Here is a 57,671-nt window from a genome sequence, read left to right as displayed (position 1 = left end):
TATATTTTTTAATTGAAAAAATATATTTTTAGATTATATTAAATGTATGCACACTTTTTAAGCGATACATACAGGGAGTAAAGCCATGCGATTTCTAAGTTATATGCAGGCAGGAAAAAAAGGATTAGCTATTCGCGTAGGTGATCAGCTCAAAGGCCTCACAGAAGTAGAGGAAAACTATCCAGGTCATCTTGAACAATTATTGCAGCAAGGTGGTGATGCCTTGATAAACGCTGCGCAAGTATTAAAACAAGGGAATGCAATCAATCTGGATCAGGTCGAACAATTACCTCCTTTAAGCCAGCCACCCAAGATTATTTGTGTGGGTTTAAATTATGCCGACCATACCAAAGAATCACCTTATGAACAGCCTGATTATCCGACTTTGTTTTCTCGCTTTAATTCAAGCCTGATTGCAAATGGGCAACCGATTAAACGTCCTTTATGTTCAGAGCAACTGGATTATGAAGGTGAGTTGGTTGCGATTATCGGTAAACGTGGTCGTCATATCGCAAAAGAAGATGCACTCGATTATGTCGCTGGATATTCTATTTTTAATGATGCTTCGATTCGTGATTATCAATTCAAAGCACCGCAATGGACAGTCGGTAAAAATTTTGATGATACAGGTGCATTTGGGCCAGAATTTATGACCGCAGATGAGTTACCCGCGGGTGCTAAAGGTTTGTTATTGACGACGCGGTTAAATGGCAAAGTGGTGCAACAAGCCAATACCAGTGACATGCTTTTTGATATTGAAACTTTAATTAGTACGATTAGTGAAGCTATTACGCTTGAGCCAGGCGATTTGATTGTTTCTGGTACACCAGCAGGTGTAGGTCTTGGTCACAAGCCACCTTTATGGATGAAACAGGGTGATGTGTGTGAAGTCGAGATCGAGAAAATTGGAATACTACGCTCACCGATTGCCAATGAAAGCAAATAATTAAAAATTGAGCTGAATCAAATCATTTTATTCAGCTTCTTTATTATCCAGTTTCAATCCAGAGAGAAAGTAAGGACTACTTTTGATGACCTAAAGAGGATTGCAATGAAAACTACATCAGATAGACAACGACCTTTTGGAATACATTCTGTTGATCATTTTTATATTGATGTTCCAGATTTGGCAGTTGCACAAAAGTTTTATCAGGATTTTGGTTTACGGGTCGAACAACAGGCAGATCGTCTAGTTTTAAGAACCTTTCAGGATGATCATATCTGGGCGTATATCGGTCAAGCGAATAAAAAAGTATTACGTCAAGTTTGCTTCGGTGCTTATCAACAAGATATTGATGCATTAAAACAAAGAGTCTTGGCAGAAAATCTAACGATCACTGAACATGATCAAGGATTTACTTTTCAAGATTTAGACGGCATTGCAATTGATATTCGTGTTGCGACTAAAGTGACACCAGACAGTAAAAAACCCGTGATTTGTGCTGAAGCCCATGCGGGTGAGCGCGGAGCAAGTTATCGACGTTTAACGACTCAGGTAAGACCGCAGCGTTTATCACATATTTTATTATTTACTTCGGACTTAGCTCGAACAATTGATTTTTATCATCGTACGCTAGGTTTAAATCTGTCTGATTATTCAGAAGGTATTGTCGCGTTTATGCATGCGCCACATGGCGCTGATCATCATACGGTTGCTTTCGCACAGTCTACAGCAGCAGGCTTTCATCATTGTAGCTGGGACGTTGCTTCACTTGAAGAAGTCGGACTTGGGGCAATGCAAATGCTTGCTGAGGGTTGGGATCGTGGCTGGGGAGTAGGTCGACACGTATTGGGTTCAAACTATTTTTACTATGTCCGTGATCCGTGGGGAAGTTATTGCGAGTATTCCTATGATATTGACTATATCCCGGCAGGTTTTGAGTGGCCTGCCGCCAATCATGACCCCGAAGATTCTTTGTATTTATGGGGGCCAAATGTCCCAGAAGATTTTGTGGTGAATTACGAAGTCGTTTAAATCATCACAAGCCAAATTATTGCTCAATATGTGAAATGGAGTTTCATCATGAGTCATTCAACTGCACAAAAATATGATATTGAAGTACCTGTGTTAATTGTAGGTGGTGGTCCAGCAGGATTGGTTTCATCACTTTTGCTTTCCCGATATGGCATTAAAAGTTTATTAATTAATAAACATAGCTGGACTGCCAATGGCCCTCGCGCTCACATTACCAATCAGCGTACGGTAGAAGTCTTTCGTGATGCTCAGGTCGAAGAACAAGTCAAAGCCTTGTCGCTACCACATGATTTAATGGCCAATAATATTTGGGCAACCAGTTTTTCAGGCCAAGAAATTGCTAGGCTTCTGACTTGGGGTAATGCTATTGAGCGTAAGTCAGATTATGAAAAAGCCAGTCCATCGGAGATGTGTAATATTCCCCAACATATTTTAGAACCGATATTAGCGAATGAAGCATTACGAGCAGGATCTCTCACGCGTTTTAATACTGAATTGATTGATTTTGTACAGGATGATCAGGGGGTGACTGCTACCATTTTAGATCGAACGACCCAGCAGAAACTTAGCGTTCGCTCACAATATATGATTGGTGCTGATGGCGCACGTAGTCTGGTGGTTGATAAATTAGGACTCAATTTACAAGGTGAAATGGGTTTGGGTTGCGCGGTTAATGTCTGGTTAAAAGCTGATCTCACCAAATATTGCGAACATCGACCGGGTGTTTTGTATTGGATTGTTCAGCCAGGCAGCGATTATTGGGTAGGTAGTGGCACCTTTATTTGTGTCAAACCGTGGAATGAATGGATCATGTTATATATGTATGATCCTGCCGAGGGTGAACCTGATTTGAGTCATGGGGCGATTATTGCGCGTGCCAAAAAAGTCATTGGTGATGATGAAATTGATATCGAAGTTTTAAGCACCAGTAAATGGCAAATCAATCATATTGTAGCTGAGCAATATTCTAAAGGTCGTGTGTTCTGTATGGGAGATGCCGTACATCGTCATCCACCTGCAAATGGTTTAGGTACTAATACTTCAATACAGGACGCATTTAATCTGTCGTGGAAATTGGCAATGGTTTTAAAAGGTCAGGCAGGTCATGGTTTACTTGAATCCTATACACAGGAACGTCAACCTGTGGGTAAAGCTGTCGTTAATCGTGCCATGCAATCTGTTCAAAATATGTTGCCGATTTCTCAAGCATTGGGTTTCAAACCGGGGCAGTCTGAGCAGGAAGGTTGGGATAGCTTAAATGAATTATATAAGGATACTGAGTTAGGGCAACAGCGCCGTGATCAATTGCATCAGGCCGTACAATTACAGCATTACCAGTTTAACTGTCATGGGGTAGAACTTGGTCAATACTATGCCAGTCAGTCAATTGTCAGTGAAAAAAACACACCGAAAAAAACGCAGGATGCAGAGTTATATTATCAGCCCACGACAAGCCCAGGAGCAAAATTACCTCATGCGTGGCTACATGATGCCAAAGGCAAGCAACTTTCAACATTAGATATTTGTGGACATGGGCAGATGACCTTATTAACAGGGCATGGTGGGACATGTTGGCTACAAGCGGTGCAATACGTTGAGCAGCAAACAGGTTTTAAAATACATGTTAAACAAATTGGACTGGGGCTTGAATATTTTGATTCTTATGGCGACTGGGCGACTTTACGTGAAATAAATGAAAATGGTTGTGTATTGGTACGACCAGATCATCATGTTGCATGGCGTAGTCATGAAGCTAGTCATGATGCAAATTCGTTATTGTTACAAGTAATCGATCAAATTTTGGATCGTGCAAATATTGATTTAGTAGATCTGGAAAAATCAAAAAGTAACCCTTCAGAATTGGCAGTAATTTATTAATTTAATCGCTATATCCAAATAAAAAACCCCGCTAGAGCAATCTAGCGGGGTGTTGATTTTAAAGCTTCAAATTAAGCTTTTTTCTCTGCTTCAATAGAGGCAATTGCAGCATCGATGCCATCGATAGATTCAGCTGCTTTTTTGATACGCGCTAAAGCATCGACTAAAACTTCGTCTGCTGTTGCATACGAGATACGCATAAAGCCACCCAGACCAAAAGCATCACCCGGTACAACGGCAACACCAGTCTCTTCAAGTAACCATTCAGAAAACTCGGTGCAAGATTTTAAACCTTTGGCACGAATGAGTGGACGAATATTGGCATAAGCATAGAAAGCGCCATCGGCTGGCAAGCAGCTAATACCATGAATTTCATTTAAGCCATTTACAACTAAATCATGGCGGCGTTTAAATGCCTCAATCATTGGCTCAAGTACATCTTGTGGGCCATTCAATGCAGCTTCAGCAGCAACTTGTGAAATTGAAGTCGGGTTTGAAGTGGATTGAGACTGAATTTTTTTCATCGCGCCGATGAGCTTTGCTGGACCTGCGGCATAACCAATACGCCAGCCTGTCATGGCATAGGCTTTAGATACACCATTTAAAACAATAGTGCGGTCATACAAATCTGGAGCAACAGTTGCGATATTGTAGAACTCATCTTCCCAACGAATTGGTTCATACATATCGTCAGAAGCGATATAAACCTGCGGGTGTTTGCGCAAAACTTCAGCCAATGCTTCAAGTTCAGCTTTGGTATAAATCATACCTGTTGGGTTAGAAGGGCTATTTAGTACCAATAAACGAGTATTTGGTGTAATCGCTGCTTCTAATTGTGCTGGCGTAATTTTAAAACGTTGGTCTTCACCACATTTTACAATCACAGGTGTCCCTTCAGCGATAATCACCATATCTGGATAACTTACCCAGTAAGGTGCAGGGATAATGACTTCGTCACCTTTATTTAACAATGCCAATGCAAGGTTAAAAAATGATTGTTTACCGCCACACGATACCAAAATCTGGTTCGCTTGATAATCAAGATGATTGTCGCGTTTAAATTTTGCAATGATTGCTTTTTTTAGGCCTGGCGTACCATCAACCGCTGTATATTTAGTAAAACCATTATTAATGGCTTCAATAGCAGCATCTTTGATGTGTTGCGGGGTATCAAAATCTGGTTCACCTGCGCCCAAACCAATCACATTTTTACCTGCTGCTTTAAGTTCAGCAGCTTTGTTGGTAACAGCAAGAGTAGGGGACGGTTTGATGGCATTTACACGATCAGACAGACGTACGTCCACGGCAGCATTCCTTCTTATGGGATTAAAAAAATAAAAGCATACTATCTTAGCCCAAAATTGTTGAGACGTGTTTTATTATCAAAACAAATTTATAAAAAACATGACGCGAGTGTAATTCAAATAAACGAATAGACATTTACTTTGTTATTTTTAGCGGCATCTTAGGTGAAAATCATTTAAAATAAATAAAGGTCACCCAAAATTTAAGTGAACATCATGAGTGAACAAAAGCCCAAAGCGAAAAAGGCTTTAGTGAAATTACCTTTTCCAATGCCTCAAGCGGCAGATTGCGATGACGAAGATGCTGTGCATAATCAGGTTCGTCCAAAACCTGAACAATATGCTGATCGTACTTGGATGCCGCCACGTGGTACGCGTAGATCAATGGGAAAACGCTAATTTTAAGCTATTTTCTTTACGCTGAATCAAAAGCCTTTCATGTAACCATGAAAGGCTTTTTTTCGACTATGAACATTGTGACTTGACGCAGGATGATATTTTAGATTAATGTTATATTATAACATATCTATTAATGGGTCTTATATTATGCAAGTTCTATCTTCTCTTAAAAGTGCAAAAAAGCGTTCGCCAGATTGTCAAATTGTTCGTCGTCGTGGCAAGCTGTATGTGATTTGCAAATCCAATCCACGTTTTAAGGCACGTCAAGGATAAAAACAGGATTTTCCTGTTTTTTAACTCGCCTCTTTATCCTGATAAAAATGCTTTTTGCGCTGATACATTTGTTGATCGGCGCGTTTAAGCATGGCTTCAATACTTTCATTTTCAAGTGTGGTCGCAGACCCAAATGACATACTAATCGGCTGGCTTGAATAGTATTGATTGTCAATATTAAACAGTTCCTGAATGGTCTGTAGCATCACCAAAACTGCGGTTTCATCTGTTCCTGGCATCAGGATGACAAATTCATCTCCCCCAATACGTGACGCTGTATAGGTTGTATTTTGAATTGCTTGAGTTAATACACTGCCAACACGACGTAATAAACCATCGCCCACGTCATGCCCCAGTTGATCATTGACTTCTTTTAAGCCATTCATATCCAGGAAAATACAGGAAACAGGTCGCAAGATACTACGTTCCAGACGATTAAGTTCTTCCGTAAAGAACGAGCGATTATATAGTTTGGTCAGCACATCATGTTTGCCTAAATATTCCAGATAATTTTCTGCTTTTTTCCGTGCAGTGATGTCGGTTAAAGCAACTTGAACCAGCCCCCAATCCTTTTCATAGCCCGGAAAAACGGTAAACTGCAACAACACATTACGAATACTGCCATCTAGTGCATAATTGACCGCTTCGCGTTGATGATGAATATTACCTTTCCATAACTCAATCAGTTGCTCGCGGAAGGTGCCTAGCATCTCATTTGAAAAAACTTTATGGATATTTTTGAGCAGGATTTGTTTGTCAGGGGCTTGAAATAAATCGAGTGTCGCCTGATTGACATCGAGGATTAAAATATCCTCAATACATTGATTGACAAACTCAGGATGTACATCTAAAAAAGTTCGAAAATCGTCAATTCCAATCTGTTTTAATTGATCAATTCGAACTTTAACCCGACTAAAATCTTCAACCCAAAGAGAAGCTGGTGAATATACAAATCTTGCTTCAGCCAATCTGCGATTTTTTTCTTCTAATCTACGTGCGTTTTGATAAGAGGTTACATCTTCAGTGGTAATGAGTAACCTTTCAAAAGATTGTTCGTATCCAGGAAGGATTGACCCACGTAGTTGGATGTCCAGACGTTTGCCAGACAGAGTGTAATTGACTGCTACACTCGAAAAATGAGTTTTACCATTCCATAAATCAATTAATTCATAAATATGGGATTTGAACATATCTTCCTGAAAGATACGATCTAGATTGCTACATAAATGTTCCTGTGAATTTGCTTCAAATAAATCCAGTGTTTGTTGATTGACTGAGATGATTTTTATTTTATGAGCGCATTGGCGTACCCGATCAAGATCTTCGCTTAAAAATGCATGTAAATCTTCGACCCCCTGAGCGCGCCATGCATCAAACTGGATTTTTATATCGCTATAATCCTCCAGCCACATTGGAATCGGTGCAAGGTCAAAAATAGATGAATCTAAAGTCTGCATTCAGGAAATTCCAATGAATTATTTATTTTTCATGGAGTATAAAACCAACAGTTACACTTGGAAATAGTAAGGTGTAAAAAATAGACAATTTATGTGAAGTAGGTGAGCAAAAGCATCCATAGTTTTGCTGTGAAAGAGTCAGCATAAGATTTCTTTGATCACGTATTCAATTTTATTTATTCTTCTTCGCAAAGCCGAGATAAAAAAAGACGGAATAAGAGAAATCTATAAAGCTCTTTTATAAAGGAATAAAAGAGCAGGGAATACAATATCTTACGATTTTATTCGATTAATGGGATGTTGAATGGTGATGTCACCACGCCAGAGTTTAATGAAGTCTTGTTCATCGATATCATAAAGTTCCATCAATGCCACAATCACCCCGACAAAAATCATCGCGCCTTCGCGATTATCATGAAAATTAAAAATCTTGCCATTGAGTTTGCTTAAAATATCTTCAAGCTCACTTTCGCGGCCACGGCCATAACGGTCGCGCGGGTACATATCTTCATTTAAAACAATGAGTGCAATCGATTTTTCAGCATCACTTAAATCAGTTTTATCTAAGGCTTCTTCAAAAGAGTCACTACCATGATCAAAATAAAAAATCACATCGTCGTTAATAAAGGACTGTACAGTATGCGAAGTCAAATCTGGAAATTGTGAAATGGCATTTTCATCAATATAGGGTTTAAACGACTCAGGCAAGATCACATTGTTGTGAATCCCTTTAAATAAAGGAGCAATTTCAGAGACTTTATAACCTGCAATACCACAACCCAAAGCAGTGATGAAATATTTCATTTTGGGGTGATGTTGGGCATAGACTTTAAAATCATCTATATAGTGTTCAATTTGCGATAATGGCATCCGCTGCAAATGTTCATTTAAAGTGGGAATGGCAAAGCTTTGACCTGCCCAACCACGACCAACATGATTCACCGCACCAAAATGCTGTGCAGCGACACGTGCTGCACCATGTGTGTGTTGTCCAGCCATATTACTGCCAAAGACAAAAACCGTATCTTCAGGAAGTTCCGTGATGATGCTTTCGTCGTGATAATGGTATGCCATGTTGTTTCAATTCTGATGCTGATGTGTTCCATGTTGCAGACGAAACGCAGATGGGTCAAGTACAAAATGTAGAAATTAAATTTACAGGAAAAGCCTTTAAATTGAGGGTGAATTACCCCATAAAGGGCTTAGTGAAATGAAATTTTGAAAAGAAGAGAGCAGCCGAGTGAGCGATAAGCAACCCTTTGAATTAGTCACCAGTTACCAACCCGCAGGTGACCAGCCTCAAGCGATTGAAAAACTGGTACATGGTGTTGAAAGTGGCTATCGCAATCAGTTGCTATTGGGGGTTACGGGGTCGGGTAAAACCTATACCATGGCTAATGTCATTGCTCAGACTCAACGCCCCACGATTGTCATGGCGCATAATAAAACCTTAGCGGCGCAGCTTTATGGTGAGTTTAAGGCTTTTTTCCCTAATAACGCGGTGGAATATTTCGTCAGTTATTATGATTATTACCAACCAGAAGCATATGTGCCTTCGTCAGATACTTTTATTGAAAAAGATGCCGCGATTAATGATCATATCGATCAGATGCGTCTTTCGGCGACACGAGCTTTATTAGAACGTCGTGATGCAATTATTGTGGCCTCGGTTTCTGCTATTTATGGTTTGGGTGATCCTGAAGCCTATATGAAAATGTTGCTGCATGTGGTCGAAGGTGATCGTGTCAATCGTGATGATTTGATTCGCCGTCTGGTTGAAATGCAATATACCCGTAATGAACTGGAGTTTTTACGGGGTACTTATCGTATTCGGGGTGAAATTTTAGATGTATTTCCTGCTGAATCCGATCAAAATGCGATTCGCATCGAGTTGTTTGATGACGAAGTTGAATCAATTCGCTGGTTTGATCCTTTAACAGGTAAAATGTTGCGTCAGGTGCCGCGTGTAACCATTTATCCAAAAAGCCATTATGTGACGCCAAAAGACAATTTATCCCGCGCGATCGATACTATTAAAGTTGAATTACAGGATCAGCTTAAATTTTTCCGTGAACATGACAAATTGATCGAAGCACAACGCATCGAGCAACGGACGCGTTACGATCTGGAAATGATGCAGCAATTAGGCTACACCAATGGCATCGAAAACTATTCACGTCATTTATCAGGTCGTCCATCGGGCGAAGCACCACCGACTCTATTTGATTATATCCCTGATGATGCGCTACTAATCATTGATGAATCGCACGTGACTGTTCCACAAATTGGTGCAATGTATAAGGGTGACCGTTCACGCAAAGAAAATCTGGTGAATTATGGTTTTCGTTTGCCAAGTGCACTGGATAATCGCCCGATGAAATTTGAAGAATGGGAGCGTATTGTTCCGACTACAATTTATGTCAGTGCAACACCTGCCAAGTACGAATTGGAACGATCAGATCAGATTGTAGAGCAAGTGGTGCGTCCGACAGGTCTAGTCGATCCTGAAATTGAAATTCGTCCAGTGTTGACACAAGTCGATGATGTATTATCTGAAATTAATCTGCGCAAAGATCTGGATGAACGGGTTTTGGTGACGACATTAACCAAACGAATGGCAGAAGATTTGACCTCTTATTTAAAAGAATATGGGGTGAAAGTCGCTTATTTGCATTCTGATATCGATACGGTTGAACGGGTCAAGATTATTCATGAACTCCGCACAGGCGTTTATGATGTGCTAGTGGGTATTAACTTGCTCCGTGAGGGATTGGATATGCCAGAAGTATCTTTGGTGGCGATTTTGGATGCAGACAAAGAAGGCTTTTTACGTTCCGAACGTTCACTGATTCAAACCATTGGTCGTGCTGCACGTAACCTGAAAGGTAAAGCGATTTTATATGCAGATCGTGTAACCGATTCGATGCAAAAAGCCATCGATGAAACAGATCGTCGTCGTAATAAGCAAATTGAATTTAATCAGGAACATGGGATTACGCCGCGTAGTGCAGTACGTCAGAAAATTAAAGAAATTGATACTGGCGAAGTCTTTAATGATGATGAAATTGATGCCAAAATTTCTGATCAGGCGAAGGCGCTTTCAGCAGACGAACGACATATTCTGGCTGATCCAAAACTCTTTACCAAGCATATTGGTAAATTAGAGAAGGAAATGATCAAGGCATCGAAAGAGTTGCAATTTGAGCAAGCAGCGCGGTTACGCGATGAAATCGTGCGTTTAAAAGCGCAGATGTTGCAATAAATCTGGACACCATTCTCTGTGTAAATTGCTACATATCTATACATTATTTGCATATAAAACAAGCTAATGTGAGTAATCTTGAATAAATCGATGCCGATTAAATCAGGCAATGAGCAGGGGAATACAAATGTCATTAAAACAGAATCTCCCAAAAGCCAGTTGGACACTGACTAAAATTGCAGTGGGCGGGATTGTATTAACAGGTTTAGCGGTTGCAACGGTTGCTTATGCGCAAAGTAAGCCATTGCCAACGGTAGAGCGGGTTGAGTTAGACAAATACTTGGGTGTCTGGTACGAAATTGCACGTAAACCAATGTATTTTGAGAAACAATGTGCCAAGGACATTACCGCAACTTACACCTTGAATGAAAATGGCAACGTGACTGTTGATAATCGTTGTTACAGCAAAGATGGTGTGCTTAAACAATCGGTTGGTGAGGCTTTTGTCGAAAATCCTCCTTTTAATACCAAATTAAAAGTCAGCTTTTTGCCTGAAGCAATACGTTGGGTTCCTGTGGCGCGGGGAGATTATTGGATTCTTAAACTTGATGAAAATTATCAAACTGTATTGGTCGGAGAACCTTCCCGTAAATACTTATGGGTACTATCCAGAACGCCTGAACTGTCTGAAGATGTATTGAATGAGTATTTGAGTTATGCAAAATCTTTAGGTTATGACCTGAATGATATTATTCGCCCTCAACATACTCTAAAATAATGGTTATGATGATAAGATCAAGCCATGCGAATGCATGGTTTTTTTGTTTTTTAATCGTTTGATATTTTAGATATTTTTCGCGCGTTAATATAAGAGGTCAGGATGTTTAAGGGCATAATATTGTCGGTTATCGCATCGGTGACCTTTGGTGTATTGTATTTTTATACCCAGTTATTAAAAGGTCTGGACAGCGAACAAACCTTTGGTTGGCGCATGTTGGCAACCTTGCCTTTTTTAACGCTGCTGATGTGGTTGTTGGGGGATTTGCCGCATATTAAAAGCATTTATCAACGAGTGCTTGCAAATCCAGCTTTCCTTTTATTGGTGATCCTATCTTCGTTGCTGACTTCAGTTCAGCTTTGGTTATTTTTATGGGGACCTATGAATGGACGAGGTTTACAGGTTTCACTGGGATATTTTTTATTGCCGTTGGTTCTGGTATTGAGCGGTAGCTTATTTTATGGCGAAAAACTGTCTAAATTTCAAATCGCTGCTGTAATTCTTGCGGTTATAGGCGTTAGTCACGAAATTTTTCGTTTAGGGTCTATTGCTTGGGAAACGGCACTGGTTGCTTTTGGTTACTCGGCTTATTTTTTATTGCGTAAAAAAATGGGTACGGATAATCTTGGTGGTTTTTGGTGGGATATTGTCATTATCTTGCCTATTGCTGTGTACTTTATTCAAAGTGGAACGGGAAGTCTGGCGATACAACAGCAACCGTTCATGTGGTTGGTTGTGCTTGGACTAGGCTTATTAAGCGCAGTGGGTTTGGGGAGTTATATTTTAGCAAGCCGTTTTTTACCGATGATTTTATTTGGTCTGCTTAGCTATTTAGAGCCTATTTTATTGGCATTGGCTTCTTTGGCATTGGGTGAAAAAATTAGTCCTCAAGAATGGTACACTTACATTCCCATTTGGTGTGCGGTGTCATTGTTAGTGATAGAGGGAAGTTGGCACCTTTATCAACAACATAAAAATAAACGAGCACTTGAGCGAAATGTTGCGCATTATCAAAAACGCTTAAACGAGGAGATTTGAGATAATTTTAATCAAATTTCAACACTTTAGACTTGAGTAACATTTGATATGATCAAAAAAAATACGACGAAATTTAAATTTTGACTCACTTTTAGAAAAATAATGTAAAAATTAAAATAAAAAATTATAAGTATTTTATAAATTTATAGTGAATATCACTGAAAATATCATCGACATTCACAGCTTTTGATTCAATCTTGATGATAATTCCTTTACAATTATGGGGTTTTGAAATTCACGCCTAAAATTATTCATTAGAGGACGTATTTGTGAGCAAAGACACTATCATCGCCCTACACGCGGAACACCAAGGTCGCTGGGAAAACCGCGAAGAAATTGCGGAACATATGATCGCGTTAATCGGTCAGTTATACCGTGAAAAAAATATTGTCGTTTCTGTTTACGGTCGTTCTTTAATTAACCGCTCTGTGATTCAGATTTTAAAAACGCATCGTCGTACTCGCGTGGTTGATGTTGAGCTTTCTGTTGTTAATACTTTCCCAATTTTAGAAGCATTGGCTAAAATTGAGAATATCGGTTCTGCTGAAGTGGATATTGGTAAACTTGCTGTTGAATATAAAGAAAAAGGCGGCGATATCGATGCTTTTGTTGCTCAAGCTGTTGAGTCAATTAAAGGTAATGCAACTTCTGAACAACCTAAAGATGTCGTGTTGTACGGTTTTGGTCGTATCGGTCGTATCTTGGCGCGTTTAATCATCAGTCAATCTGGCTTGGGTCGCGGTTTAAGCCTTAAAGCAATCGTAGTACGCAAATCTTCTGATGGTGATTTGGCAAAACGTGCGTCTTTGTTACGTCGTGACTCAATTCACGGTACTTTCGCAGGAACCATTGCTGTTGATGAAGAAAACGAAGCGATCATCGCAAACGGTAACTACATCAAAGTCATCTATGCATCTAGTCCAAGTGAAGTGGATTATACCCAGTATGGTATTAACAATGCGCTTCTGATTGATAATACGGGTAAATGGCGCGATGCTGAAGGTCTAAGCCAACACTTGAAATGTGCGGGTATTGCACGTGTCGTGTTGACTGCACCAAGTAAAGGCGAAATGAAGAACGTCGTATACGGTGTAAATAACGCAGATATCTTGGATGAAGACAAGATTATTTCTGCTGCAAGCTGTACTACCAATGCAATTACACCAATCCTAAAAGTATTGGATGAGAAATATCACGTGTTAAATGGTCACGTTGAAACTGTTCATTCATTTACCAATGACCAAAACTTGATTGATAACTATCATAAAGCGGATCGTCGTGGTCGTGCGGCAACCTTGAATATGGTGATTACTGAAACTGGTGCAGCGAAAGCGGTTGCGAAAGCATTGCCACAGCTTAAAGGTAAATTAACAGGTAACTCGGTTCGTGTACCAACACCAAACGTTTCACTTGCGATCTTGAATTTGACTTTAGATAAAGAAGTAGATCGTGACGAAGTGAATGAATATATTCGTCAGATTTCAATTAACTCGAATCTACAAGGTCAAATTGGTTATACCAACTCAACTGAAGTGGTTTCAAGCGACTTTATTGGTTCACGTACTGCGGGCGTATTTGATGCTCAGGCAACGATTACTTCGGGTAACCGTTTAACTGCTTATGTTTGGTATGACAATGAAGTCGGTTATAGCTGTCAGGTATTACGTATCGCTGAGCAAATGTGTGGCGTAAGCTATCCAAAAGTTCCTGCTGGAACCGATGCTTAAGCATTTTTCTGATCAAGATTTCCAAAAGCTCAGTTTCGACTGAGCTTTTTTACATAAGATACAAAACCAAAGCTGAATATTTTACAAATTATGTGAACACTATTCACGAAGGAAAAACAGATTAAGGATAGATCGTTGCAATTCAGACAAGCGTTGGGTGCATTGGCATTTATTGTATTGGCAGCTCTGATTGGTGTTGCTATTGCTATATGGGTATTTAAAAACTTTAATATTTATATCCCATTGAAAAATCAAGCTGTTGATATTGATTTACAAGAACCTTTACAGGCCAAAGTTAAAATTCAGGATGCTTTGGATGTGGATGTGACGGGGAGAGTCAATGCCTCTATTCCCATTCGTAAAGATCTGAATATCCCTTTAACTCAGACATTGACTCCACGTGTTTATTTCGATAACCAAGTTCCAATTAAAACTTCGATTCCAGTCAAAGAAACCTTAAAAGTGAATCAGGATTTACCCATCGACACTAAAGTTCAGGTCAAAGTTTTGGGTAAAGATATTACTTTACCTTTGAAAGGAACGATTCCAATCAAACTGGATGTACCGATTGATATACAAGTTCCGCTTGAGCAAAATGTGCATCTTAAATTTGATGCCCCTGTACGTACAGTTTTAAAAGAAAATTTAAATATTCCACTGGATACGACGCTTAAAACCAATATTCCAATTAATGGGCATTTGAATGTTCCCATTGAAACAGCTTTAGCTGCTTCGGTAGATGTGCAAAATACTTTGCCGATTAAAATCAGACAGGGCGAGTTAAAAATTCCATTATCGAGTGTCCGGATTCAAAAGGCTGGCGATTTACAGCCTGCGCCACAGAACAAGGATTCTGTTGCTGTGCAGCATAAGGAACGGTAATCAATGTGGATTTTTGCTTCTGTTAAACGGACTTTATTGATTTTTATTAGTATCGTGATGTTGGTCGCGGTTTTATTCTGGTTGTATTTGAATATTCAGGCCTCTGTTTCAGTCTCTTCTCATCATGCCCAGATTCATTTACCAGAATCACTTCCGACCAAAATCTATGTCGGAAATTATCTGCAAACTCGATCGGTAGGTAAACTAGATACGACGATTGATATCAATCGTCAGTTAGATTTACCGTTACGTGGTAAATATTTGGCGGATTTAAGTTTTGAAGTAGAAACGCCAATCACTGTCAATATCGATTATTCTACGATGTTGAAAGTTGATGAAACGATGCCGCTTGAAACCACAACAGATCTGATTTATCAAAATAAATTATTACCCAAGTTTCCTTTAAAGTTAGATATTCCGATTCAACTGGATATCCCTTTTCAGCTAAAACGCAATTATACCTTGCCTGTTAAAATTTCATTTAGTGGGCCTGTCTATTTTGAGTTTAATGAACCAGTACATTTAAATGTACAACACCAGTTCAAACCGACTTTGAATATTAATGATCCAATGACCCTGCGTAAGATTGCGACTTTTAATGCCATTATGTATAACTCCGTACAAACGACTCAGGCAAATCTGGATATGCAGATGCAGTTACCATTAAAGAATATTCATCCCTAAAAATCAGTCTCAATTTTCATTTTTTAGGTCTTGGTTTTTATTCAAGCTTAGTGTTTTTTTAGCAAACTCAGAGTTTGTCTGCATTTTCTATTCGAGAATTTTAGTAAAATATGGCAGAATAGGCGGTTTTTAGAGATTTCAGAGGATTGGCACATGCGCTTTGTTGATGAAGCAGTCATTACCGTAGATGCTGGCGACGGTGGCAATGGCGTAGCCAGTTTTCGCCGTGAAAAATTTGTACCGTTTGGTGGGCCAGATGGCGGCGACGGTGGTCGTGGTGGTAGCGTGTATATCCAAGCGGATGATGATACCAGTACACTGGTGGACTATCGTTATACGCGTAAATTCCGTGCAGAACGTGGAAAAAATGGTTCAGGTGCGAACTGCTCAGGTCGTGGCGGTGAAGATGTTATTTTAAAAGTTCCTGTGGGAACAACCATTGTTGATACTGACTCAGGCGATATTATTGGCGATTTGGTCAAAGACGGTCAGCGTGTTTTAGTTGCTCATGGTGGCGATGGTGGTTTGGGAAATACTCATTTTAAATCATCAACCAACCGTGCACCGCGTAAATTTACTACAGGTGTCAAAGGCGAATTTCGTGAAATTCGTTTAGAGCTCAAAGTATTGGCAGATGTTGGTTTGCTCGGTATGCCAAATGCGGGTAAATCTACTTTTATCCGTGCAGTCAGTGCGGCGAAACCGAAAGTTGCGGATTATCCGTTTACCACGATGGTGCCAAATCTGGGTGTGGTTGATGCCGATCGTCATCGCTCATTTGTGATGGCAGATATTCCAGGTTTGATTGAAGGTGCAGCAGAAGGTGCAGGGCTCGGAATTCGCTTCCTGAAACATTTGGCGCGTACTCGTATTTTATTACATATCGTAGATGTGCAACCGATTGATGGTTCAGATCCTGCGCATAATGCTAGAGCGATTGTGGCGGAACTGGAAAAATTCTCTCCGACCTTGGCGAAACTGCCGATTGTATTGGTTTTAAACAAACTGGATCAATTGGATGAAGACAGCCGTGATGAATGGTGTCAACACATCATTGATGAATTGCAATGGACAGGACCAGTGTTTAAGACTTCTGGTTTGTTAGAGGAAGGCACTAAACCTGTGGTGTATTACCTCATGGATCAGATTGAACAACAACGCGAACGTGAAGTTGAAGATCCAGAATACGCAGCAGAAGTGAAAGCATTCCGTGAGCAGCTTGAAGCTGAAACGCGAGAACAAACCATCGCAGCCAAAGAAGCATATCGTGCTATGCGCCGTGCACAACGTCTGGAAGGCTTACTGGCTGGTGAAGATGATGATGACTTCGATGACGAAGATGATGATAACGATGTCGAAAGTATTTATGTACGTGACTAGAGTTCGCAATTTGGCTTTTTAAAAAACCTTTAATTCTCCCTGAGAAGCACTCGTCTCTGCTTCGCAAGGGGGAAATAATTTGAGGAAAACATGATAGAAGTGGTGGATGGGCAACGTCAGCTCAATGCGTGTAAACGAATCGTTGTTAAAATCGGATCATCGCTACTCACAGCAAACGGGCAAGGTTTAGATTTAGATGCAATCTCGCATTGGGCAATGCAAATTGCTGATCTACACACTGCTGGACACGAAATTATTTTGGTTTCGTCTGGTGCTGTAGCTGAAGGGATGGTACGCATGAAACTGACCAGCCGACCCACCGATCTACCCAGCCTGCAAGCCTGTGCGGCTATTGGTCAAATGGGCTTGATCCACACTTGGTCAAGTGTACTTGAAAAGCATCATATTCAGACTGCACAAGTGCTTTTGACACATGATGATCTTGCCGATCGCCGTCGTTACTTGAACTCTTGTGATGCTCTGCAAAATCTGATTGACTGGCGTGTGATTCCTGTCATTAATGAAAATGATACGGTATCCACCGATGAAATTCGTTTTGGTGATAACGATACCTTGGCAGCCATGGTGGCAGGGCAAGTGCATGCAGATTTATTAATTATTCTGACCGATCAACAAGGCATGTTTGATTCCGATCCACGCAGTAATCCAGATGCCAAGCTCCTAACTGAAGTCCGTGCTTTAGATGACAGTTTGTTTGAAATGGCAGGCGGTGGTGGAGTGCTTGGTCGTGGCGGAATGGTCACTAAAGTCCGTGCAGCACGTCTTGCTGCTAAATCAGGCTGTCCAACGCTGATCGCCAGTGGTGAAAGCGATCGTGTTTTATCACGTTTGATGGCAGGTGAAATGCTCGGAACTTTATTTAGTACCGATAAAGACCGTATGACCGCGCATCAGCAATGGTTGGCAGCACATTTACAAACCGCAGGTCGTTTAATTATTGATGATGGTGCTGTGGAGGCGATTAAGGAGCGTCATCGCAGTTTATTACCTGTGGGTGTGAAAGCGGTCGAAGGACATTTTGATCGTGGTGATGTGGTGGAATGTGTAGACAAATCGGGTAAACGTATTGCCGTCGGGCGAGTCAATTTTAGCTCACAATCTGCTGATATTATTAAAGGATTGGCTTCGGACAAAGTCTATCAAGTGCTAGGTGAAGCGCGTTCACTGGAAATGATCCATCGTAACCACATGGCGATTTACTAAATTTTAAAAATAAAACAACTCGCTTAGGCGAGTTTTTTTACATCTGCTAATCGAGGTAACTGTTGATCTTCTCCGACCATATAGCAGCTATCTGCCAGACTAAACATCTGTAAATCTTCATAGCTATTGCCATACGCATAAACATGCGCGTAATCATTGAGATGATAAGCCTCATGAACCCGAATCTTTTTCTGCTCAGAACTACAGTCGGGTGTAGAATATTGACCTGTAATGAATCCATTATGGATTTCAACTTGTGTACAGATCAGATCGATATTGAGGAGTTCACACACTGGTTTCAGATACAAATCGATTGAAGCAGAAACCAGTACCACTTTATCGCCTTGCGCCTGATGTTGTAATAGGCGTTGAAATAGCTGAGTGTCCAGATTTTTCACTAAAGTTTGCGCGTATTCTTGACCCAGTTGCTGTAGTTGTTTTGCTGAATTTCCTTTAAACATCGTACTAAAAAGCTTGGCGCGCATAGCATCAGCGGGATAAAGTTTTAAATAATAAGCCTGAATCCATGGAAGAATTCTCAGGCCTTTACGCATGATATGTCTTTTAGACAAAGTATAAAAAATAAAGCCAGTGAAACTATCTTTCGTACAGAGTGTTCCGTCAAAATCAAACAGGGCGAGATTTATAGTCTTATTCTTTTCGCTCGTTGCATACATGTTTCATATCTTCCATTGACGCGGGAGGCAAACCAGTTGGTATTGTAATCTCGGCTTAATTTAGGCCCAGAAATAATGACTTGTGGCATGATGGCATAAATAGGTTCTTTGCCTGTCTTTGTTTTGTATAGTTTTTTCACTGCAATATAGGTTTGAGTATCTTCAAAAGATTTCTCTTTCTCTTTTTTTAGATCTGAACGAATTTGACGTGGTGTCACCAGTACATTATTTTGCGCAAAGACAGAGATAAGTTCTTTCTCAGATTGGCTAAGAACCGCACGAGGACTGCCATCTTTATTATAAAGCAATAAATCACCATCCAGATCCAGTTCTTTCGGTGTTAAATCATTGAGCATACTTTGAAAAGCCGCGTTACGACTTGAATACATGCCTGAATTATAATCAGCAAATCGATAAATCGATTTATTATAATCGGCAGGATACATCATTAAACGATGTATTCCATAATACAAGCCACCATATTGTGTATATAAATCGTCACGTAATTCATTGGTATTCATGCGTGAACGCTTATGATCCTGAGCATAAGTAATCAGCACCTGCATGGAACCCAGCGTAGTAATCGGATTCATCTTTTCGCCAATATCCTGACCCACCAGTTTGGCTGCACCTGTTAGGGCACTGACATGGTAATGACTCGCCATAAAATCAAAAATCTGGCGATAAAGTAAATCCAGATCGCGTTCTGTACGGACTTTACGCATTTGGCTCATATAATTATTATCTGGAGAGGGTTGGTTTTTGAGTACGTCCTCAAAATAACCCGCAACTTGACCACCAATCGTAGTCCCTAGCTTTTCTTCAAATTTTTCATTTAAACGTGTATTAACTTCTTTAACCGCTTTCGCACCCAAGCCAGGTACCACGGGATCAGCCACAAAATTAGATTCTTGATCGACCACGGCGACAATACTGCATACATTTTCTTTGGTTTTTGGAATGCCTAATTTTTCCATAATGTCGTCAATATCATTGGCCCAAGATTCACGACCATTTACGCGTGTCGGAATCACACGTTTAATCTGTTCTGCTTTAAATTCTGGCTCATCTTTTTGAGACCACCAATTACCATCACCGCATCCAACTAATGCAAGACTCAACGTAATTGTGCTCAATGATTTTAAATAAAAACCAGATTTAATTGGGCTATTCATGCAAGCAGGGCACCTTGATAAAAAGATGAGCAAAAAAGACAGATGCAGTATACTATGTTGATCAAAAAAAGCATGAATATTATGTATATTGGCTCCTATCAACTGTCAAATAATTTAATCGTTGCCCCAATGGCCGGAGTCACTGACCGTCCATTTCGTTCGCTATGCAAATATTTTGGAGCAGGGCATGCGGTCAGTGAAATGATGACCGCCGACAAAACACTGCGTATGACGAAAAAAAGTTTATATCGTGCTAATTTTGATGGTGAGCTTGCGCCTATTTCGGCACAAATTGCAGGTTCTGACCCTGAGCAACTGGCTGAAGCGGCACGTTATCAAGTCGAAAATGGTGCCCAAATCGTGGACATTAATATGGGTTGTCCTGCTAAAAAAGTCTGCAATAAGCTGGCAGGCTCAGCCTTGTTACAGGATGAAGATCTGGTGGCACGTATTTTAGATAGCGTGGTTGCTGCAGTGGATGTTCCTGTGACCTTAAAAACTCGACTAGGTTTTTTAAATGGTCATGAAAATATTCTACGAGTTGCGCAACGTGCCGAACAAGCAGGCATAGCAGCATTGGCCTTACATGGTCGAACTCGTGAAGATATGTATTTAAATACCGCGCGTTATGATTTGATTAAGGAAGTAAAGCAACTTCTAAATATTCCTGTAATTGCTAATGGCGATATTGATGGTCCAGAAAAGGCTAAATTTGTGCTGGATTATACGGGTGCTGATGCGATCATGATTGGGCGTGCAGCGCAGGGCCGTCCGTGGATTTTTCGGGAAATTGCCCATTATTTGAAAACAGGTGAACATTTGGCTGCACCCAGTATCGCTGAAGTGAAACAGGTGTTGCTGGGGCATCTGGATGAGCTGTATCAGTTTTATGGCGAATATTCAGGCTGTCGCATCGCACGTAAACATATTGCTTGGTACACCAAAGGCTTACGTTCAAGTAATGAGTTTCGCCAAAATATGTATCAAGTTGAAACGACCCATCAACAGGCTCAAGTCGTGGAAGCTTATTTTAATCAATTATTGGATCAAGGACATATCATGAGTGATGTCCAAGTGGAACAGGTCGATTTATTGGTGATCAATTAAGGATAAGCAGCCATGACGGATATTTATAAAATCAGTAAGGAAAGTCTACTGCTTTTAGCTGAATATAATGTCTGGGCAACGCAGCGATTATTGAATAGCTTGAAGCCATTATCTGATGATGAACTGCATTGTGATGCCGGTTTATTTTTTGGCAGCATTTTGGGAACATTGAATCATCTTTTGGTCGGTGAACATTTACTTTGGTACGCGCGGTTTGCCCAGTCTATTTCTCCCAAAATGACACTGAATGCTATTGTTGAACAGGATCCTGTGCAATTATTTATAGAATTAGAGTCAAGAGCTAAAAACTGGATCACTTTTCTTGAGCAGTTAGATCAAGAAAATTTGAACAGTCAGTTCAGTTATCAAACGGCAAGTGGTGAAGCAAAGTGTTTACCTTATGCAGCGACGTTATTACATGTGTTTAAACATGCGACCCAGCATCGAGGGCAGATTACCGCAGCCTTAACGGGATTGGGTTATGAGTGTCCTGAGCTTGATTTGGTCTATATGCTGGTAGAAAAGCATGCATCATTTTTAGATACTGAATAGATGTCTTTTATCGCTTTTCTTTCATCATTGTTTAGCTCCTCTTTATTTTTCTCCTGAAGTGAGAAGTAAAAAAATTATAAAAGAAATCTGCATCTATTCAGCTTATTCACTCATTTCTAAAATCAATTGATTGATTAAATCTCGTGCTTCCATTTCACGAATTTGTGCGACATTACTGCCTGCCCAAAACGCACCATAGCCAGAATCACCTGCCTGAGTTGCGATAGCATGTAGTTGTTTAGCCAGATCATAAGCATAAGGGTAAGCCGCTACAGTTGGGCGTTGTGGATGGTCAACCTGAGTATGCCAGTGATTAATAATGCCGCGCGCAGGTCGACCAGAAATACTGGATGTGATTTGGGTAAGGGGCTGATTTAAAAGTGCCTGACGATAAGCTGCATTGGCATTTGAAGTTTTACATTGCACAAAAGCGGTGCCGAGTTGAACGGCTTGTGCACCTAAGCTGATGATTTTTTTGGCTTGACGACCATTCATAATCCCGCCTGCCGCAATCACAGGTGTATCACAATGCTGAGTCATCAGTTGTACCAGATCCGCTGTTTTTACAGCACCATCTAGATCGGCATTGAATATTCCACGATGCCCACCCGCTTCGATACCTTGTGCAATAATGATATCAATTCCAGCTGCCTCAATCGCTTTAGCTTCAGCCAGATTAGTTGCAGAAACCAATGTGATGATTCCTGCTTGTTTTAAAGCCTGTATTTGATGAGGATGTGGAATTCCAAAATGAAAACTGACCGCTTTGGGTTGTGTTTCCAATATCAAATTTAAAAAGTCATCATGGTCCAAAAAGCTTGGGTAAATACATTGCAAGGTTCGCGGCGGTTGTACATGAAAACGTTCAAATTCTGGGGTTAAATACTCGATCCAACGTTGAGCTTCCTGCTCATTTAAAATTTGAGGTTGATGGCAAAAGAAATTCACTTGAAATGGCGCATCTGTAAGGGCTTGGGTTTTAAGTATTTGTTCTCTAGCCGAACTGACATTATTTGCTCCAAGACCCAAAGAACCTAAGCCACCACTGTTGGAGACTTCGGCTGCTAGTTCAGGTGTTGATACACCTGCCATCGGAGCTAACAGAATCGGGTGTTTAATTCCAAGCTGCTGTAATATTGACATATTCTTATGATCCAGATGTTTTACTCACCATAGCCTGAATTGTTCAAAAGAAGCAAATCATGTTCAGTATTTTTTTATTAAATGATGAGCTTGATGAATTGCTTCTGATTTTTGTGGATCTAGCCCATATTTTAATGGTGAACTTTGTCACTTTACATGCCTTAGACGTTTAAATTCCAAATATCTGGTATGAATTATGCTTGTTTCTTCTCATAAAAATGAAAAATGAGAGAAAGCTCATGTCAGAAACCAAATCCATTGCAAGTGATATTGCTTCGTCTCAAGATGAACATAAAAGCCATCATGAATATTTTGCCCAAAGGCAGCTAAAACAAGGCGCAGTTGGCTGGATACTTCTGGTTGGACTCGGTGTGGCTTATGTCATTTCTGGGGATTTTGCGGGTTGGAATTTTGGTCTCGCGCAAGGTGGCTGGGGAGGTATGTTTATTGCCACTGTGGTCGTCGCCATCATGTATTTATGTATGTGTCTTGCCATGTCGGAAATGTCAACCATGCTACCTACGGCGGGAGGCGGTTATAGTTTTGCCCGCACAGCCTTTGGGCCATTGGGAGGTTATCTGACAGGGACGGCCATTTTGATTGAATATGCGATTGCACCCGCTGCGATTGCTGTATTTATCGGTGCATATTGCCAGTCCTTATTTGGTATTGGCGGATGGATCGTTTATTTAGTTTGTTATCTGATTTTTATGGGGATTCATTTAAAAGGTGCAGGTGAAGCCCTAAAAATCATGTTTGTCATTACCGCCGTTGCTTGTGTTGCATTGTTTGTCTTTATTATTGCGATGATTCCACATTTTAATAGCGCCAATTTATTTAATATTGCGGTCACAGATCATGCGGGAGCAAGTAATTTTTTACCCATGGGCTATATCGGGATCTGGGCGGCGGTGCCATATGCTATCTGGTTCTTTTTGGCCGTTGAAGGAGTGCCTTTAGCAGCAGAAGAGGCCAAAGATCCAGCGAAATCCTTACCACGCGGTTTGATTGGTTCCATGTTGATTTTAGCTGCTTTTGCCTTGCTTATTTTATTTTTAGGGGCGGGTGCAGCAGGTGCGGATCAATTAAAAGCCTCTGGTGCGCCATTGGTGGATGCGTTGGTAGCTGTTTATGGCAAAAATACATGGTTGGCCAGTTTTGTAAATTTTGTTGGTTTAGCTGGACTCATTGCAAGTTTCTTTTCAATTATTTATGCCTATTCACGACAAATCTTCGCATTGTCTCGTGCAGGTTATTTACCTAAAAAGTTATCGCTGACCAATAAAAATAAAACTCCACATTGGGCGATTATTATTCCTGGCATTATTGGCTTTTTATTATCGTTATCTGGGGAGGGGGATTTACTTATTTTAATGGCTGTTTTTGGTGCAACGCTCTCTTATGTGTTGATGATGTTGTCTTATATCAAACTCAAAATTTCACGTCCAAATTTGCCTCGTCCTTATAAAGCTCCGGGTGGCATTGTGACTGCTTCGATTGCACTAATTTTATCGGCGATTGCAGTCGTGGCAGGCTTTTTAGTGGATCCTAAAGTCTGGTTGATGGCAGCAGCGATTTATGTGGCGTTTATTTTATATTTTATGTTTTATAGTCGGCATCATTTAGTGACAGGTACGCCTGAAGAGGAATTTGCCAATATTAAATCGGCTGAAGAAGATTTGCGCTAGGGGAATTGTCATGTCATTTGAAATCATCGTTGCCCAACAGCGATATGTGTTTAAGGACTTAAAAACATTATTGGCAAAAGCAACACCTGAACGCTCGGGAGATCAACTGGCTGGTGTGGCGGCAAAGGATGCAACGGAACGTGTCGCAGCACAAATGGCTTTAGCCGATTTACCGCTCAAACATTTTTTGAATGAAACGGTGACAGCCTATGAACAGGATGAAATCACGCGTTTAATTATTGATGAACATGATGCTTTGGCATTTTATCCAATTTCGCATTTTACCGTAGGTGATTTTCGAAATTGGTTACTTTCTGCGGATGCCACCACTGAAAAACTGACTGAATTGGCAACTGGACTCACGCCTGAAATGGTCGCTGCGGTGAGTAAGATCATGCGTAACCAAGATTTGATTTTGGTTGCGAAAAAATGTCAGGTCATTACCCAATTTCGAAATACCATCGGTCTGGAGGGACATTTATCCACTCGATTGCAACCGAATCATCCCACCGATGATCTGCTTGGAATCTCGGCCAGTATTCTGGATGGTTTAATGTATGGTAATGGCGATGCGGTGATTGGGATTAACCCTGCCACCGATAATTTACAGAATTTATCTGAGCTGTTGAAATTACTGGATCATGTGATTCAGCATTATGAAATTCCAACACAGTCTTGCGTTTTAACTCATGTCACTTCGGGGATTGAACTGGCAGATCGAGGTGTGCCGATTGATTTAATGTTTCAGTCCATTGCAGGAACGCAACAGGCCAATGATGCCTTTGGTATTTCTCTGTCTGTTTTACAGGAAGGTTATGAGGCGGCATTAAGTTTAAAACGTGGAACTTTGGGGCAAAATGTCATGTACTTTGAAACAGGTCAGGGCAGTGCTTTATCCAGTAATGCCCATTTTGGGGTCGATCAGCAGACCATCGAAGCCCGTGCTTATGCTGTTGCCCGAAAGTTTAAGCCGCTACTGGTCAATACTGTAGTTGGCTTCATTGGGCCTGAATACCTTTATAATGGTAAGCAAATTATCCGAGCAGGTTTGGAAGATCATTTTTGTGGCAAATTATTGGGTGTGCCGATGGGCTGTGATATTTGCTATACCAATCATGCCGATGCTGATCAGGACGATATGGATATTTTACTGACCTTATTAGGTAATGCAGGAATTAATTTTATTATGGGAATTCCTGGTTCAGATGATGTGATGTTGAATTATCAGACCACGTCATTTCATGATGCGCTGTATGTACGTCAATTATTAGGGCTAGAGCCCGCACCTGAGTTTACGGCATGGTTGGAGCAACAAGGCATTTTCAAACAATCGCAGCATCATATTCACTGGGCAGAACAAATGCCTGAGAAATTTTCACGTTTGCTGATGTCTTAAATGGAGGTTGTCGTGAACTTGATGAAAGATACTCAATACCCACAGTCATTACATGAAGATGTCTGGAGCAAGCTTAAAAATTTTACTGATGCACGAATTGCATTGGGACGTGTTGGCTGTAGTGTGCCGACCAAACCTTTGCTTGAATTCCAATTGGCACATGCGCAGGCCAAAGATGCGGTTTTGCAGGCATTGGATATCGAATTATTCAAAAGAAAGTTATCCCATTTAAATCATCAATTACTGTTGATTCAAAGCTGTGCTGTAGATAAAGAAACTTATCTTAAACGACCAGATTTGGGGCGAAGTTTAAGTGAAAATTCACGTCAGGAATTAAAACACTATCAAGCCCAAAATCCCAATAAATATGATGTTGTCATCGTCATGGGAGATGGTTTGTCAGCCCGTGCCATCGATGAGAATGCGCCCGTTTTGATTGAACATCTAATGGCTGAGTTTAAAGCACTGAAATGGTCAGTTGCGCCTTTGATCATCGCACAGGGCAGTCGGGTTGCATTAGGCGATGAAGTCGCCCAGATTTTGAATGCTAAAATGTTAGTGATGCTGATTGGAGAGCGTCCGGGTCTCAGTTCGCCCGATAGTTTAGGGATCTATTATACTTATGATGCTCATCTGGGTTGTCATGATGCGATGCGCAATTGCATTTCAAATGTACGTCCAGCGGGACTTCCCATATTGATTGCAACACAGCGCTTAATTGCTTTAATGAGAAAATCTCTGCAACTGGATTTTTCGGGTGTCAATCTAAAAGATGAACACGAAATGACCGTTGAACATCAGCAGCATGAGGCGCATTTATTATTTTGATATTGAATGTTTAAGACCTATCCGTTACATTTTAAGCGACATCTCATGTCGTTTAAAATGAATACAAATCCCCTCATCAGCGTTGATTTTTTATAATAAACGAATGTGAATTATAAGGTGGATTTTCATGTCTGATCGTATCCGCGAAAAACTACAGATTTTAGCCGATGCTGCCAAATATGATGTATCTTGCTCATCCAGTGGCAGCAATCGGAAAAATAAAGACAAAGGACTGGGCAATACAGGTTCAGGCATTTGTCATTCTTATACCGAAGATGGTCGCTGTGTTTCATTGCTTAAAATTTTATTGAGCAATGTGTGTATTTTTGATTGTGCCTATTGTGTTTCACGCCGCTCCAATGACATTCAACGTGCCGCATTTACCGTGCAGGAAGTTGTGGATTTAACCATTAACTTTTATCGCCGTAATTATATTGAAGGTTTATTTTTAAGTTCAGGGATTTTCAAATCTGCCGACCATACCATGGAGCGGATGTTGCAGGTGGTCAAAAAACTACGTCTGGAAGAAAACTTTAATGGCTATATTCATCTCAAAACTATTCCAGGGGCATCACCAGAGTTGATTACTGAGGCAGGATTATATGCAGACCGGATGAGCATTAATCTGGAAATGCCGACAGAAGCAGGATTAAAACGCTTTGCTCCAGAAAAAACGCATGCAGAAGTGCAAAAGGATTTAGGCATTGTTCGAGATCGCCTGATTCAGTTTAAAGATGAACGCAAACTGATTCGTTCTGTTCCCAAGTTTGTGCCCGCAGGGCAAACCACACAAATTGTGGTCGGAGCAGCCAGTGAAACTGATTATGATGTGATGATGATGGCAGATCAGCATTACAAGGAATTTAAACTAAAACGGGTCTATTATTCAGGTTATATTCCCATCAACGAACAAGAAAAAGCCTTACCTGCCATTGGTTCAGCGCCGCCATTGCTGCGTGAAAATCGTTTGTATCAGTCGGATTGGTTGATGCGTTTTTATGGCTTTGCTGCTGATGAAATTGTTAATCCGCAACATCCTAATCTGGATTTGGATATTGATCCTAAACTGAGTTGGGCGCTGCGCCATCCAGAACAATTTCCCGTTGATTTAAACCAAGCGGATTACAAAATGATTTTACGCGTTCCTGGAATTGGGGTGAAATCAGCGCAAAAAATTGTGCAGGCTCGGCGTTTTGGAGCATTGCGCATTGATCAACTTAAACGGATGGGCGTGGCATATAGTCGGGCGCAGCATTTCATTCGCTGTGTGGATACACCACAGTTTCAACGTGATTTACAGCCACATCAGGTGCGCCAACAAATTTTACAATCAGGGCAGTCCAAATATACCAAGCAAATCTCACCCCAATTAGGGTTTGGTTTTTAATATGCTGATTCTGAGCTAATGGTTAAACATGATCATTTATCAATTTGATGGAAGTTTAACTGGACTATTAAGCTGTGTCTTTCGGGCATTTCAGTTTAAAGAGTTTGAAGTGCAACTGGCATTACAACATCAAGTACAGGATTCGCTTTTTGCAGAAAGTATTGTGGTTGCAAGTCATGAGCAGCAGGCGCAACGAGTCTGGGCAGGCTTGAGTCAAAAACTTTCTTCCGAAGGATTAAAGCGCTTTTATTACACGTTTTTATCTGAACAATTGATTGCGTTTCAGCATTTATTTAATTTTGCGATTTATGTCTTTCAAACGCCATTTTCGGTTGAAAAAAATTATGGTCATGCCGATGTATTGGGGGTATCACAATGGACAAAACAAGTCGGTCGAGAAAAACACCGTATGGAGGCTTTTGTCCGATTTAAGAAAACTCAAGAAGGCTTATTTATTAGTTTGGTGCGTCCAGATTTTAATGTCTTGCCGTTGATTGAAAAACATTTTAAAGCCCGTTATCAGGATCAAAAGTGGTTGATTTATGATGAAAAACGTCATTATGGGATTTATTATGACTTACAACAAACGCATCAGATTGAACTGGATGCCTCGACATTGGATAAAAATATCCACAATGGCTTTAGTCAGGATTTTAGTTTAGAGCTGGATGAAAACGAAAGCTTATATGATCAGCTTTGGAAAGACTATTTTAAAAGCGTCAATATCGATGCGCGTAACAACATCAAACTGCATATTCAATATGTGCCGAAACGCTATTGGCGTTATATGAATGAAAAAAACCTGTAATTTACCCAGTACGTTTTGACCAGTCCAAAGCATCTTTTAAGCGATCATTTCCCCAAAACAGCTCACCATTTACTATAAATGAAGGTGAACCAAAAATATTAAGCTGTTCAGCTTGAATGCCATTTTGTTTTAAAGCTTGTCTGGCTTGTGCTGTCGTGGCAGTATCAAGAATCATTTGACTATCTAACTGCATATTTTCTAATATATTTTCAATGGTTTTAATTTGGCTAATGTCTTTGCCATGTACAAAATTAGCTTGATAAACCTCACAGATAAAATCAAAAATCCAATCTGACTGAGCATATTGACAGCTAATTCGCGCAGCCAAAAGTCCATTTTGTGGAAAAATTTCAGGACGGTTCAATTCAATCTTTAATTTTTCACAAATCCTTTGCATATCACGCCACATATATTGTCCTTTAACAGGATAGACGTTAAAAGGTGAATCATTGAGTCCTTGTTTTTGAAAAATAGTACCTAATAAAAAAGGGTGCAGACTAAATTGATACTCATCTTTTAATTGGCGAATTTGCATGGCGGCTGGATATGAATAAGTGCTTGCAAAATCAAACCAAAATTGAATGCCTGACATGGTTTATTACTCCATAACCTTTAAATGTGAATCAACTTTACATTGGACTGACATGAAATAGCGAGCCGATCCAGCTCGAAAAAGCCATGGCTAAAATTCCCCAAACCGTAATTCTCAAGCTGCCTTTCCATAATGAAGTGCCCGCAAAATAGCTCGACAATGCACCTAATAACATTAAAGAGAAAATGCCAACCCCCAAGACGACTTTGGCGGTATAAGCACTTGGGCTCAATAAAATCGCAAACATTGGAAATAATGCACCGAGTGAAAAAGACAGGGCAGAGGATAATGCCGCTTGAATTGGACGTGCGGCAGTTTGTTCGATGATCCCAATTTCATCACGAGCATGTGCTTCGAGCGCATCTTTTTCAGTGAGTTGAATGGCGACTTCTTTTGCAAGCTCGGGGGATAAACCACGATCAATATAAATTTTAGTCAGCTCCTCAAGCTCTAAATGAGGATGTTTTTCTAGTAAATGGGCTTCAAACTTTAGATCCGCATGTTCAATATCTTTTTGCGACTGAACTGACACATATTCTCCCGCAGCCATCGAGGTTGCCCCTGAAATCAAACCCGCCAAACATGCAATAAACAAAGTGTGCGAACTTGCCCCACTGGCGGCCATGCCCATGACCAAACTGGTTACGGAAATAATGCCATCATTTGCACCTAATACAGCGGCACGAAGCCAGCCCGTACGTTGAATAAAATGCGGTTCAGCATGATGTGAGTAAGACATAAATAGCCTAAGTATCTGATCTTATATTTTGTAAATAAGCATGCTGAATTGACATGAAAAAAGCAAGGAAATCATGGCGTATCTTGTTGACTAAATAAAGTTGGAATCCAAATGTAACTTGAATATAAATAAAATAATGTGAAGATGTGCTTTAAATATTTTAATTTATTTTAGTTATTCTAAATTTAGTTTCAGATTTTAACTTTATAATCAATTATTCATGAAAATCATCATGCTATTATTTTTTTGCATCTGTTATGGCATTTTAATAAATCCCCAAAAATCATTTTTTTTACTTTTAAAAACTTAATTTTACAATAAGGTCGTATTTCGACAACATAAATTAAAAAAAATAGCATCTTTTCGTTTTAGAGTAGATGAGTAGTTTATGAAGATATTAGATTTATAACGATATTAGAGGAAAAATTATGTCGCTTGAAAAAGTAGTCTATCGTGCTCAAGCAAAAGCAACAGGCGGCCGAGATGGTCAAGTGGTTTCTTCAGACGGTGTTTTAAATGTAAAACTGGGTGTACCCAAAGAAATGGGTGGTGCAGGTGGTGCAGTGACCAATCCAGAACAACTTTTTGCTGGCGGCTATTCAGCTTGCTTTTTAGGCGCAATGAAGTTCGTAGCCAATCGGGATAAAATAAAAATTCCTGCCGATGCCTATATCGAAGGTGAAGTGGGTATTGGCCCGATTCCTACAGGTTTTGGTATTGAGGCGAAACTGAATATTCATTTGGAAGGCATGGATCAAGCAGAGGCAAAAAAATTGGTCGATGCGGCGCATATCGTCTGTCCATATTCCAATGCAACCCGCGGTAATATTGACGTAGAGCTTAATATTATTGTCTAGGGATAAGCTGTATTCAGGTTGCAATTAATTAAAAATATAATAGTTGATCTTTTTTTTTATCGACCACCTATAAATAAAACACCGATTTAACAGGTTAAATTCAAATCTTTATTTCTCTCATGATAAAAGCATCCCAATCAAGATTGGGATGCTTTAAATACAAAATCAACAGCTCTTAAACTTAATAATAAAGAAAGTGAGAGGTTAAAATAATGGAATGGCTACAAAGCGTATTAAAACATAGTCCAGAGATACTCTTATTCCTATCTCTCGCTATAGGATTCTGGATTGGTAAATTCCAGATGGGAAAATTCCAGCTCGGTGGCGTAGCAGGCTCTTTATTGGTTGCAGTGGTATTGAGCCTGATTGGTGTGTCTGTGGATAATGGTGTCAAATCAATTCTGTTTGCATTATTTATCTATGCCGTGGGTTTTGAAAGTGGCCCGCAATTTTTCAAGTCACTCGGTTTGGAATCTATCAAGGAAATATTACTGGCAGGATTCATGGCCATCTGCGGATTGATTACCGTCCTGATCATGGCAAAAATTTTCCATCTAGATAAAGGTCTTGCGGCAGGTCTTGCGGCAGGTGGTATGACTCAGTCTGCGATTATTGGTACAGCAGGCGATGCATTATCTCGGCTAGATTTACCTGTCGATGAAATCTCAAGGTTACAGGCCAATGTCGCGATTGGTTATGCCGTCACTTATATCTTTGGCTCATTAGGTGCGATTATTGTTTGTTCGAATATCTTGCCGAAGTTCATGGGTCGTGAGATTCGGGATGATGCGATCAAAGCACAATCTGAACTGCTCAAAGGTGCGATTGAATTAGCACCAGGTCAGGAAATGGCAATGCCTGAGATTGTAGGGCGGATCTATAAAGTCCAACAAGCCGCAGGAAAATCGATCGGGTCTTTGGAAGCAGAGGCAGGCAGCATTACGATTGAAAAACTCAAACGTAAAGATCAACTGATCGATGCGAGTGCAGACACCATACTTCAGGCTGATGATGTGGTTCTTGTGGTGGGTCGTCGTCCTGCGGTAGTCGCGATGTCAGCTCAGATTGGTTCAGAACTTCAATCCTCAACTGGAATGGAAATGGTGATGGATACCACGGATGTGATTTTAAAGCATTCCAAGTATATCAATCGTACCCTTGCAGATCTAAAAGCCAATACCCCGCCATATCTAAAACATGGCATTTATATTATTTCGATTAAACGTAATGGTGAAAAAATCGCCCTGACGGATGATGTGGTTTTTCAGCGCGGTGATATTGTCACGGTCTATGGTACCCAAAGTGACCTTGCGCGTGTCATTAAAGAAGGTGGTCAAGCATTACCAGAAAGCCTGAAAACAGATTGGGTTTTCCACGGAGCAGGTATCGCGGTGGGTCTAATCATTGGATTAATCGTGGTTCGTGTTGGAGGTATTCCATTAACGCTTGGTGCAGGTGGCGGTGCATTACTTTCAGGTTTGGTGTTTGGGTGGTTACGTAGTCGAAATGAGTTACATGGCAATATGCCACTTGCAGCTTCTCAGCTTCTTCGCGATTTAGGTTTGGCGGGTTTTGTGGCTGCGGTTGGATTGCAGTCTGGTTTACAAGCGATCCAAACCATTAAGGAAAGCGGGTTGTCTTTATTTTTAATCGGTGTTGTGGTCACCATTGTCCCGCTGATCTTAACCATGTTATTTGGGCGTTATGTCCTTAAATATAACAATGTCGCAGTTTTTGCGGGTGCGCTTTCAGGTGCGCGTAGTGCCAATCCTGCGTTCGGTGAGGTCTTGGATAAAGCTGGAAATTCAATTCCAACGGTTCCATTTGCTATTACTTATGCGTTGGCAAATGTATTTTTGACCTTACTTGGCCCCGTGATCGTTGGTTTAGCTTGATCGCGTTACCCACAAAAAATTTTAAATGATTTACAAAAATTAAGGAGTTTTTCCTCATGGCAAAAGTTGATTATTCTAAATATGCAAAACTCAGCCCATTTGAATTAAAAGACGAATTGATCGCTTTGGCACAAAGTAAAACTGATCGCATTATGCTCAATGCTGGTCGTGGTAATCCTAACTTTCTTGCGACTATTCCACGCCGTGCTTTTTTCCAGTTGGGTTTGTTTTCAGCGACTGAATCGGAATTTTCATTTTCCTATATGCCAGAAGGTTTGGGTGGTTTTCCACGACCAGTCGGTTTACAGCAACGCTTTGATCATTTTGTCCTTGAAAACCGTGACAAACCCGGCGTGGTTTTTTTGGGTAAGGCTGTTTCTTATGTGCGTGATCAGCTTGGTTTGGATTCAGATAAGTTCTTGCTAGAAATGGTAGAAGGCATTTTAGGCTGTAACTATCCAGTGCCTGATCGTATGTTGCGTATCAGTGAGTCCATTGTTAAGGAATATATCCTACGTGAAATGGGCGTAAAAGGCATGCCAAAAGAGTCTTTAGATCTTTTTGCAGTGGAGGGTGGAACTGCGGCAATGGCCTATATTTTTAACTCTTTAAAGGAAAATAAGCTGATTGATTATGGTGATAAAATCGCCATTGGTGTGCCTGTTTTTACACCGTATCTCGAGATTCCTGAGTTAAATGATTATCAGCTTGAAGAAGTACTGATTCATGCCGATCCTAATTTGGGATGGCAATACCCTGAATCTGAGCTGCGTAAGCTGGAAGACCCTGCGATCAAAGCCTTTTTCTTGGTCAATCCAAGTAATCCACCTTCCGTCAAAATGAGCGATGAAGGTTTGGCGATTTTGGCAGATATTGTAAAAAAACGTCCAGATTTAATTCTTTTGACCGATGATGTATATGGCACATTTGCAGATGACTTTAAATCACTGTTTGCCATTTGTCCTGAAAATACCATTCTGGTGTATTCATATTCCAAATATTTTGGGGCGACAGGCTGGCGTTTAGGCGTGATTGCAACAGCAAAAGAAAACATTCTGGATAAAAAAATTGCGGCTTTATCTAAAAAAGACAAAGCAGACTTGGAAAAACGCTATGGCTCGTTGACCACAGATCCTGCGGGTATCAAATTTATTGATCGCCTGGTCGCAGACAGCCGTAATGTTGCTTTAAATCATACTGCCGGCCTATCTACACCTCAGCAGGTTCAAATGGTATTGTTTTCATTATTCAATATGATGGATTCACGTCAGGATTATAAAAAAGCAGTTAAATCGGTGGTGCGTGAACGCGATGCTGCTTTGTATCGCCAATTGGGTGTTAATGTTCCACAAGATCCAAATGCGGTGGATTACTATACCTTAGTCAATCTGGAAAATACTTCGCGTCAACTCTACGGAGATGATTTTGCAGATTGGGTCATGAAAACTAAAAATCCGACCGAATTGCTTTTCCGTGTAGCGGATGAAACAGGTGTGGTGTTATTGCCGGGTTCTGGTTTTGGGGTACAGCATCCATCTGCTCGCGCTTCGTTGGCCAATCTAAATGAATACCAATATGCTGCGATTGGTGATTCATTACGACGTTTTGCTGAAGAGTCTTATCAGGAATATCAAAAAACCCGCAAGAAAAAATAATTGCCTATAAACCCATAATCCCCGATAGATGAGAAGATATCGGGGATTTTTTATTGATTTCATTTTGATTTTTCTTCATTTTTTTATTTCATTGCTTAAGATAATAAAGGTTGTAATTTGCTGGATATTTCACAAATCAAGTCTATTTTTAGCGAACATCTGACTGTAAAGTTCTCAACTGTAGAACAATAGTCGATGATTTTTAGTGTAAAAATTATTAGCATCTTGAAGTTTAACGATAGAACAACAACATCGAAAAGGAAGTAAAAATGCTAGCTTATGATGCTGATCTGGAATTATTTCGCGATAATTTTAAACGTTATATGAATGAGCAGATTGCTCCGCATTATGATCAATGGGAACGTGAAGGTATCATGCCACGTTCAGTATGGTCATCGCTGGGTGAAAATGGTTTTTTATGTGTCGATGTACCTGAAGCTTATGGTGGCTATGGCGTACCTACACACTACTCTTTAATGTTGGTTGAAGAATCTGCCCGTGCAGGTTACGGAGCTTTATCAACAGCAATTTCATGTCATTCAGAAATTGCTGCGCCTTATATTCTGCACATTGCCAATGAAGAACAAAAGCAATATTGGCTGCCTAAAATGGTGAGTGGTGAAGTGGTTGGTGCGATTGGTATGACGGAACCAGGAGCTGGTTCTGATTTACAAGCGATGCGTACCAGTGCGATTTTGCAAGATGATCATTATATTCTCAATGGTTCTAAAACGTTTATCTCAAACGGTCAACATGCAGACTTGGTTGTACTTGCAGTCAAAACAGATCCGCAGGCACGTGCTAAAGGCGTATCTCTGTTACTCGTCGATACTCATCTGGACGGTTTTAAAAAAGGCACGAATCTCGATAAAATCGGGCTGCACTCACAGGATACCTCTGAACTTTTCTTTGACAATGTCAACGTTCCAAAAGATCAGTTATTAGGGCAGCCTGGACAAGGTTTTGCTTATCTGATGCAGGAATTACCACGTGAACGAACTGCCATTGCAGCTACAGCTTTAGGTGCAATTCGTGGTGCGATTGATGTCACCATCAAATATGTTAAAGAGCGTCAGGCTTTTGGTCAGCCCATTGCAAATTTTCAAAATACGCGTTTTGTTTTGGCTCAGGCAAAAATTGATGAATTGGCAACGGCTGCTTTTTATAATCAAAACCTTGCCTTATATCAACAATCAAAACTTGATGTCGACACTGCGGCTGCACTGAAAAGCTTTAGTACCGATATGCAAATGAAAGTTGCTGACAATTTACTTCAGTTGTTTGGTGGTTATGGTTATATGACCGAATATCCAATTTCGCGTTTCTTTGTCGATGCACGTATTCAGCGAATTTACGGTGGAACCAATGAAATTATGAAAGAAATTGTCGCACGTGGGATGATTGGGAAGTCGTAAAATACCCAATAAGATCATTAAAAATGGGAGATCATTGATCTCCCATTTTTTTGTATTTTATTTAGACATTTACAAACGTAACACTTTTAAGGTTTCATCGACAAATTTTGGAAATAAATCTGCACTGCGCGATGAAATATATAAATTATTGTCATTCACCACATCTTGATCCAGACAAACCGCCCCTGCATTTTCTAGCTCATCTAAAATGGTTTGCATCGCGCAAATTCGTCGACCTTTGACCACACCTGCATGCATCAATAACTGCGGCGCATAACAACAAATAAAGATGGGTTTTTGTAAATTGGCAAATCGACGTACAAAATACACAAAGCGCTCATCGTTTCTTAATGCTTCAGGAGATTCACCGCCTGGAATCAGTAGAGCATCGAAATGATGAACATCACTATCATCAATGCCTAAATCAATAGTCGTCGATGTTTTACGTTGAATGCCATAAACAATATTGCCTTCCTGATGCTCGATATTAATCACACTATGGCCTGCGGCACGATAGGCGTGTACAGTTTCACAGTATTCGAGATCCTCAAAATCATGAGTGACTAAAGTGGCAATGGTTTTTGACATTTTTATTCTCCCTTTTCAGGAAGGTTTTTATAGGAACTTAATACAATACGGCTTGAATCAAAAAACAACATTGACGCTTTGTAGTGAAAGCGTCATCAATTGTAATTCTCTAATGAAAGTGATTGATTCATCAGGATTTAATTGTCGTTAAATAATTTTTCACAGTTTGCAGTGGTGTTACAAGCGGCAAATAAAATCGCTTTCGGCAAACTGGCATACATGTTGGTAATGTGTTGTTCAGCAGGATGATTAAAATGCCAATATTTAAGCTGATCTGATTTTAAGGTATTAAAATCTTCAAAAAAATTGCCGTTGTCAGGTTGATTTCCACGTGGTGGTCGGCCGCGTCCTTCCGCCGTACCAACAGTGGTCATGACCAAAATAGGTGATTTAAACTCGGTTTTATTATGTTTGAATTGCTGTAACTGCTTTGCTAAAACATTTTGATCAAACCATAAAGAGGGGCTTGCCGCAACATAACGGTTGAAACTTTGCGGATGTTTAAAAAACGTATCCAGTGTAAATAAGCCGCCAAATGAATGACCGAATAAGGTTTGTTGCTGGGTATTAATTTGAATACTGTGTTGAATACGTGGTTTTAATTCATTTTGAATAAATTTGAGGAAATTATCTGCACCACCATATTGATATCTTTCATCTTTTTGTGGCGTATCTTTTGGAAGCGGCGTGTAATCGAGTGCGCGTTGTTGGCCTGAAAATTGAGTTTCGCTTGGATAGCCAATCGTGACAATCACAACCGGATCAAGCCCCATTTTCTCCGAACCGCCGCCAATCGATTGCGCAATGCTGCTGGCACTGTTAAACACCGCATTACCATCGAGCAGATATAATACAGGGTAGCCTGTTTTCGGGGCAGGGCTATACGGAATATACACCTGAATAAAATAGGTGTTGGGCGTATATTTCGATGTCATCTCGAACTGTTGAATCGTTCCTTTACGCTGTAAATCCAGACGCGGGCCTTGCGTCTGTTTGGTTTGGGATGGGTTGAGAGTGTTGTCCTGTGCATAAGACACTGAGCTGAATCCGAAAACCGAGAGGGTGAGTAAGGTACAAACGAGAGGCTTGAGTATCATAGAACTTTAAATGAGATTGATTCTTAATAATGGTATTAAAGCATAAAAAAGAAAGATGTGAACTGAAAATCAGGATTTTATCGAGTTGACTGTTCTTGATGCTATAGCAAACATGACAAGTCTTGATATACTGTCGCAAACCATTTGCAGAGGCTGCATTCCAATGATCCATGATGATCAGAACTCGTCAACTTCTCTCGATTTACAACAAATTCGCAATGATATTGATTCTGTAGATCAACAGATTCAAGAACTCATTAATCGTCGTGCAAGTCTGGCTGAAGCGGTGGCTAAAGCAAAATTTGCAGCCGAAGAAAATCCGTTGTTTTATCGACCAGAACGCGAAGCACAAGTTCTGCGCAAAGTCATGGAGCGCAATAAAGGCCCATTGTCTGATACCACGATGGCACGTTTATTTCGTGAGATTATGTCGGCTTGTCTGGCATTGGAAGCGCCGCAAAGTATTGCATTTTTAGGCCCAGAAGGGACATTTACCCAATCTGCGGTACTCAAACATTTTGGTAAAGATGCGATTGTGCGTCCATTGCCGACGATTGATGAAGTGTTTCGTGAAGTAGAAGCAGGTAGCGCGCATTATGGCGTGGTTCCTGTTGAAAACTCGTCTGAAGGGATTGTCAATCACACACTGGATTGTTTTAAAACCTCACAGTTGAATGTGATTGGTGAAGTGGAACTGCGTATTCATCATCAGTTTTTAGTGTCTGAAAATACGCGCAAAGACAGCATCAAGCAGATTTATGCGCATCAGCAAACATTGGCGCAGTGCCGTCAATGGCTAGATGCACACTATCCAGGTGTTGAGCGTGTAGCATTAAACTCAAATGCAGAAGCGGCGCGTCGTATTCGTAACGAATGGCACTCAGCTGCGATTGCTTCTGACCTTGCCGCATCACTTTATAATCTTGAAATCTTGCATAGCAATATCGAAGACAACCCAGAAAATACCACACGTTTCTTAGTCATCGGTCGTGAAAAAATTCCACAAAGTGGCAATGATAAAACCTCGCTTTTGATTTCTGCGCATGATCGTGCAGGTGCTTTACTGGATATTTTAGCGCCGTTTGCAAAACATGGCATCAGTTTGACCAGTATTGAAACACGTCCAGCTTTGCCTGAAAAATGGGCTTATGTGTTCTTTATCGATTTAGAAGGACATATTGATCAGGAAAATGTCACAGCAGCGTTGAATGATATCCGACCAACTGTCAAAGAGTTACGTGTACTCGGTTCTTATCCAGCAGCTGTATTGTAGTTCTGTCTTGATTTTTTCATGATACAGAGATGACATTGTCCTTTTAAATATTGCTTACGGATTTAGATATACACATGATGCCAGAACCTTTGTTTCATAAAGTCGTATTTATTGGACTCGGCCTGATTGGTTCGAGTCTGGCACGAGTGATACAGACTGAACATTTAGCAAAAACAGTGGTTGCTTCGACCCGTTCGCAAAAAACACTGGATGATGCCAAAGCCTTAGGTTTAATTGATGTCGGTTATCAAAATCCAATCGAGGCCGTGCAAGACGCAGACTTGGTTATATTGGCTTTGCCTGTCCGTGCGACACAAAAGATTTTGCAGCAAATTAAACCCTATTTAACTGAAAATACGATTTTAACCGATGTAGGAAGCACCAAAGGCAATGTGGTCGCTGCTGCCCAAGCCGTGTATGGGCAAGATTTGCCCGTAGGTTTTGTGCCAGGCCATCCAATTGCCGGAAGCGAGCATACGGGTGTGCATGCAGGGAAAGTCGATTTATTTGCTAATCATAAAGTGATTTTAACGCCACTTCCAAGTAGCGCAGATTGGGCGGTTGAAAAATTAATTGAATTGTGGTCTGCGGCTAAAGCCGAAGTGATTTGCATGGATGTGGAAAAGCATGATGAAGTGCTGGCACATACCAGTCATTTACCACACTTAATGGCGTTTAATCTGGTTGAGCAACTGGCCAATCGCGAAGACAATCTGGACATTTTTCGTTATGCGGCGGGTGGTTTTCGGGATTTCTCACGGATTGCAGCCAGTGACCCTCAAATGTGGCATGACATCTTTTTTGCCAATAAAATTGCGATACTCAAGGCTGTTGATGGTTTTGAACAGCAACTTGCTCAATTACGACAACTGATTGAAAGTGAAGACTCACATGCACTGATGGGGCTGCTTGGACATGCTCAGGCTGCGCGTCAACATTTTAATCATATGTTAGCTCAGAAACCCTTCATGGAGAAAAATAAGGTGACACAGCAATTTAGTATTCTACCGGGAAAAAAATCATTTCAAGGTAAATTTACCGTTCCGGGTGACAAATCTGTGTCACATCGCTCCATCATGTTTGGTGCGATTGCGGAAGGTACCACCCATGTTACAGGATTTCTGGAAGGCGAAGATGCATTAGCCACTTTGCAGGCTTTTCGAGATATGGGTGTCAGCATTGAAGGGCCTAAAAATGGTGAAGTGACTATTCATGGTGTAGGGATGCAGGGCCTGAAAGCTCCTGCGGGTGCATTATATATGGGGAACTCGGGCACCAGTATGCGGTTACTTTCGGGCATGCTTTCTGCACAAAAGTTTGATTCGGTGATGACGGGTGATGCATCACTCTCTAAACGTCCGATGGAACGTATCGCGAAGCCACTTCGTTTAATGGGTGCTCAAATTCAGACGACGGGTGAAAAAGGAACACCACCTGTCAGCATTACGGGCAGCCAAGCATTAAAAGGCATTCACTACGATTTGCCGATGGCATCTGCACAAGTCAAATCAGGTATTTTATTGGCAGGTCTATGGGCTGAGGGAGAAACTTCAGTGACTGAACCTGAACCTACCCGTGACCATACCGAGCGTATGCTTCGTGCTTTTGGCTATGAAGTGAAAACTGAAGGAAACAAAATTTCACTCATTGGCGGTGGTAAATTAACGGGGACGGATATCCAAGTTCCTTCTGATATTTCTTCTGCGGCATTCTTTATGGTGGGTGCTGCGATTACGGAAGGTTCAGATGTTATCCTTGAAGCAGTCGGGATTAATCCTACCCGTACCGGTGTGATTGAGATTTTAAAACAGATGGGTGCTGACCTGACTGTGGAAAATGAACGTATCGCAGGCGGCGAACCCATTGCAGACATTCATATTAAGGGCACACGGACACTAAAAGGTATTCATATGCCTGAAGACCAAGTGCCACTTGCGATTGATGAATTTCCAGCCCTATTCATTGCGGCAGCTTGTGCAGAAGGTCAAACGATTTTAACAGGGGCGGCTGAGCTTCGTGTTAAAGAATCTGATCGTATTCAAGTGATGGCGGATGGTCTTAAGATTATGGGGATCGATTGCACGCCAACAGATGACGGCATCATCATTCAAGGCAAAGGAAAATCAGGTGATTGGTCTGCAATTTTCACAGGTGGTGAAATTGAGTCACATCATGATCATCGTATTGCCATGAGTTTTAGTATGGCTGGTTTACGCACTTCTGAAGAAATTAAAATTGTGGGTACTGAAACGGTCGCAACAAGTTTTCCTACTTTTACCGAGTTGGCAAATCGTGCGGGTTTAACCATTCAGGTCAGCCAATAATTTAGCAGCTAGATTGCGCTATACTGGTTAACATAATAGTGACACAGCGGTCGAGTTTCGGCTTGGCTGCTGTTTGTTTATTGCTTTATGCTAAATGGCAGTGATAACTATAAATGCAGGGTGCGCAACATGAGAAAACTACAGTTTATTGCGAATTGTCCTCATCACTATGAAGGTCATGAGCTGAATGAATGCCGTATTACGCAGGAATATGTGGCTGCACTTTTATTTAAACAACTAGGTGAGTATGGCTTTGATGCCCAGCATATTACCCATGAACATCAAAAAGTTGAAGTGAATATTGAAAATCATCAGCTTCCTTTATCTGTAACCTGTACTCAAAAAAATGATGATGGGCAATTGATGTGTGAAATCACGGCCTATCCCAAAGAAGAACAAGACTGGTTTGAAAAAATAGAAACTCAGAGTGTGATCCGCCAGTTGGCACAGGCTGTTGAAAATAGTTTGAAATCAGATCAGACCTTTACTGCATTTGAGTGGAAAAACTAACACAACAATTATCAGTATCTCTGGAAGTTGTTGCGGTGTATATTTTTAAATATCTAAAGCCGTTGTCCAGAGTTCAATTTACATGTCTCAAGTCGATTTTTCCCAACTTGCTCCAAATTTGGTCTGGAAACATTTTCAGACCTTATGTACAATTCCGCGTCCCTCAAAAAAAGAACAAAAACTACGTGATCATCTGCAAGCTTGGGCTGAACAATTAGGCTTGGAAACCTATGTGGATCAAGTCGGTAATCTGATGATTCGTAAAGCTGCGAGCCAAGGCAAAGAACACGTGACAGGTGTGGTTTTACAGGGTCATCTGGATATGGTGACGCAGGCCAATTCGGGCACGATTCATAATTTTGGTCAAGACCCGATACGACCTATATTGGAAGATGGTTGGTTGGTTGCCAAAGATACGACATTGGGGGCTGATAATGGCATTGGTGTAGCTCTGGCGTTAGCGGTACTGGAATCCGATGATATTTCTCATGGCCTAATTGAGGTTTTACTCACTGTAGATGAAGAAGCGGGCATGAGTGGCGCGAGATTACTTGAGAGTGGTGTTCTTAAAAGTAAGTGGCTATTTAATATCGATACCGAAGAATGGGGCGAGCTTTACTTGGGTTGTGCGGGTAGTCAGGATGTTGAGGTTCATCAAAAGCTAAGCTATATCGCGGCTCCTCGATCTGGATTAAAAACGGTTGAAATCTCAGTTACTGGATTGAAAGGTGGACATTCTGGCGTAGATATTCATTTAGGGCGTGGTAATGCCAATGTCATCCTGTCAAAATTTTTGCATCAGTATTTATTTGAGTTGGAGGCTTATCTGGTTGAATTTAGCGGCGGTAGTGCGCGTAATGCAATTCCGCGTGAAGCCACAGCTTTGATTCTGATTGATGAAAGCCGAATAGAGACGCTACAAAAATATGTCAAAAACTATGAGAATCAATGTCTACAAAAATTAAGAGGGATTGATGATCGCTTAAAAATTAATGTTGAACTTAAAGAGCAAACAGTCACACAAGCGATTCATCCTCAACAACAAACCTCGTGGTTAAGTGCCTTGGCGACTTGTCCTTATGGGGTGGCAAAAATGAGTGATGTTTTAGACAATGTGGTTGAAACTTCGAACAATATTGGCGTGGTTCAACTCAATCAACAACAAGCCAAAGCTTTGATTATGGTTCGTTCAATGGTTAATCGTGAAGCTGAACGTTTTGCTCAGGAGATTGCAGCACATTTTAATAAAGCTGGTATTGCATCCGAGTTTACACCGCTGGTTTCAGGTTGGACACCTAACCCAGATTCTGCGGCATTAAAATGTCTACAACAGGCTTATCAGACGGCTTTTAATATTGAACCGCATTTAAAAGTGATACATGCTGGTTTGGAGTGCGGCATTATTGCTGAGCATTATCCTGATTTGCAGATGGTCTCATTTGGGCCTGATATTCAAGGTGCGCATGCACCGGGAGAGCGGGTGAAAGTGGATACGGTCGAAAAATGCTGGAAGTTATTGGTAACCGCATTGGAAAGCGTGAAATAAAAAGAGTGAATACGGCTCAAAATCAATGTCATTACTTTGATCCAGAGCCGATACCTTCATCAAGTGTTTTATTTCAATCGATATTTATATAAACGATGATTGTCAACAAAATCCTAAATTCGCTTTGACACTGAAAGTGTTATAGTCTTACTTATTATTTATTTACAGGTTTATTGAGGTTTTTATGCTTTCAGTCATTTCTCCCGCCAAGACTTTAGACTATGAAACCACATTACCAACAGATAAACATACTTTACCAAGACTACTGGATCAGTCTGAACAATTGATTGAAGTTTGTCGTGAGCTATCAGCATCACAAATTGCCAGTCTAATGAGTGTCAGTGAGAAAATTGCAAATCTGAATGCAGATCGTTTTCGTGATTGGACCGCTGATTTGTCGCTTGCGAATGCACGACAAGCCATTTATGCCTTTAAAGGTGATGTTTATACGGGCTTGGATGCATACAGTTTAAAACAGGCAGATATCGAATTTGCTCAGACCCATTTACGCATGTTATCGGGTTTGTATGGACTACTGCGTCCATTGGACTTGATGATGCCATATCGTCTGGAAATGGGAACCAAATTACACAATCCGCGCGGACATAATTTGTATGAGTTCTGGGATGATCAAATTACCCAGTTGATCATTAAAGATTTGGAACACACCAAAACTGATATCCTAGTGAATATTGCTTCAGATGAATACTATAAATCGGTCAATGAAAAACTGATTGATGCACAGATTATTAAACCTGTTTTTCTAGATCAGAAAAATGGCAAATATAAAGTGATTAGTTTTTATGCTAAAAAAGCCAGAGGTTTAATGGCACGCTTTATCATTGAAAATAAACTGGAAAAAGTACAGGACTTAAAAGCATTTAATTGTGATGGTTATTATTTTGATGCTGATAATTCCACTGAATCTGAACTGGTATTTAAGCGTGATGAACAGGCTTAATAATGGTGAAACTTGATTAAGAGTACAGCAGGAGTGATGATCGATGTGGAACGAAATACTTCATCGTTCATGGCTTCGGTTAGAGCAAAATTATCATTTTAATGATAGTCAAAATGTTCTAAACGTGTTGAAGCAGGCTTATGCTGAATCTCAGCGCGCCTATCATACTTTGCAACATATAAGTGAATGTCTTTCCCATTTTGAACAGGTGCAGGATTTACTTGAGGATGCCTGCGCAGTTGAACTGGCTCTGTGGTTTCATGATGCAGTTTATAATCCTAAAGCTTCAGATAATGAAGAATGTAGCGCGAAATTATTTCAAGATTTATTAAAAGATGATTTATCTGCCGCGCTCTTAGCTAAAATTTCGCAATGGATTATTGCGACCAAACAACATCTCCCCAGTTCCGATCAGGATTTAAACCTATTATTGGATATTGATTTGGCAATTCTAGGGGCTACATCTAAACGGTTTATGGAATATCAACAACAGATTCAATGTGAATATCATTGGGTTGATTCAGAAATTTATCAACATAAACGTAAGCAGGTGTTAACGCATTTTTTTCTGCAACAACCGTTATATCAAACAACTTTTTTTCAAGATCATTTTGAATTACAAGCCAAACAAAATCTTACACTGGCACTTCCTGAAAATCTAAAATGAATACTGGTGTATCAAGAACCATTGAAACTCCAAGATTAATTTTACGTCCATGGAGGCTTGAAACTGATCGAGAGCCTTTCTTTATCCTTAATTCTGATCCACAAGTGATGAAATACTTTCCCAGTCCTTTGACTCGTGCTGAAAGTGATGCCTTAGCGCTGAAAATATTTGAATTGATTGAACAACAGGGGGGGGGGATTTTGGGCGATCGAATTAAAAGAGACGCATCATTTTATTGGACTTTGTGGTTTGCATTCGCAACCAGATTTATTTGATTTTTCGCCATGTGTTGAAATTGGTTGGCGGTTGGATAAAAATTATTGGGGGAAGGGGTATGCTTTTGAAGCAGCGCAGGCAGCATTGAACTTTGCTTTTACTCATTTGAAGTTAGATGCTGTAGTTGCATTTACTGCAATACAGAACAAGCCTTCAGAAAAACTGATGCAACGCTTAGGAATGTCTTTTCAATCGACATTTAATCATCCTAAGCTTCCAGAAGAAAGTCCTTTACAATTGCATGTTTTATATAAAATAAATTCCCCATCATAAAAAATCCCGCTTTTAATGAGCGGGATTTTTTTGTTCATAAATTAATTGTGAGTGCTTTCTTTCACATTTTTCGCTGTATTTTCAACAGAAGCAGCGGCATCGTGAGCAGCATCACGAGTTGCTGCTTCTGCTTTATCCGCAGCATGTTCAGTTGTTGCCGCTGCATGATCGGCCGCAGCATCTATTTTTGCAACTGCATTGTCTGTAGCCGCATCAATTTTTGCAGCAGCGTCAGAAGTTGCATGCTCAACATCATGGCTCGCTTGAGTGGCTGCATTTTCAAGATGTTCGCCTGTCGTTGCCCCTGTTTCTGGTGCTTTATCTTTATTACAGCCAACGAGGGCAACGGTCGCAGCAAGACCAAGAATCATCATAAATTTATTCATTTTAACTTTCCTTTTAATATGGCATCCAAAATGACTGGATGAATAAATTGTACGCATAAGAAGCAATCCATGACGATTATAATTTGTAATTAAAATGTTAAAAAATGCAATAAAAAAAAAGGCTTATCCTTCGAGGGTGGATAAGCCTATAAAATCAAGTCTGATTTTTACAACACTTGTTTAACTATTCCGAATAATATAATCAAACGCTGACAGAGAAGCTTTCGCCCCTTCACCCGTGGCAATAATGATCTGCTTATACGGCACAGTGGTACAGTCACCAGCAGCAAATACACCTGCTACATTGGTTTCGTTACGCTCGTTGATAATAATCTCACCGCGTGGACTTAACTCGACTGATCCTTTCAAGAAATCTGTGTTTGGCAATAAACCAATCTGTACAAAAATTCCTGACAGTTCAATGCTGTGTTCTGTCTCTGTAGCACGGTCTTTATATTTCAAAGCGGTCACCTGAGCACCATCACCGACGACTTCAGTTGAAAGTGCATGGGTGATGACGGTCGCATTCGGCAAACTGTTTAGTTTGTCCTGTAACACTTGGTCGGCACGAAGTTTGGTATCAAATTCAACCAAAGTCACATGCTCCACAATACCTGCCAAATCAATTGCCGCTTCAACACCCGAGTTACCACCACCAATCACCGCAACTTTTTTGCCTTTAAACAATGGACCATCACAGTGTGGACAATACGCTACACCACGAGTCGCATATTCCTGTTCACCCGGAACGCCCATTTTTCTCCAGCGCGCACCTGTCGATAAAATCACGGTTTTTGATTCAACTTTGGCACCATTTTCCAATTCAACTTCCACCAGACCTGAAGCAGTTTGATCTGCACCGACAATTTTACTGACACGTTGCAGATTCATAATGTCCACATCGTACTCACGTACATGTTTTTCCATATCCGCAGCAAACTGTGGACCTACAGTTTTTTGTACAGAAGTAAAGTTTTCAATGTCCATGGTATCCATGACCTGACCACCAAAACGCTCTGCGATCATGCCTGTACGAATGCCTTTACGGGCTGCATAAATCGCCGCAGTACCACCCGCAGGACCCGCACCCACCACTAATACATCAAAAGCCTGTTTGGCATTAATTGCCGCTGCATCTTTTTCAGCAGCACCACTGTCCAGTTTTGCCACAATTTCTTCTAAGGTCATACGACCTTGGCCAATATGATTGCCATCTTGGAATACCATCGGAACAGCCATGATTTTGCGTTGTTCCACTTCATCCTGGAAGAAGGCACCATCAATCATGGTCGCAGTGGTATTTGGGTTATAAATCGCAATTAGATTCAGTGCCTGAACCACATCTGGACAGTTGTGACAGCTTAAAGACACAAATACATCAAAGTCTGCTTTAAGATTCAAACCTTTAATCTGGTTGAGCACCTCATCAGAGACTTTCGGTGCATAACCTGAAGTTTGTAACAAAGCTAAGATCAATGAAGTAAACTCATGACCCATCGGTAAGCCCGCAAAGAATACCCGTGGTTGTTCACCGACTTTGGCAATACCAAAACTTGGACGGCGTGTATTTTGACCATCAAAGCGAGCCGTGACTTGATCAGAGAGTTCCGCAATTTCAGTGACTAATTCTTTGATCTTGGCAGCTTTGTCTGAATCATCCAGAGCAGCGACCAATTCGATAGGACTTTCTAAACGTTCTAAATAGGCTTTTAACTGAGTTTTGATATTTTGATCTAACATTGTAAAGCTCCAAAGGAGAAAATTTTTAACTTGTTGAGAATATTACGATAAAACTTTAAATAGGTGAAACAGTATGTTTTTATAGTTTTAATCGGTTTACTGAATAATGAGATTGTAATAAAAATCACGCTTTATTGATTCATACTTAGTGAAAATCACTTTGTTATATAAATGACATCTTGAGATGAGATAAGATGATCAACCTTATACTTAAGGAATATCAGCATGAAACTACAGGCAGGAATCTATCAACATTATAAAGGTAATCTTTATCAGGTTTTTCATGTGGCTAGACATAGTGAAACAGAAGAAGAGTTGGTCGTTTATCAATGTTTATATGGTGATTATTCTATTTGGGTCAGGCCTTTGACCATGTTTATTGAAACGGTTGATGTGGATGGTCAGCCAGTACCGCGTTTTAATTTTCTTCATCAAGTTTAAAAAGCTCTAAAGGTGAGTGTATGCTAAATCGTGAATTTTTATTGCGTCTATCCGAATTATACGATGAGTTTCAACAACACGATGCCAAGCAGTCTGATCGTCTTCAACGTTTTCGGAATATCGAGCCGGATTCCGCGCAATTTCTTTCGATGCTAATTCGCACACAACAATCCAAATCTATTTTAGAAATAGGCACATCGACAGGTTATTCAACTTTATGGTTAGCTGAAGCAGCACAGGCAACTGGGGCAAACATTGTTACACTCGAAATAGAAGAAAAACGCAGCCAACAGGCAAAAAACTACGCGCAGGAACTCAAACTGGACACAGTTATTGAGTTTTGGGTGGGAGATGCCGCTCAATATTTACAACAAGCCCAAACCACCTTTGATTTTATTTTATTGGATGCAGAGCGAAGTTATTATCCAAATTACTGGAATGATCTTAAGCGTTTAATGCGTAAAAACGGTGGAGTCTTGATGGTGGATAATGTGATTTCCCACGCGGCTGAGGTCAAAGCTTTTTTAAATATGATTAAACAGGATGGAGATTTTTTAACCAGTACCATTTCATTTGGCGCAGGTTTGTTTATGGTGGTGGCAAAATAAATGATCAAATGGGCTTGTATGGCAAGGTGACTCAGCTTAAATAAACACGATCGTGCCTTGCCTAAAGATAAAGAATGTGTCGTATAAAAAATTGTTATGATTTAAAAAATCGACAGTCGACTAAAATGTAAATCAAATTCTAAATATTTCTGCACAAAAGCGGTTTTATCTTGTGAGCGCAGTAAATTGTCATAAATAAATTCTGGTACGGGGTGATACAGTTCACCTTTGCCATTGTTATAAAAAATTTTTAGATAACGTGAAGCCGCATTGTATTTCCAGGAAGTGACGGCAACCAATTTTTCCATAGAATTCTCCCCTAAAGGTGAGCAGCATACGATAAAAGATCGTGCTACTCATTTGAACATTAATGTAATTGATGCTGCACCTATAGATGAGAATTGTAAAAGTTTAATTCATGATAAATTAATCACTTAAAATGAAAGAGCCACCCAAAAGGGTGGCTCCAGATCTATTTAAAATCTAAAGAATTAGATTTTACCAACTAGATCAATTGAAGGTGCTAGAGTTGCGTCGCCTTCTTTCCATTTTGCAGGGCAAACTTCACCTGGGTGAGAGTGAACGTATTGCGCTGCTTTTACTTTGCGAAGAAGTTCTTGCGCATCACGACCAATACCACCTGCATTGATTTCAACGATTTGGATTTTACCTTCTGGATCGATTACGAAAGTACCACGGTCAGCAAGACCAGCAGACTCAATCAGAACTTCAAAGTTTTTAGCAAGTGCCCAAGTTGGGTCACCAACCATAACGTATTGGATTTTTTTGATTTCTTCAGAAGAATCGTGCCAAGCTTTATGCGTGAAATGAGTGTCAGTAGAAACTGAGTAGATTTCTACGCCTAATTTTTGGAATTCAGCATAGTTGTCTGCAAGGTCACCAAGTTCAGTTGGGCAAACAAATGTGAAATCAGCTGGATAGAAGAAAACAACAGACCATTTGCCTTTAAAGTTTGCTTCAGAAACTTCAACGAATTGACCGTTGTGATATGCAGTTGCTGTGAATGGTTTAACTTCTGTATTAATTAAGCTCATCATTTTCTCCATGATTGAGGTTTATATTTAAACTCTAAAATTCTGATTTAGCATAAAGAATTTTATTTTATTGAGGAAATGGTATTTTTTCATGATTAGAATCGGAAAAACTAATAATCCTGTAAAATGACCATCACCACATTATGGTTTCCATCATTTCAGCGCAAAATTATGATCTGAAAATGACAATCGCCTATAAATTTGATTTGCATTAGAACATGCAGGCGATTGAGAAAAAATTCAAGGTGAAAATGTAAAAAAACAATGAATTTGTGAGAAATGAACCAGTTCTTTCATCATTGTTGCAACCCTCTTTATTTTTCTCCCATAGGAGGAAATAAAAGGGACTGATGAAAGAAGTCTAATGGCTTTCGTTATCAGGTTATACCGCGTAAAATAGATCGCTTGTTATCAATATTTAGGAAATTTTATCTGTGCAGCGTGATTTAGATGTAAATCAATGGGTGATGGTGCGTGATCGACATCGTTTAAATCGACTAGGCAAAGGTAAAGAAAAAAATTTAGAGCAATATCAACAATTATTCGAAAAATCAAATGCTCAGGTGAAAGCGCGAATTGCTCGTTTTCCCAAAATAAAACTCAATCAGGATTTGCCTGTCACGCAATATGCGGATCGTTTGATTGACGCCATCCAACAGCATCAAGTGATCATTGTGGCGGGTGAAACAGGTTCGGGTAAAACCACCCAGTTGCCTCAGATTGCGATGTTGGCACGGCGTGGTGCAACAGGCATGATTGGTCATACTCAGCCTCGACGTTTGGCAGCGCGGAGTGTCTCACAACGGATTGCAGAAGAAGTCGGGGAAAAACTAGGAGAATCGATTGGTTTTAAAGTTCGTTTTAATGAACAGGGTTCCAACGATTCCATCGTTCGGTTAATGACCGATGGTATTTTATTGGCAGAGCTGGGACATGATCGCTACTTAAATAAATACGATACGATTATTATCGATGAAGCACATGAACGCTCGCTGAATATCGATTTTATCATGGGCTATCTCAAGCAGATTTTAAAAAAACGTCCAGATCTAAAAGTCATCGTGACCTCGGCAACTTTGGATGTCAATCGCTTTAGTCGTTATTTTAATGATGCCCCAATTTTTGAAGTCGAAGGGCGTAGTTTTCCAGTCGAAGTGCGTTATCGCCCAATTTCGGAACTCAGTATTGGAGGTAGTGATGACGACGAGTTTGATGATTTTGAAGAAAATTTGCCACGTGCTGTGGTACAAGCGGTCGAAGAATGTTTCGCTGATGCCGAAGAGAAGGGGCATCCTGAACATGCCGATATTCTGATTTTCTCTAGTACCGAACAGGAAATTCGAGAGTTACAGGAAACCTTGCAAAAACACGGCCCACGTCATACTGAAATTTTACCGTTATATGCACGTTTAGGTCTGGTTGAGCAACAGAAGATTTTTAGTCCAAGCGGTAAAGGTCGGCGCATTATTATCGCCACCAACGTGGCTGAAACTGCGTTGACGGTACCGAATATTCGTTACGTGATTGACAGTGGTTTTGCGCGTATCTCCCGTTATAGCTACCGTTCACGGGTTCAACGGCTACCAATTGAAGCGATTTCCCAAGCAGCCGCCAATCAGCGTAAAGGACGTTGTGGTCGTATTGCACCTGGGGTTTGTATTCGTCTTTACAGTGAAGAAGATTTTCTCAGTCGTCCTGAATTTACCGAACCTGAAATTAAACGGACTAATCTAGCGTCAGTGATTTTGCAAATGCAAAGTCTGGGCTTGGGAACCGTTGAGGAATTTGATTTCATTGAACCGCCTGATCATCGTTTTGTCAATGATGGGCGTAAACTTCTGGTTGAACTTGGTGCGATGAACGAGCGTAAACATGAGTTAACCAAAGTTGGACAAATGATGTCACGCATGCCGATTGATCCAAGATTGGCTCGAATGATTGTCGGTGGTTCTCATTTCGGTGTACTCAATGAAATTTTGGTCGTGGTCAGTGCGCTAGCGGTACAAGATCCGCGTGAACGTCCCGCAGACAAACAAATGCAGGCGGATCAAAAGCATGCTTTGTTCCGTGAAGCAGATTCAGACTTTCTGTTTTATTTAAAACTTTGGGATACTCTGCAAAATAATCCTGACATGGCAACGGAAAATAAACGGCGTCAATTTGCCCGTCAGCATTTTTTAAGCTGGTTGCGTTTACGTGAATGGAAACAAACCCATGCGCAATTGGTCGATTTAGCGCAAAGTATCAAACTGTCTTTTAACGATAAAAAAGCCAGTTATGAAAATTTACATCGTGCATTACTCACGGGTTTATTGTCTTTTGTGGCCAATAAAACTGATGAACGTAATATTTATATGGCAGTGCGTCAGCAAAAAGCCAAAGTCTTTCCTGCCAGTACTTTGCACAAATCTAATACGCCGTGGGTGATGGCCTTTGAAATGGTGGAAACGTCTCAGGTGTATTTGCGTACACTGGCCAAGATTGATCCCGAATGGATTTTGCTCGCGGCGCGTGACTTGTTGAAATATCACTATTTTGAGCCACACTGGTCGAAAAAAGCGGGAATTGTGCAGGCCTATGCCCAGATTTCTTTGTTCGGTTTAATTATTGAACCGAAACGTTTAATTAATTTTGAAAAAGTCGATCATCCAGCAGCGCGTGAAATTTTTCTCAGAGATGCATTGACGACTGGTCATCTGGGCATCATGCCGCCATTTTTAAAACATAATTTACTCAAACTTGAAGAAGTCGAACGGGTTGAGGACAAATTACGCCGACGTGATCTGGTGGTCGATGAAGAAACGATTTATCAGTTTTATGCAGAACGTGTGCCTACTGATATTGCCAGTCGAAGCAGTTTTGAAGATTGGCGCGCGACGATTGAGCCCAAACAGCCGCGTTATTTATTTGTTGAAGATGATGCGCTTTGGCAAAGTGATCGACCCACCACGCAACAATTTCCTGATTATTTACACAACGGTGATTTACGTTTAGCGACTACTTATCGTTTTGATCCAAGTCATGATCAGGATGGTGCAACCGTTAAAATTCCTGTGCAGGCTTTAGCCCAAGTTGACGAAAATTTATGGTCGTGGGGCATTCCGGGATGGCGGCTGGATTTGATCGAGGCCTTACTCAAAGCCTTACCCAAAGACAAACGTCGACATTTAGTCCCGATTCCAGATACCGCTAAAAAACTGATGCAAAGTGTCGATGCAACCCATTTACGCGAGCATATTTTTAAGTTTCTGGCGTTTGCGCTACGTGGTGAACAGATCACCGAAAAAGATTTTTCTTTTGAACGTATTGACCAATATCTGGTGCCTTTTATCTTAGTCGTTGATGAAAAAGGTCGAGTGATTGAAAAAGGTCGCGATTTAGCTGAATTAAAAGCACGTTGCCGTACTGAAACCCATCGTCCGGTCAAACAAATGCAAGGCGAGTTTAAAACTTTCCCAGAAAGCTTTGTGTTTGAAGCATCACAGAAAGTCACAGGCGTGGTGGTCAAGCAATATCAGGCTTTAGTTCCAGTCAAAAAGTTTGCTGAATTGCAACAAAAAGATGAATCTGGCGTGGTGATTCAAACTTTTAATGATCAGGCTGAAGCAATCAGACAGCATCGAGAAGGGATTATTGGTTTAGTGCATATGCAACTGGGTGATCTGGTCAGACAGTTGAAAAAGCAAATCTCTAAACCATTGGCTTTGGCTTATTCTCCTTTGGGGGATAAAGCCAAACTTGAACAGATGCTGGTCTATGCGACATTGCAACTGAGTATCGATCAACTGCCAGTCAATCAGGCTGAGTTTCAGCAATTATTACAGGACGTTAAGCAGACGTTTTTAACGCATGGGCAACAGGCGCTTCAAGTCATTTCGGATATTTTTATTCAGTGGCAAAGCATACGCCGTCAACTCATGATGCTAGATACCGAGATTTTTGGACGCAGTATCGATGATATTGAAGATCAACTGGATTTGATGCAACTCAGTGATTTTGTTTATACCCGTAGCTCAGAGGTCTGGCTTGAATATCCACGTTATTTAAAAGCATTGTTGATGCGTCTGGAGCGTTTGCCGAATAATTTGCAACGTGATGAAGCTGCAATTAAAGACGTTGATCCATGGATGGATAAACTATTTAAGTTTAAAAACAATCCTCAAATTAAAGAGCTATACTTTATGGTAGAGGAATTTCGAATTTCCTTATTTTCTCAACCGATGAAAACCAAGATGCCTGTTTCTCCCACTCGGCTACAAAAACTATGGGAAAAACAAGGAATCGGTTAGAATACTTACATTCTTAACAAGGAGTTTTACATGGGCATCCGTATTACTGGAACTGGTCTATTTCATCCGACCGAAACAATCAGCAACGAAGAACTGGTTGAAACGCTTAATGCTTATGTGGAACGTTACAATACAGAAAATGCAGATAAAATAGCCGTAGGCGAGTTGCCTGAGCGTCGTGGTTCAAGTGCTGATTTTATTGAAAAAGCATCTGGTGTTAAAAGTCGTTATGTGGTTGAAAAATCAGGGGTACTTGATCCAGCACGATTACGTCCACACTTGCGTGAACGCAGTGATGATGAGATTTCATTACAAGCAGAGTGGGGCGTGATTGCAGCCAAACAAGCCATGCAAAATGCAGGCGTAGGGCCAGAAGATATCGACGTGGTGATTTTGGCTTGTTCAAATATCCAGCGTGCTTACCCTGCTGTTGCCATTGAAATTCAGTCAGCATTAGGCATTCAAGGTTATGCTTATGACATGAATGTCGCCTGTTCAGCCGCAACTTTTGGTCTAAAACAAGCCGCTGATGCGATTAAATCAGGTGCGCGCCGCGTATTATTGGTCAATGTTGAGATTACATCAGGACATACCGATTATCGTTCACGTGACTGTCACTTTATTTTTGGTGATGTTGCCACCGCTTCAATTATTGAAGACACCGAAACCAAAGAAGGTTTTGAAATTCTAGATATTCATTTGTTTACTCAGTTCTCCAATAATATCCGTAATAACTTTGGCTTCTTAAACAGTAGTGAAGAAACCAGTCGTGACGACAAACAGTTCCGTCAGGATGGCCGTAAAGTATTTAAAGATGTTTGTCCTTTGGTTGCCAAAATCATTACAGGTCAACTGGAAAAAATGCAGATCCCCGCGGATGATGTTAAACGTTTCTGGTTACATCAAGCCAATGCCAATATGAACCAACTGGTTGCAAAATTAGTTTTGGGTAAAGAAGCCGAAGCTGATCGTACACCGATTATTCTGGATGAATTTGCCAATACCTCATCGGCTGGGGTGATCATTGCCTTGCATCGTACGGGTAATCAGGTCGATGCGGGTGAATACGGTGTGATTTGTTCATTCGGTGCAGGTTACTCAGTCGGTTCGCTCATTGTACAAAAGCGCAAAGCAGGCTAAGTTCTGATTTAAAAATTTTGAGACTCCACTTTTGTGGAGTTTTTTATTTTGATCTGTTTAGATTTATGTAATAACGCATTGAAAATCGGGTTTGAAAAGTAGATATTCATTCAAAGATCAAGATAAATTAAGTCCAAACATTGAACCCACATATATAAAATTCCAGAACCAGAAAATCCAGGAACAGAAAATATAGAACCACGATTTGCTTTCGATGATGAATTTAATGTGTTTAATCGTCTCTTACAATATAAATAACGGCAGGTGAAGTGATGGATCATGATAATCAAAAGCCAGAACACGATCATGGCTATGCAAGAATTGAACCCTACGATCAACCTGCTGGAGGTTGGGGAGCCTTACTCAGTGTAGCCCGAAATTTAAAACGTCAGGAAACGTTCAAAAAAGGTTCTATTTCACTGCTCAATATTAATCAGCCGACAGGTTTTGACTGTCCGGGATGCGCATGGCCAGAAAAGAAAGATGCGCATGCTTTTAATTTTTGTGAGAATGGTGCAAAAGCAGTTGCATTTGAAGCTACCAGTAAACGTGTCAGTCCTGAGTTTTTTGCAACACATACGGTAAGCTGGTTAACTGAACAAAGTGACTTTTTTCTGGAAGATGCAGGGCGGATTACCGATCCGATGCGTTACGATGTCGTAACGGACAAATACGTTCCTATTAGCTGGGATGAGGCCTTTGAGTTGATTGCCAAGCATCTACAGGCATTGGATGATCCTAATCAAGCCGCATTTTATACTTCAGGACGAGCCAGTAACGAGGCTGCTTTCCTGTATCAGCTTTTTGTGCGAAGTTATGGCACCAATAATTTTCCTGATTGTTCCAACATGTGCCATGAAACCACCAGCGTCGGTTTAAAAGATTCGATTGGTTTAGGCAAGGGGACCGTGACACTAGATGATTTCGATCAGGCAGATGCGATTTTTAGTTTCGGTCATAATCCGGGGACCAATCATCCTCGAATGCTCGCGACCTTAAGAGAAGTATCGAAACGCGGTGGAACTATTATTGCAATTCTCTGTACACGACAAAAATAGATAACTCATTGAAATAATGTCACAATAATTGTTTTCTAACGACGAATACTATGATACATCTCAATGAGTTATATCTTATCTTAAACAAATCTCTAAAATGGAACAAGTCACATTTAAAGTGCTTTGCGCTCATCATGCTTGTGATTATTTTAAAGCAAACATGTAATCTTTCTTCTGCATCTAAAGCCTTGCCCATCAAGTGCTTACCACAATCATTTTATCGACGTATGCAGCGCTTCTTTGCAGGTCAGTATTTTGATTATCGTCAAATTTCTCAGTTGATTTTCAATATGTTTTCATTCGACCAAGTGCAACTGACTTTAGATAGAACCAATTGGAAATGGGGAAAACGAAATATTAATATCCTGATGCTCGCAATCGTTTATCGTGGAATAGCGATACCTATCCTTTGGACATTGCTTAATAAACGTGGAAATTCAGATACGAAAGAGCGCATTGCTTTGATTCAACGCTTTATAGCCATTTTTGGTAAAGACCGTATTGTGAATGTGTTCGCAGACAGAGAGTTTATCGGTGAGCAGTGGTTTACATGGTTAATTGAACAAGACATCAACTTCTGCATTCGTGTTAAAAAAACTTCATTGTCACCAATCATTTAGGAAAGAATCATAAAATTAGTGATTTATTTCGCCATCTTAAAGTTGGTCAAATTGAATGTCGTAAACGACGGATTTTGGTTGGTCGGGTGAAACTATATATAAGTGCACTACAGTTAGAAAATGGAGAGCTTTTACTCGTCGTTTCTCCTCAGTTTAATGCCAATGCTATTCAGGATTATGCATTACGCTGGGAAATTGAAACCTTATTCAGTTGTCTCAAAGGACGCGGGTTTAATCTTGAAAATACGCGCTTGACAGACCCTAGACGAGTGAAAAAATTGATTGCGGTGTTAGCTATAAGCTTCTGTTGGTGTTACTTAACGGGTGAATGGCAACATGATCAAAAAAAAGCGATAAAAATAAAGAAGCATGGACGACTCTCAATGAGTTTATTTCGCTATGGTTTAGACTATGTTCAAATGGCGATTCAGCGTTTAATTGGTTTTGGGAAAAAAGAAGAGTTTAAGGAAATTTTGGCAATTTTAAGAAGGCAGAATCCTGATAGGATAAGGGTTCTGTGAAATTTGTCGTGTACAGAGATTGCAATTAATCCTTTAAAAGAACGTGGCTTGGAGCGTTTTCAGGATCCACAAGCGCCCTTGGAAATGATCACTAATGGTAGCACACCGATTAGCCGCTATTATTTTCAACCGAAAGTGGGCGGTGATTATGCCATTATGTTTGGAATGCTTAAACACCTGTTA

General features: G+C 40.5%; 49 protein-coding genes and 3 pseudogenes (1 of these 52 only partly in view). 38 read left to right on the top strand and 14 right to left on the bottom strand.

Going from position 1 to position 57,671, the window contains the following annotated elements; genetic code table 11:
• Positions 1–85 precede the first annotated feature (85 nt).
• From I6L31_RS05040 to I6L31_RS05030, 3 genes are all read left to right on the top strand, one after another.
• Positions 86–946, top strand: a complete 861-nt coding sequence (locus I6L31_RS05040) for a fumarylacetoacetate hydrolase family protein (protein WP_005004974.1) — start codon at positions 86–88, stop codon at positions 944–946.
• A gap of 105 nt (positions 947–1,051) precedes the next feature.
• The gene (locus I6L31_RS05035) at positions 1,052–1,975 is read left to right on the top strand and encodes a VOC family protein (RefSeq protein ID WP_005004972.1); all 924 of its coding nucleotides are present in this window, start codon (positions 1,052–1,054) and stop codon (positions 1,973–1,975) included.
• A gap of 48 nt (positions 1,976–2,023) precedes the next feature.
• Entirely contained in the window at positions 2,024–3,853 is a 1,830-nt protein-coding gene (locus I6L31_RS05030) for an FAD-dependent monooxygenase (RefSeq protein ID WP_005004970.1), read from the top strand.
• A gap of 71 nt (positions 3,854–3,924) precedes the next feature.
• On the opposite strand, the gene I6L31_RS05025 is transcribed toward I6L31_RS05030, so the two are convergent.
• Positions 3,925–5,157 (bottom strand): pyridoxal phosphate-dependent aminotransferase, encoded by a 1,233-nt coding sequence (locus I6L31_RS05025; RefSeq protein WP_004986996.1) that lies wholly within the window; start codon positions 5,155–5,157, stop codon positions 3,925–3,927.
• Positions 5,158–5,373: 216 nt separating this feature from the next.
• On the opposite strand from I6L31_RS05025, the gene I6L31_RS05020 reads away from it, so the two are divergent.
• Together I6L31_RS05020 and ykgO are read left to right on the top strand one after the other, a co-directional pair.
• Entirely contained in the window at positions 5,374–5,556 is a 183-nt protein-coding gene (locus tag I6L31_RS05020) for a hypothetical protein (RefSeq protein WP_004986994.1), read from the top strand.
• Between the two features lie 147 nt (positions 5,557–5,703).
• Positions 5,704–5,829, top strand: coding sequence for a type B 50S ribosomal protein L36 (gene ykgO, locus I6L31_RS05015; RefSeq protein WP_010588981.1), 126 nt, complete (start codon positions 5,704–5,706; stop codon positions 5,827–5,829).
• 20 nt (positions 5,830–5,849) lie between these two features.
• Here the strand turns inward: ykgO and I6L31_RS05010 are convergent, their stop codons facing one another.
• Positions 5,850–7,286: a sensor domain-containing diguanylate cyclase gene (locus tag I6L31_RS05010; RefSeq protein WP_004986989.1), complete on the bottom strand. Its 1,437-nt coding sequence runs from the start codon at positions 7,284–7,286 to the stop codon at positions 5,850–5,852.
• 273 nt (positions 7,287–7,559) lie between these two features.
• The gene (locus I6L31_RS05005; protein WP_004986987.1) at positions 7,560–8,360 is read right to left on the bottom strand and encodes an A1S_2505 family phage non-structural protein; all 801 of its coding nucleotides are present in this window, start codon (positions 8,358–8,360) and stop codon (positions 7,560–7,562) included.
• Positions 8,361–8,526: 166 nt separating this feature from the next.
• Here I6L31_RS05005 and uvrB point away from each other — a divergent pair, with 166 nt between their 5' ends.
• The 8 genes from uvrB (at position 8,527) to proB (ending at position 18,201) form a co-directional block, all read left to right on the top strand.
• Complete coding sequence (gene uvrB / locus I6L31_RS05000; RefSeq protein WP_004986975.1) at positions 8,527–10,548, top strand: excinuclease ABC subunit UvrB; 2,022 nt, start codon at positions 8,527–8,529, stop codon at positions 10,546–10,548.
• Between the two features lie 127 nt (positions 10,549–10,675).
• Positions 10,676–11,266 (top strand): lipocalin family protein, encoded by a 591-nt coding sequence (locus tag I6L31_RS04995; protein ID WP_004986974.1) that lies wholly within the window; start codon positions 10,676–10,678, stop codon positions 11,264–11,266.
• Between the two features lie 102 nt (positions 11,267–11,368).
• Positions 11,369–12,304 (top strand): EamA family transporter RarD, encoded by a 936-nt coding sequence (rarD, locus tag I6L31_RS04990; RefSeq protein WP_004986973.1) that lies wholly within the window; start codon positions 11,369–11,371, stop codon positions 12,302–12,304.
• A 269-nt stretch (positions 12,305–12,573) separates the two neighbouring features.
• On the top strand, positions 12,574–14,031 hold the full coding sequence (locus I6L31_RS04985; protein ID WP_004986966.1) for a glyceraldehyde-3-phosphate dehydrogenase: 1,458 nt from the start codon (positions 12,574–12,576) through the stop codon (positions 14,029–14,031).
• Between the two features lie 135 nt (positions 14,032–14,166).
• Complete coding sequence (locus tag I6L31_RS04980) at positions 14,167–14,913, top strand: hypothetical protein (RefSeq protein ID WP_005004962.1); 747 nt, start codon at positions 14,167–14,169, stop codon at positions 14,911–14,913.
• Between the two features lie 9 nt (positions 14,914–14,922).
• The gene (locus tag I6L31_RS04975; RefSeq protein ID WP_026039989.1) at positions 14,923–15,597 is read left to right on the top strand and encodes a hypothetical protein; all 675 of its coding nucleotides are present in this window, start codon (positions 14,923–14,925) and stop codon (positions 15,595–15,597) included.
• Positions 15,598–15,750: 153 nt separating this feature from the next.
• Entirely contained in the window at positions 15,751–16,977 is a 1,227-nt protein-coding gene (cgtA, locus tag I6L31_RS04970; protein ID WP_004986963.1) for an Obg family GTPase CgtA, read from the top strand.
• Positions 16,978–17,067: 90 nt separating this feature from the next.
• Positions 17,068–18,201 (top strand): glutamate 5-kinase, encoded by a 1,134-nt coding sequence (gene proB, locus I6L31_RS04965; protein WP_004986962.1) that lies wholly within the window; start codon positions 17,068–17,070, stop codon positions 18,199–18,201.
• Between the two features lie 23 nt (positions 18,202–18,224).
• Here the strand turns inward: proB and I6L31_RS04960 are convergent, their stop codons facing one another.
• Both I6L31_RS04960 and I6L31_RS04955 read right to left on the bottom strand, forming a co-directional pair.
• Positions 18,225–18,878 carry an HAD-IB family hydrolase gene (locus I6L31_RS04960; protein WP_004986961.1) on the bottom strand — a complete coding sequence of 218 codons (654 nt, stop codon included), beginning with the start codon at positions 18,876–18,878 and terminating at the stop codon, positions 18,225–18,227.
• Positions 18,845–20,053, bottom strand: coding sequence for a DUF1615 domain-containing protein (locus I6L31_RS04955; protein WP_004996734.1), 1,209 nt, complete (start codon positions 20,051–20,053; stop codon positions 18,845–18,847). The genes I6L31_RS04960 and I6L31_RS04955 overlap by 34 nt, the downstream gene beginning before the upstream one ends.
• Before the next feature lie 81 nt (positions 20,054–20,134).
• Here I6L31_RS04955 and dusB point away from each other — a divergent pair, with 81 nt between their 5' ends.
• Together dusB and I6L31_RS04945 are read left to right on the top strand one after the other, a co-directional pair.
• Positions 20,135–21,160, top strand: a complete 1,026-nt coding sequence (gene dusB / locus I6L31_RS04950; RefSeq protein ID WP_010588982.1) for a tRNA dihydrouridine synthase DusB — start codon at positions 20,135–20,137, stop codon at positions 21,158–21,160.
• A 12-nt stretch (positions 21,161–21,172) separates the two neighbouring features.
• Positions 21,173–21,712 carry a DinB family protein gene (locus I6L31_RS04945; protein ID WP_004986956.1) on the top strand — a complete coding sequence of 180 codons (540 nt, stop codon included), beginning with the start codon at positions 21,173–21,175 and terminating at the stop codon, positions 21,710–21,712.
• A gap of 102 nt (positions 21,713–21,814) precedes the next feature.
• On the opposite strand, the gene I6L31_RS04940 is transcribed toward I6L31_RS04945, so the two are convergent.
• On the bottom strand, positions 21,815–22,855 hold the full coding sequence (locus tag I6L31_RS04940) for an NAD(P)H-dependent flavin oxidoreductase (RefSeq protein WP_004986954.1): 1,041 nt from the start codon (positions 22,853–22,855) through the stop codon (positions 21,815–21,817).
• A gap of 239 nt (positions 22,856–23,094) precedes the next feature.
• On the opposite strand from I6L31_RS04940, the gene eat reads away from it, so the two are divergent.
• The 5 genes from eat (at position 23,095) to I6L31_RS04915 (ending at position 28,962) form a co-directional block, all read left to right on the top strand.
• Positions 23,095–24,543: an ethanolamine permease gene (eat, locus tag I6L31_RS04935; RefSeq protein WP_004986951.1), complete on the top strand. Its 1,449-nt coding sequence runs from the start codon at positions 23,095–23,097 to the stop codon at positions 24,541–24,543.
• Between the two features lie 10 nt (positions 24,544–24,553).
• On the top strand, positions 24,554–25,939 hold the full coding sequence (locus I6L31_RS04930) for an ethanolamine ammonia-lyase subunit EutB (protein WP_005004961.1): 1,386 nt from the start codon (positions 24,554–24,556) through the stop codon (positions 25,937–25,939).
• A 12-nt stretch (positions 25,940–25,951) separates the two neighbouring features.
• Positions 25,952–26,767 carry an ethanolamine ammonia-lyase subunit EutC gene (eutC, locus tag I6L31_RS04925; RefSeq protein ID WP_005004960.1) on the top strand — a complete coding sequence of 272 codons (816 nt, stop codon included), beginning with the start codon at positions 25,952–25,954 and terminating at the stop codon, positions 26,765–26,767.
• Between the two features lie 127 nt (positions 26,768–26,894).
• Positions 26,895–28,154 carry a putative DNA modification/repair radical SAM protein gene (locus I6L31_RS04920; protein ID WP_005004959.1) on the top strand — a complete coding sequence of 420 codons (1,260 nt, stop codon included), beginning with the start codon at positions 26,895–26,897 and terminating at the stop codon, positions 28,152–28,154.
• 28 nt (positions 28,155–28,182) lie between these two features.
• Positions 28,183–28,962: a TIGR03915 family putative DNA repair protein gene (locus I6L31_RS04915; RefSeq protein ID WP_005004957.1), complete on the top strand. Its 780-nt coding sequence runs from the start codon at positions 28,183–28,185 to the stop codon at positions 28,960–28,962.
• Between the two features lies 1 nt (position 28,963).
• Here the strand turns inward: I6L31_RS04915 and I6L31_RS04910 are convergent, their stop codons facing one another.
• Together I6L31_RS04910 and I6L31_RS04905 are read right to left on the bottom strand one after the other, a co-directional pair.
• The gene (locus tag I6L31_RS04910) at positions 28,964–29,554 is read right to left on the bottom strand and encodes a 2-hydroxychromene-2-carboxylate isomerase (RefSeq protein WP_005004954.1); all 591 of its coding nucleotides are present in this window, start codon (positions 29,552–29,554) and stop codon (positions 28,964–28,966) included.
• A 37-nt stretch (positions 29,555–29,591) separates the two neighbouring features.
• Entirely contained in the window at positions 29,592–30,293 is a 702-nt protein-coding gene (locus I6L31_RS04905) for a VIT1/CCC1 transporter family protein (protein WP_005004953.1), read from the bottom strand.
• Between the two features lie 428 nt (positions 30,294–30,721).
• Here I6L31_RS04905 and I6L31_RS04900 point away from each other — a divergent pair, with 428 nt between their 5' ends.
• The 4 genes from I6L31_RS04900 to I6L31_RS04885 all read left to right on the top strand — a co-directional run bounded on the left by I6L31_RS04900 (position 30,722) and on the right by I6L31_RS04885 (position 36,115).
• Positions 30,722–31,150 carry an organic hydroperoxide resistance protein gene (locus tag I6L31_RS04900; protein WP_005004952.1) on the top strand — a complete coding sequence of 143 codons (429 nt, stop codon included), beginning with the start codon at positions 30,722–30,724 and terminating at the stop codon, positions 31,148–31,150.
• 209 nt (positions 31,151–31,359) lie between these two features.
• Complete coding sequence (aspT, locus tag I6L31_RS04895; RefSeq protein ID WP_035272147.1) at positions 31,360–33,045, top strand: aspartate-alanine antiporter; 1,686 nt, start codon at positions 31,360–31,362, stop codon at positions 33,043–33,045.
• A gap of 56 nt (positions 33,046–33,101) precedes the next feature.
• Entirely contained in the window at positions 33,102–34,700 is a 1,599-nt protein-coding gene (locus I6L31_RS04890; protein WP_005004949.1) for a bifunctional aspartate transaminase/aspartate 4-decarboxylase, read from the top strand.
• A gap of 269 nt (positions 34,701–34,969) precedes the next feature.
• Positions 34,970–36,115, top strand: a complete 1,146-nt coding sequence (locus tag I6L31_RS04885; RefSeq protein ID WP_005004947.1) for an acyl-CoA dehydrogenase family protein — start codon at positions 34,970–34,972, stop codon at positions 36,113–36,115.
• Positions 36,116–36,184: 69 nt separating this feature from the next.
• On the opposite strand, the gene I6L31_RS04880 is transcribed toward I6L31_RS04885, so the two are convergent.
• Both I6L31_RS04880 and I6L31_RS04875 read right to left on the bottom strand, forming a co-directional pair.
• Complete coding sequence (locus I6L31_RS04880; protein ID WP_005004946.1) at positions 36,185–36,703, bottom strand: DJ-1/PfpI family protein; 519 nt, start codon at positions 36,701–36,703, stop codon at positions 36,185–36,187.
• Between the two features lie 137 nt (positions 36,704–36,840).
• Positions 36,841–37,740, bottom strand: coding sequence for an alpha/beta hydrolase (locus tag I6L31_RS04875; RefSeq protein WP_228128608.1), 900 nt, complete (start codon positions 37,738–37,740; stop codon positions 36,841–36,843).
• Between the two features lie 223 nt (positions 37,741–37,963).
• Here I6L31_RS04875 and pheA point away from each other — a divergent pair, with 223 nt between their 5' ends.
• From pheA to I6L31_RS04840, 7 genes and pseudogenes are all read left to right on the top strand, one after another.
• Positions 37,964–39,073: a prephenate dehydratase gene (pheA, locus tag I6L31_RS04870; protein ID WP_005004942.1), complete on the top strand. Its 1,110-nt coding sequence runs from the start codon at positions 37,964–37,966 to the stop codon at positions 39,071–39,073.
• A gap of 77 nt (positions 39,074–39,150) precedes the next feature.
• A complete protein-coding gene (locus I6L31_RS04865) occupies positions 39,151–41,397 on the top strand; it encodes a bifunctional prephenate dehydrogenase/3-phosphoshikimate 1-carboxyvinyltransferase (RefSeq protein ID WP_035272335.1) in 2,247 nt (748 codons plus the stop codon).
• Between the two features lie 129 nt (positions 41,398–41,526).
• The gene (locus tag I6L31_RS04860) at positions 41,527–41,907 is read left to right on the top strand and encodes a hypothetical protein (RefSeq protein WP_005004935.1); all 381 of its coding nucleotides are present in this window, start codon (positions 41,527–41,529) and stop codon (positions 41,905–41,907) included.
• A gap of 82 nt (positions 41,908–41,989) precedes the next feature.
• Positions 41,990–43,453, top strand: coding sequence for an aminoacyl-histidine dipeptidase (locus I6L31_RS04855; protein ID WP_005004933.1), 1,464 nt, complete (start codon positions 41,990–41,992; stop codon positions 43,451–43,453).
• 184 nt (positions 43,454–43,637) lie between these two features.
• Complete coding sequence (gene yaaA, locus I6L31_RS04850; RefSeq protein ID WP_005004930.1) at positions 43,638–44,414, top strand: peroxide stress protein YaaA; 777 nt, start codon at positions 43,638–43,640, stop codon at positions 44,412–44,414.
• Between the two features lie 43 nt (positions 44,415–44,457).
• The gene (locus I6L31_RS04845; RefSeq protein WP_005004927.1) at positions 44,458–45,081 is read left to right on the top strand and encodes an HD domain-containing protein; all 624 of its coding nucleotides are present in this window, start codon (positions 44,458–44,460) and stop codon (positions 45,079–45,081) included.
• A pseudogene (locus tag I6L31_RS04840) lies at positions 45,078–45,630 on the top strand (GNAT family N-acetyltransferase). The gene I6L31_RS04845 and the pseudogene I6L31_RS04840 overlap by 4 nt, the downstream one beginning before the upstream one ends.
• 41 nt (positions 45,631–45,671) lie before the next feature.
• Here the strand turns inward: I6L31_RS04840 and I6L31_RS04835 are convergent.
• A complete protein-coding gene (locus tag I6L31_RS04835) occupies positions 45,672–46,016 on the bottom strand; it encodes a hypothetical protein (RefSeq protein ID WP_005004922.1) in 345 nt (114 codons plus the stop codon).
• Positions 46,017–46,196: 180 nt separating this feature from the next.
• Entirely contained in the window at positions 46,197–47,756 is a 1,560-nt protein-coding gene (gene ahpF, locus I6L31_RS04830; RefSeq protein ID WP_005004919.1) for an alkyl hydroperoxide reductase subunit F, read from the bottom strand.
• A gap of 225 nt (positions 47,757–47,981) precedes the next feature.
• Here ahpF and I6L31_RS04825 point away from each other — a divergent pair, with 225 nt between their 5' ends.
• Positions 47,982–48,197, top strand: a complete 216-nt coding sequence (locus I6L31_RS04825) for a DUF1653 domain-containing protein (protein WP_004986886.1) — start codon at positions 47,982–47,984, stop codon at positions 48,195–48,197.
• A gap of 20 nt (positions 48,198–48,217) precedes the next feature.
• The gene (locus I6L31_RS04820) at positions 48,218–48,805 is read left to right on the top strand and encodes an O-methyltransferase (RefSeq protein WP_004986884.1); all 588 of its coding nucleotides are present in this window, start codon (positions 48,218–48,220) and stop codon (positions 48,803–48,805) included.
• Between the two features lie 101 nt (positions 48,806–48,906).
• Here I6L31_RS04820 and I6L31_RS04815 read toward each other — a convergent pair whose 3' ends face one another.
• Together I6L31_RS04815 and ahpC are read right to left on the bottom strand one after the other, a co-directional pair.
• Positions 48,907–49,113 (bottom strand): KTSC domain-containing protein, encoded by a 207-nt coding sequence (locus tag I6L31_RS04815; protein WP_004986883.1) that lies wholly within the window; start codon positions 49,111–49,113, stop codon positions 48,907–48,909.
• A 183-nt stretch (positions 49,114–49,296) separates the two neighbouring features.
• Entirely contained in the window at positions 49,297–49,860 is a 564-nt protein-coding gene (gene ahpC / locus I6L31_RS04810) for an alkyl hydroperoxide reductase subunit C (RefSeq protein ID WP_004986882.1), read from the bottom strand.
• Between the two features lie 434 nt (positions 49,861–50,294).
• Here ahpC and hrpA point away from each other — a divergent pair, with 434 nt between their 5' ends.
• The 5 genes and pseudogenes from hrpA to I6L31_RS04785 all read left to right on the top strand — a co-directional run.
• Positions 50,295–54,149 carry an ATP-dependent RNA helicase HrpA gene (gene hrpA / locus I6L31_RS04805; RefSeq protein WP_004986881.1) on the top strand — a complete coding sequence of 1,285 codons (3,855 nt, stop codon included), beginning with the start codon at positions 50,295–50,297 and terminating at the stop codon, positions 54,147–54,149.
• A 30-nt stretch (positions 54,150–54,179) separates the two neighbouring features.
• Positions 54,180–55,289 carry a beta-ketoacyl-ACP synthase III gene (locus tag I6L31_RS04800; protein ID WP_004986880.1) on the top strand — a complete coding sequence of 370 codons (1,110 nt, stop codon included), beginning with the start codon at positions 54,180–54,182 and terminating at the stop codon, positions 55,287–55,289.
• Between the two features lie 272 nt (positions 55,290–55,561).
• Positions 55,562–56,326 (top strand): annotated as a pseudogene (locus I6L31_RS04795) (molybdopterin-dependent oxidoreductase); the annotation flags it as partial.
• A gap of 71 nt (positions 56,327–56,397) precedes the next feature.
• Positions 56,398–57,488, top strand: a protein-coding gene (locus tag I6L31_RS04790; protein WP_100607965.1) for an IS4-like element ISAba1 family transposase whose coding sequence is annotated in 2 segments (ribosomal slippage) — positions 56,398–56,938 and positions 56,938–57,488 — 1,092 coding nt in all. Because the reading frame shifts where the segments join, the coding sequence is not laid out codon by codon here.
• 18 nt (positions 57,489–57,506) lie between these two features.
• A pseudogene (locus I6L31_RS04785) lies at positions 57,507–57,671 on the top strand (FdhF/YdeP family oxidoreductase); its annotated part runs 1,480 nt beyond the window's last position; the annotation flags it as partial.

This window comes from Acinetobacter septicus, from assembly GCF_019355975.1.
GTDB classification, from domain to species: Bacteria; Pseudomonadota; Gammaproteobacteria; order Pseudomonadales; family Moraxellaceae; genus Acinetobacter; species Acinetobacter ursingii.
This window is presented reverse-complemented; position numbering and strand designations above follow the sequence as displayed.

Bases quoted from the DNA above. Each gene is read 5' to 3' on its own strand.
- I6L31_RS05040 (WP_005004974.1), top strand. From the start codon at position 86: ATGCGATTTCTAAGTTATATGCAGGCAGGAAAAAAAGGATTAGCTATT.
- I6L31_RS05035 (WP_005004972.1), top strand. From the start codon at position 1,052: ATGAAAACTACATCAGATAGACAACGACCTTTTGGAATACATTCTGTT.
- I6L31_RS05030 (WP_005004970.1), top strand. From the start codon at position 2,024: ATGAGTCATTCAACTGCACAAAAATATGATATTGAAGTACCTGTGTTA.
- I6L31_RS05020 (WP_004986994.1), top strand. From the start codon at position 5,374: ATGAGTGAACAAAAGCCCAAAGCGAAAAAGGCTTTAGTGAAATTACCT.
- ykgO (WP_010588981.1), top strand. From the start codon at position 5,704: ATGCAAGTTCTATCTTCTCTTAAAAGTGCAAAAAAGCGTTCGCCAGAT.
- I6L31_RS05010 (WP_004986989.1), bottom strand. From the start codon at position 7,286: ATGCAGACTTTAGATTCATCTATTTTTGACCTTGCACCGATTCCAATG.
- I6L31_RS05005 (WP_004986987.1), bottom strand. From the start codon at position 8,360: ATGGCATACCATTATCACGACGAAAGCATCATCACGGAACTTCCTGAA.
- I6L31_RS04995 (WP_004986974.1), top strand. From the start codon at position 10,676: ATGTCATTAAAACAGAATCTCCCAAAAGCCAGTTGGACACTGACTAAA.
- rarD (WP_004986973.1), top strand. From the start codon at position 11,369: ATGTTTAAGGGCATAATATTGTCGGTTATCGCATCGGTGACCTTTGGT.
- cgtA (WP_004986963.1), top strand. From the start codon at position 15,751: ATGCGCTTTGTTGATGAAGCAGTCATTACCGTAGATGCTGGCGACGGT.
- proB (WP_004986962.1), top strand. From the start codon at position 17,068: ATGATAGAAGTGGTGGATGGGCAACGTCAGCTCAATGCGTGTAAACGA.
- I6L31_RS04960 (WP_004986961.1), bottom strand. From the start codon at position 18,878: ATGTATGCAACGAGCGAAAAGAATAAGACTATAAATCTCGCCCTGTTT.
- I6L31_RS04955 (WP_004996734.1), bottom strand. From the start codon at position 20,053: ATGAATAGCCCAATTAAATCTGGTTTTTATTTAAAATCATTGAGCACA.
- dusB (WP_010588982.1), top strand. From the start codon at position 20,135: ATGTATATTGGCTCCTATCAACTGTCAAATAATTTAATCGTTGCCCCA.
- I6L31_RS04945 (WP_004986956.1), top strand. From the start codon at position 21,173: ATGACGGATATTTATAAAATCAGTAAGGAAAGTCTACTGCTTTTAGCT.
- I6L31_RS04940 (WP_004986954.1), bottom strand. From the start codon at position 22,855: ATGTCAATATTACAGCAGCTTGGAATTAAACACCCGATTCTGTTAGCT.
- eat (WP_004986951.1), top strand. From the start codon at position 23,095: ATGTCAGAAACCAAATCCATTGCAAGTGATATTGCTTCGTCTCAAGAT.
- I6L31_RS04930 (WP_005004961.1), top strand. From the start codon at position 24,554: ATGTCATTTGAAATCATCGTTGCCCAACAGCGATATGTGTTTAAGGAC.
- I6L31_RS04920 (WP_005004959.1), top strand. From the start codon at position 26,895: ATGTCTGATCGTATCCGCGAAAAACTACAGATTTTAGCCGATGCTGCC.
- I6L31_RS04915 (WP_005004957.1), top strand. From the start codon at position 28,183: ATGATCATTTATCAATTTGATGGAAGTTTAACTGGACTATTAAGCTGT.
- I6L31_RS04910 (WP_005004954.1), bottom strand. From the start codon at position 29,554: ATGTCAGGCATTCAATTTTGGTTTGATTTTGCAAGCACTTATTCATAT.
- I6L31_RS04905 (WP_005004953.1), bottom strand. From the start codon at position 30,293: ATGTCTTACTCACATCATGCTGAACCGCATTTTATTCAACGTACGGGC.
- I6L31_RS04900 (WP_005004952.1), top strand. From the start codon at position 30,722: ATGTCGCTTGAAAAAGTAGTCTATCGTGCTCAAGCAAAAGCAACAGGC.
- I6L31_RS04890 (WP_005004949.1), top strand. From the start codon at position 33,102: ATGGCAAAAGTTGATTATTCTAAATATGCAAAACTCAGCCCATTTGAA.
- I6L31_RS04885 (WP_005004947.1), top strand. From the start codon at position 34,970: ATGCTAGCTTATGATGCTGATCTGGAATTATTTCGCGATAATTTTAAA.
- I6L31_RS04880 (WP_005004946.1), bottom strand. From the start codon at position 36,703: ATGTCAAAAACCATTGCCACTTTAGTCACTCATGATTTTGAGGATCTC.
- pheA (WP_005004942.1), top strand. From the start codon at position 37,964: ATGATCCATGATGATCAGAACTCGTCAACTTCTCTCGATTTACAACAA.
- I6L31_RS04865 (WP_035272335.1), top strand. From the start codon at position 39,151: ATGCCAGAACCTTTGTTTCATAAAGTCGTATTTATTGGACTCGGCCTG.
- I6L31_RS04860 (WP_005004935.1), top strand. From the start codon at position 41,527: ATGAGAAAACTACAGTTTATTGCGAATTGTCCTCATCACTATGAAGGT.
- I6L31_RS04855 (WP_005004933.1), top strand. From the start codon at position 41,990: ATGTCTCAAGTCGATTTTTCCCAACTTGCTCCAAATTTGGTCTGGAAA.
- yaaA (WP_005004930.1), top strand. From the start codon at position 43,638: ATGCTTTCAGTCATTTCTCCCGCCAAGACTTTAGACTATGAAACCACA.
- I6L31_RS04845 (WP_005004927.1), top strand. From the start codon at position 44,458: ATGTGGAACGAAATACTTCATCGTTCATGGCTTCGGTTAGAGCAAAAT.
- I6L31_RS04835 (WP_005004922.1), bottom strand. From the start codon at position 46,016: ATGAATAAATTTATGATGATTCTTGGTCTTGCTGCGACCGTTGCCCTC.
- ahpF (WP_005004919.1), bottom strand. From the start codon at position 47,756: ATGTTAGATCAAAATATCAAAACTCAGTTAAAAGCCTATTTAGAACGT.
- I6L31_RS04825 (WP_004986886.1), top strand. From the start codon at position 47,982: ATGAAACTACAGGCAGGAATCTATCAACATTATAAAGGTAATCTTTAT.
- I6L31_RS04820 (WP_004986884.1), top strand. From the start codon at position 48,218: ATGCTAAATCGTGAATTTTTATTGCGTCTATCCGAATTATACGATGAG.
- I6L31_RS04815 (WP_004986883.1), bottom strand. From the start codon at position 49,113: ATGGAAAAATTGGTTGCCGTCACTTCCTGGAAATACAATGCGGCTTCA.
- ahpC (WP_004986882.1), bottom strand. From the start codon at position 49,860: ATGAGCTTAATTAATACAGAAGTTAAACCATTCACAGCAACTGCATAT.
- I6L31_RS04800 (WP_004986880.1), top strand. From the start codon at position 54,180: ATGGGCATCCGTATTACTGGAACTGGTCTATTTCATCCGACCGAAACA.